48 protein-coding genes and 1 pseudogene (1 of these 49 only partly in view) are annotated in these 48,695 nt (G+C 62.6%); 16 read left to right on the top strand and 33 right to left on the bottom strand.

Features of this window, described 5'->3' with window-relative positions; genetic code table 11:
• Window positions 1–859: 859 nt before the first annotated feature.
• Window positions 860–982: pseudogene (locus IVB22_RS41615) on the bottom strand (Hsp33 family molecular chaperone HslO); the annotation flags it as partial.
• A gap of 100 nt (window positions 983–1,082) precedes the next feature.
• Here IVB22_RS41615 and IVB22_RS16250 point away from each other — a divergent pair.
• Entirely contained in the window at window positions 1,083–1,400 is a 318-nt protein-coding gene (locus IVB22_RS16250) for a hypothetical protein (protein WP_247518340.1), read from the top strand.
• 369 nt (window positions 1,401–1,769) lie between these two features.
• On the opposite strand, the gene IVB22_RS16245 is transcribed toward IVB22_RS16250, so the two are convergent.
• Window positions 1,770–2,030: a DUF1488 domain-containing protein gene (locus tag IVB22_RS16245; protein ID WP_247518317.1), complete on the bottom strand. Its 261-nt coding sequence runs from the start codon at window positions 2,028–2,030 to the stop codon at window positions 1,770–1,772.
• A gap of 843 nt (window positions 2,031–2,873) precedes the next feature.
• Here IVB22_RS16245 and IVB22_RS16240 point away from each other — a divergent pair.
• The 3 genes from IVB22_RS16240 to IVB22_RS16230 all read left to right on the top strand — a co-directional run bounded on the left by IVB22_RS16240 (window position 2,874) and on the right by IVB22_RS16230 (window position 4,477).
• Window positions 2,874–3,257 (top strand): response regulator, encoded by a 384-nt coding sequence (locus IVB22_RS16240; protein WP_247518339.1) that lies wholly within the window; start codon window positions 2,874–2,876, stop codon window positions 3,255–3,257.
• Window positions 3,258–3,363: 106 nt separating this feature from the next.
• Window positions 3,364–4,143, top strand: coding sequence for a sensor histidine kinase (locus tag IVB22_RS16235; protein WP_247518316.1), 780 nt, complete (start codon window positions 3,364–3,366; stop codon window positions 4,141–4,143).
• A gap of 103 nt (window positions 4,144–4,246) precedes the next feature.
• Window positions 4,247–4,477 carry a hypothetical protein gene (locus tag IVB22_RS16230; protein WP_308200408.1) on the top strand — a complete coding sequence of 77 codons (231 nt, stop codon included), beginning with the start codon at window positions 4,247–4,249 and terminating at the stop codon, window positions 4,475–4,477.
• A 123-nt stretch (window positions 4,478–4,600) separates the two neighbouring features.
• Here IVB22_RS16230 and IVB22_RS16225 read toward each other — a convergent pair whose 3' ends face one another.
• The 3 genes from IVB22_RS16225 to IVB22_RS16215 form a co-directional block, all read right to left on the bottom strand.
• On the bottom strand, window positions 4,601–5,602 hold the full coding sequence (locus tag IVB22_RS16225) for an Hsp33 family molecular chaperone (RefSeq protein WP_247518315.1): 1,002 nt from the start codon (window positions 5,600–5,602) through the stop codon (window positions 4,601–4,603).
• Between the two features lie 196 nt (window positions 5,603–5,798).
• A complete protein-coding gene (argF, locus tag IVB22_RS16220) occupies window positions 5,799–6,725 on the bottom strand; it encodes an ornithine carbamoyltransferase (protein WP_247518314.1) in 927 nt (308 codons plus the stop codon).
• Window positions 6,725–7,933, bottom strand: coding sequence for an aspartate aminotransferase family protein (locus IVB22_RS16215; RefSeq protein ID WP_247518313.1), 1,209 nt, complete (start codon window positions 7,931–7,933; stop codon window positions 6,725–6,727). Before IVB22_RS16215 ends, argF begins: the two co-directional genes overlap by 1 nt.
• Window positions 7,934–8,422: 489 nt before the next feature.
• On the opposite strand from IVB22_RS16215, the gene IVB22_RS16210 reads away from it, so the two are divergent.
• Window positions 8,423–8,932: a GcrA family cell cycle regulator gene (locus IVB22_RS16210; protein ID WP_214490251.1), complete on the top strand. Its 510-nt coding sequence runs from the start codon at window positions 8,423–8,425 to the stop codon at window positions 8,930–8,932.
• A 280-nt stretch (window positions 8,933–9,212) separates the two neighbouring features.
• On the opposite strand, the gene phoB is transcribed toward IVB22_RS16210, so the two are convergent.
• The 10 genes from phoB to IVB22_RS16160 form a co-directional block, all read right to left on the bottom strand.
• Window positions 9,213–9,920: a phosphate regulon transcriptional regulator PhoB gene (gene phoB, locus IVB22_RS16205; RefSeq protein ID WP_247518312.1), complete on the bottom strand. Its 708-nt coding sequence runs from the start codon at window positions 9,918–9,920 to the stop codon at window positions 9,213–9,215.
• Between the two features lie 10 nt (window positions 9,921–9,930).
• Complete coding sequence (gene phoU / locus IVB22_RS16200) at window positions 9,931–10,647, bottom strand: phosphate signaling complex protein PhoU (RefSeq protein ID WP_247518311.1); 717 nt, start codon at window positions 10,645–10,647, stop codon at window positions 9,931–9,933.
• 11 nt (window positions 10,648–10,658) lie between these two features.
• Entirely contained in the window at window positions 10,659–11,480 is an 822-nt protein-coding gene (gene pstB / locus IVB22_RS16195) for a phosphate ABC transporter ATP-binding protein PstB (RefSeq protein ID WP_247518310.1), read from the bottom strand.
• Window positions 11,477–12,322, bottom strand: a complete 846-nt coding sequence (pstA, locus tag IVB22_RS16190) for a phosphate ABC transporter permease PstA (RefSeq protein WP_247518309.1) — start codon at window positions 12,320–12,322, stop codon at window positions 11,477–11,479. The genes pstB and pstA overlap by 4 nt, the downstream gene beginning before the upstream one ends.
• 4 nt (window positions 12,323–12,326) lie before the next feature.
• Window positions 12,327–13,325 (bottom strand): phosphate ABC transporter permease subunit PstC, encoded by a 999-nt coding sequence (pstC, locus tag IVB22_RS16185; protein ID WP_247518308.1) that lies wholly within the window; start codon window positions 13,323–13,325, stop codon window positions 12,327–12,329.
• 176 nt (window positions 13,326–13,501) lie between these two features.
• Window positions 13,502–14,512, bottom strand: coding sequence for a phosphate ABC transporter substrate-binding protein PstS (gene pstS, locus IVB22_RS16180; RefSeq protein ID WP_247518307.1), 1,011 nt, complete (start codon window positions 14,510–14,512; stop codon window positions 13,502–13,504).
• A 141-nt stretch (window positions 14,513–14,653) separates the two neighbouring features.
• Window positions 14,654–15,955 carry an ATP-binding protein gene (locus IVB22_RS16175; RefSeq protein ID WP_247518306.1) on the bottom strand — a complete coding sequence of 434 codons (1,302 nt, stop codon included), beginning with the start codon at window positions 15,953–15,955 and terminating at the stop codon, window positions 14,654–14,656.
• Window positions 15,956–15,999: 44 nt separating this feature from the next.
• Window positions 16,000–17,058, bottom strand: coding sequence for a lysylphosphatidylglycerol synthase domain-containing protein (locus tag IVB22_RS16170; protein WP_247518305.1), 1,059 nt, complete (start codon window positions 17,056–17,058; stop codon window positions 16,000–16,002).
• Between the two features lie 278 nt (window positions 17,059–17,336).
• A complete protein-coding gene (locus IVB22_RS16165; RefSeq protein ID WP_247518304.1) occupies window positions 17,337–17,633 on the bottom strand; it encodes a hypothetical protein in 297 nt (98 codons plus the stop codon).
• A 2-nt stretch (window positions 17,634–17,635) separates the two neighbouring features.
• Window positions 17,636–19,030 (bottom strand): OmpA family protein, encoded by a 1,395-nt coding sequence (locus IVB22_RS16160; RefSeq protein ID WP_247518303.1) that lies wholly within the window; start codon window positions 19,028–19,030, stop codon window positions 17,636–17,638.
• 169 nt (window positions 19,031–19,199) lie between these two features.
• Here IVB22_RS16160 and IVB22_RS16155 point away from each other — a divergent pair, with 169 nt between their 5' ends.
• Both IVB22_RS16155 and IVB22_RS16150 read left to right on the top strand, forming a co-directional pair.
• Complete coding sequence (locus tag IVB22_RS16155; RefSeq protein WP_247518302.1) at window positions 19,200–20,258, top strand: polysaccharide deacetylase family protein; 1,059 nt, start codon at window positions 19,200–19,202, stop codon at window positions 20,256–20,258.
• A gap of 268 nt (window positions 20,259–20,526) precedes the next feature.
• Window positions 20,527–21,327: an SDR family oxidoreductase gene (locus IVB22_RS16150; protein ID WP_247518301.1), complete on the top strand. Its 801-nt coding sequence runs from the start codon at window positions 20,527–20,529 to the stop codon at window positions 21,325–21,327.
• A 187-nt stretch (window positions 21,328–21,514) separates the two neighbouring features.
• Here IVB22_RS16150 and IVB22_RS16145 read toward each other — a convergent pair whose 3' ends face one another.
• From IVB22_RS16145 to IVB22_RS16120, 6 genes are all read right to left on the bottom strand, one after another.
• Complete coding sequence (locus IVB22_RS16145; protein WP_247518300.1) at window positions 21,515–21,787, bottom strand: hypothetical protein; 273 nt, start codon at window positions 21,785–21,787, stop codon at window positions 21,515–21,517.
• Between the two features lie 27 nt (window positions 21,788–21,814).
• A complete protein-coding gene (gene boxB, locus IVB22_RS16140; protein ID WP_247518337.1) occupies window positions 21,815–23,251 on the bottom strand; it encodes a benzoyl-CoA 2,3-epoxidase subunit BoxB in 1,437 nt (478 codons plus the stop codon).
• Window positions 23,252–23,390: 139 nt separating this feature from the next.
• The gene (boxC, locus tag IVB22_RS16135; RefSeq protein ID WP_247518299.1) at window positions 23,391–25,079 is read right to left on the bottom strand and encodes a 2,3-epoxybenzoyl-CoA dihydrolase; all 1,689 of its coding nucleotides are present in this window, start codon (window positions 25,077–25,079) and stop codon (window positions 23,391–23,393) included.
• A gap of 106 nt (window positions 25,080–25,185) precedes the next feature.
• Window positions 25,186–25,704, bottom strand: a complete 519-nt coding sequence (locus IVB22_RS16130) for a DUF309 domain-containing protein (RefSeq protein WP_247518298.1) — start codon at window positions 25,702–25,704, stop codon at window positions 25,186–25,188.
• 30 nt (window positions 25,705–25,734) lie between these two features.
• Complete coding sequence (locus IVB22_RS16125; RefSeq protein ID WP_247518297.1) at window positions 25,735–26,553, bottom strand: alpha/beta fold hydrolase; 819 nt, start codon at window positions 26,551–26,553, stop codon at window positions 25,735–25,737.
• A 196-nt stretch (window positions 26,554–26,749) separates the two neighbouring features.
• Window positions 26,750–28,297 carry a benzoate-CoA ligase family protein gene (locus tag IVB22_RS16120; RefSeq protein ID WP_247518296.1) on the bottom strand — a complete coding sequence of 516 codons (1,548 nt, stop codon included), beginning with the start codon at window positions 28,295–28,297 and terminating at the stop codon, window positions 26,750–26,752.
• 25 nt (window positions 28,298–28,322) lie between these two features.
• Here IVB22_RS16120 and IVB22_RS16115 point away from each other — a divergent pair, with 25 nt between their 5' ends.
• From IVB22_RS16115 to IVB22_RS16100, 4 genes are all read left to right on the top strand, one after another.
• Window positions 28,323–29,330: a helix-turn-helix transcriptional regulator gene (locus IVB22_RS16115; protein ID WP_308200410.1), complete on the top strand. Its 1,008-nt coding sequence runs from the start codon at window positions 28,323–28,325 to the stop codon at window positions 29,328–29,330.
• Between the two features lie 173 nt (window positions 29,331–29,503).
• On the top strand, window positions 29,504–29,863 hold the full coding sequence (locus IVB22_RS16110; RefSeq protein ID WP_247518294.1) for a PilZ domain-containing protein: 360 nt from the start codon (window positions 29,504–29,506) through the stop codon (window positions 29,861–29,863).
• Window positions 29,864–29,868: 5 nt separating this feature from the next.
• Window positions 29,869–30,099: a hypothetical protein gene (locus IVB22_RS16105; protein WP_247518293.1), complete on the top strand. Its 231-nt coding sequence runs from the start codon at window positions 29,869–29,871 to the stop codon at window positions 30,097–30,099.
• Window positions 30,100–30,274: 175 nt separating this feature from the next.
• The gene (locus IVB22_RS16100) at window positions 30,275–30,832 is read left to right on the top strand and encodes an AAA family ATPase (protein ID WP_247518292.1); all 558 of its coding nucleotides are present in this window, start codon (window positions 30,275–30,277) and stop codon (window positions 30,830–30,832) included.
• On the opposite strand, the gene IVB22_RS16095 is transcribed toward IVB22_RS16100, so the two are convergent.
• Both IVB22_RS16095 and IVB22_RS16090 read right to left on the bottom strand, forming a co-directional pair.
• Window positions 30,829–31,317, bottom strand: a complete 489-nt coding sequence (locus tag IVB22_RS16095; protein ID WP_247518291.1) for a GNAT family N-acetyltransferase — start codon at window positions 31,315–31,317, stop codon at window positions 30,829–30,831. The two genes, IVB22_RS16100 and IVB22_RS16095, sit on opposite strands and share 4 nt — an antisense overlap.
• 3 nt (window positions 31,318–31,320) lie before the next feature.
• Window positions 31,321–32,112, bottom strand: coding sequence for an IclR family transcriptional regulator C-terminal domain-containing protein (locus IVB22_RS16090; RefSeq protein ID WP_247518290.1), 792 nt, complete (start codon window positions 32,110–32,112; stop codon window positions 31,321–31,323).
• Window positions 32,113–32,209: 97 nt separating this feature from the next.
• Here IVB22_RS16090 and IVB22_RS16085 point away from each other — a divergent pair, with 97 nt between their 5' ends.
• Together IVB22_RS16085 and IVB22_RS16080 are read left to right on the top strand one after the other, a co-directional pair.
• Window positions 32,210–33,568: an aromatic ring-hydroxylating dioxygenase subunit alpha gene (locus tag IVB22_RS16085; protein ID WP_247518289.1), complete on the top strand. Its 1,359-nt coding sequence runs from the start codon at window positions 32,210–32,212 to the stop codon at window positions 33,566–33,568.
• A 142-nt stretch (window positions 33,569–33,710) separates the two neighbouring features.
• Window positions 33,711–35,147: a glutamine synthetase family protein gene (locus IVB22_RS16080; protein WP_247518288.1), complete on the top strand. Its 1,437-nt coding sequence runs from the start codon at window positions 33,711–33,713 to the stop codon at window positions 35,145–35,147.
• A 193-nt stretch (window positions 35,148–35,340) separates the two neighbouring features.
• Here IVB22_RS16080 and IVB22_RS16075 read toward each other — a convergent pair whose 3' ends face one another.
• Entirely contained in the window at window positions 35,341–36,438 is a 1,098-nt protein-coding gene (locus tag IVB22_RS16075; protein WP_247518287.1) for an enolase C-terminal domain-like protein, read from the bottom strand.
• Window positions 36,439–36,589: 151 nt separating this feature from the next.
• On the opposite strand from IVB22_RS16075, the gene IVB22_RS16070 reads away from it, so the two are divergent.
• On the top strand, window positions 36,590–37,165 hold the full coding sequence (locus IVB22_RS16070; RefSeq protein WP_256467422.1) for a TetR/AcrR family transcriptional regulator: 576 nt from the start codon (window positions 36,590–36,592) through the stop codon (window positions 37,163–37,165).
• A 327-nt stretch (window positions 37,166–37,492) separates the two neighbouring features.
• On the opposite strand, the gene IVB22_RS16065 is transcribed toward IVB22_RS16070, so the two are convergent.
• The 7 genes from IVB22_RS16065 to IVB22_RS16035 all read right to left on the bottom strand — a co-directional run bounded on the left by IVB22_RS16065 (window position 37,493) and on the right by IVB22_RS16035 (window position 43,612).
• A complete protein-coding gene (locus IVB22_RS16065; protein ID WP_247518285.1) occupies window positions 37,493–38,206 on the bottom strand; it encodes an ABC transporter ATP-binding protein in 714 nt (237 codons plus the stop codon).
• A complete protein-coding gene (locus IVB22_RS16060; protein ID WP_247518284.1) occupies window positions 38,199–38,966 on the bottom strand; it encodes an ABC transporter ATP-binding protein in 768 nt (255 codons plus the stop codon). Before IVB22_RS16060 ends, IVB22_RS16065 begins: the two co-directional genes overlap by 8 nt.
• Window positions 38,959–39,906 carry a branched-chain amino acid ABC transporter permease gene (locus IVB22_RS16055; RefSeq protein ID WP_247518283.1) on the bottom strand — a complete coding sequence of 316 codons (948 nt, stop codon included), beginning with the start codon at window positions 39,904–39,906 and terminating at the stop codon, window positions 38,959–38,961. Before IVB22_RS16055 ends, IVB22_RS16060 begins: the two co-directional genes overlap by 8 nt.
• Entirely contained in the window at window positions 39,903–40,820 is a 918-nt protein-coding gene (locus IVB22_RS16050) for a branched-chain amino acid ABC transporter permease (RefSeq protein ID WP_247518282.1), read from the bottom strand. The genes IVB22_RS16055 and IVB22_RS16050 overlap by 4 nt, the downstream gene beginning before the upstream one ends.
• A gap of 147 nt (window positions 40,821–40,967) precedes the next feature.
• On the bottom strand, window positions 40,968–42,143 hold the full coding sequence (locus IVB22_RS16045) for an ABC transporter substrate-binding protein (protein WP_247518281.1): 1,176 nt from the start codon (window positions 42,141–42,143) through the stop codon (window positions 40,968–40,970).
• Window positions 42,144–42,395: 252 nt separating this feature from the next.
• Window positions 42,396–43,283 carry a sigma-70 family RNA polymerase sigma factor gene (locus tag IVB22_RS16040; protein WP_247518280.1) on the bottom strand — a complete coding sequence of 296 codons (888 nt, stop codon included), beginning with the start codon at window positions 43,281–43,283 and terminating at the stop codon, window positions 42,396–42,398.
• Window positions 43,284–43,303: 20 nt separating this feature from the next.
• Window positions 43,304–43,612, bottom strand: coding sequence for a hypothetical protein (locus IVB22_RS16035; protein WP_247518279.1), 309 nt, complete (start codon window positions 43,610–43,612; stop codon window positions 43,304–43,306).
• 348 nt (window positions 43,613–43,960) lie between these two features.
• Between IVB22_RS16035 and IVB22_RS16030 the strand changes: the two genes are divergently transcribed.
• Both IVB22_RS16030 and IVB22_RS16025 read left to right on the top strand, forming a co-directional pair.
• Complete coding sequence (locus tag IVB22_RS16030) at window positions 43,961–45,235, top strand: NAD(P)/FAD-dependent oxidoreductase (protein ID WP_247518278.1); 1,275 nt, start codon at window positions 43,961–43,963, stop codon at window positions 45,233–45,235.
• 229 nt (window positions 45,236–45,464) lie between these two features.
• Entirely contained in the window at window positions 45,465–47,045 is a 1,581-nt protein-coding gene (locus tag IVB22_RS16025) for a tannase/feruloyl esterase family alpha/beta hydrolase (protein ID WP_247518277.1), read from the top strand.
• Between the two features lie 96 nt (window positions 47,046–47,141).
• On the opposite strand, the gene IVB22_RS16020 is transcribed toward IVB22_RS16025, so the two are convergent.
• Window positions 47,142–47,639, bottom strand: coding sequence for a lipocalin-like domain-containing protein (locus tag IVB22_RS16020; protein WP_247518276.1), 498 nt, complete (start codon window positions 47,637–47,639; stop codon window positions 47,142–47,144).
• Between the two features lie 334 nt (window positions 47,640–47,973).
• On the bottom strand, window positions 47,974–48,695 hold the 3' portion of the coding sequence (locus IVB22_RS16015; RefSeq protein ID WP_247518275.1) for a cytochrome P450. 445 nt of this gene lie beyond the right edge of the window; the window shows 722 of its 1,167 coding nt (coding positions 446–1,167); its start codon lies beyond the right edge, outside the window; it ends in the stop codon at window positions 47,974–47,976.

The raw sequence follows: 48,695 nt of genomic DNA, 5'->3' as shown, positions 1-48,695 counted from the left end.
GTGCCAGACACAGAATCACAGCAATTCGTCACCATGGAAGACCAAATCAACATAGCGAGTCATTCCGTCGCAGCCACGATGTGTGCATCTGCTAGTGCGAACGCAGGGACCCATAGCCACCGCCGCCCATCGTTGAACGAAAGCCGGCCACCATCTTTGGCAAGACAACATCCGCCGCGGCGTATGGGTCCCTGCGTTCGCAGGGACGACGGCGTGGAAGCAGTCGCGATACAAGGTATGACTTCGCGTTCTCGCGGCGCATTGCGCCCGAGGTTTGCTGGAGAACTTGCCGCCCTCTTTGTCAGAGGGCGCAGGGAAGACCGGGTGCTTGCTGCACCCGCGGTCTCGCGTGCGATTTGCGCTAAAGAAAATGCACACGAGCATACAGGGCAGCGGGAGCATTCCGGCCTTCCCTGCGCAATGGCTTTACGGCTTACTTCGAGCTCTCCCCGGTGAACGGCTTTCTTGCCACCGTCGCTCCACGAGGTAACCCCGTGAAACTTAGCGCCAGCACCGCGGCGTCAGGACCACACGACTTCGCCGTACGTGTCAGGCGCGTACGTCTAGCGCGCCTTCCGCGTCCATCACATCTCACCGCGCGTTCGTGACGATCGCGAGCGCCCCTCATCCGCCGTGAGACGGGCGGAGTTATGCCGATGATTTGGCCTGCGGCGGAAGCGGAATATTTTTACAAGGAGGGCTGGACAGGTTTTGGGTGATTTGCCCGACAAGTGAAATGGCGGTGAATTGTAGGGTGGGCAAAGCGCAGCGTGCCCACCATTCAGCAGCAATGTCGTGGATAGGTGGTGGGCACGCTCCGCTTTGCCCGCCCTACGAAACGGTCGCCTACTCCTCCAGGGCCCGCTTCGTGCGGGGTGAACTGGTAGACCAAGGAGCAGAACTCGCAGGGCACCCCGACCTTGTCGTGCTTGACCATGTCGGCACAGTCCTTGGGCGCAAAGCTTTTCAGCATCGGCGACACTCATCTCGTGCGATTGGTGACAATTAAGGGCCGGCTGCGGGAACCATTGCCCTGCGAGCCTATTGGCTTCCTGACACAATTACTTTTGGAAAGAGACATTATGAAAAATCTCGCGATCTATCTGGCGGCCGGCGCAAGTGCCCTTCTCGTGACGGCCGCTTCCGCAGCACCGCTTTCGCCGAATGTATCAGTCGCTCCGGAGAGCAACATTCAAAACGTCCGCATGGTCTGCAATGAGGAAGGCCAATGCTGGCGCCAACGCGGTGAACGCCGTGTCATTGTCCGTGAGCACCATGATTCATATGGATATGCTCCCCGTCGCGAGCGTTATATCGAGCGCCGTGGCTATGGGGACGGTGGCGGCATCGGCATTCGCGCCCCCGGCGTCAGCGTCGGCATCGGCACCGATCGCTACTGAGGAAGCCGACAACAGTCTGAGTACGAGCAAAGCCGCGGATTTCTCCGCGGCTTTTTTTTCGAATGCAAACTCAAATCGCTCGACGCGGATGGTCGGCCGCATCAAGCCGGCACTCCGATATCCGGCGCGCAACTTGGCCGGCTTTCACACGTGAGGGGCGTTTGCACCTCGCAGCCGTTCCGCGAACCAAAAGGCCCCGATCGTAACGAACGAGAGAGCGAAAAATGCTCCGCAGGCCAGGAAAGTTGCTGAGCTCGTATCCATGACATCCTCCAGGGGTTGATCGCTCGCAGTTTCTGTTCGCGACGAACGAGTACCTGCGCCCGGTCTGCCACGTCGCCTCGGCTGATCACATCAAAAGTGTTCGTTTCAAAAATTTGCGGCAATCAGATCGTAAGATCCTCGGCCTCCACGGACGTAAACCTTCGCGGCCGCCGCGCATATCACATCGCGGTTGCAATCGAACGCGTTCAGAAAACCGGACTCGTCGGGGCGGGCATCTGGTTGAATTCGCCTCAATGCGCCTTCGTCTATGAAAAATGTCGCTTCCAGCGCGCTGTCGTGCCCCCAGAACCGCACGGCTCGCCGGGTTTGGTCGTATGAACGACTGTGGTTTGGAAACTCAATCATGGATTGCCACCGATCAGATTATCTGCCGACGAACCACGCATCTCAGCAGCTTTCGCACGACCTGTCTCGAGGCCTGGTTCAATGGCTCGGGACGCGCGCATCGAAGCGATGTGCGGTTGGTCAATGTCGTTGACAGGATTTAGCGTGGCTAAGCTTCGCGCTGCCGTAACGGCGATGCTGAAGCAATACGATGGCGCTGGCATTCACATGGCTACTCAATGTCGCATTACAAGCCTGCCGGGCGGCCCCAGAAAACAAATTGCGATTCTCCTCGCTATTCGGCAGATAGTCGCTATATCTGAGATATCATCGCGCGCCCCGGGCTGTTATCGGTGACTGAGAGCGTTGCGCTCCCGCCTCAACCAAAAGGGCGGTCATATGCCAAAATTCCCCGCATTCAATCTTCGTGAGTGGCTGGTACCTCCGGTACTGATGCCGATCTTTCTTGTGCTGCTGGTCGCCGCTGCGATGGTTATTCAATGGTGATCGAGCGTAGCGCGGGTTCACCGCTGGACGGCCGGTCTCCGATTAAATCCCAATCCTCGCTAGCGCACGATCTGGACGCCAGGGCGGTAATCGCTCTGGACGAGGCTCGCGAGATGCCGCCAGGGGAAGAGCGCACCGAGGCTACTCACAAAGCAATCGCCCTTCGGAACGCCGCCGAGCTTCACGAGCTGCTCTGCGGCAAGCGCGGCACGCCGGCCGCATGACGGTGGCTTGGTCCGTTGGCGGCGAGCTTTTGGTGTCATTGTTAAACCAGCGGGGATCATTTGGGCAGCGAGATACTTGTCCCATATGAACACCTATCCAAGTCGAGCGCCATTCCCCGCGAGCGTCCTTATGATGGCACTTGATCATTCATGCATTCCCGCCGTCGTTCTCATTGTCGAGGACGAGATGATGCTCCGCATGCGCGCGGTCGACATGGTGGAAGACGCCGGATACACGCCACTCGAGGCGCTGGATGCCGCCGAAGCCGTCGCCATCCTGGAATCCCGATCCGACGTCGCGCTGATGTGCACCGATATCCAGATGCCCGGCCAAATGGACGGCGTCGGACTTGCGCATGCCGTGCATGAACGTTGGCCGAGGATCAGGATCATCGTGGTATCGGGGCAATTGGACCTGCCGCACCTCGATCTTCCTCCCCGCAGCAGGTTTATCGGCAAGCCGCTCAATGCCGGGGAAATGATAGCCGAAATGCGCGACATGATCGGCCACGCCTGAGACGCCTGCCCTTTCGCGGCTAATACGGCCCAACTCGCGTGATTGCGGCAGAAACCCAGCCGCCGAAGATTAGTGCGGTACCCAGCCTATGATGATACAATCGGTGATGTCTGAAGCCGATCTCCGGACGGAACCGCGCCCCGCAAGCAGCACATCCCCATACCAAGACGAACTGGCGGCAGAAAATGTCAGCCTGCGGCTACTGCTCGCGCAGGCCGAGATCAATGCGCAGAGTCTGCTGGCCACCGCCGGCATCGACGCCAGGGAGCGCGAGGCGGCCGACAAGCTGCAGAAGCTGATCCTCGAGGAGCTGCACCACCGCATCAAGAATACGCTCGCAACCGTCGGCGCCATCGTCTCGCAGAGTCTGCGCGACCTGCCCGAAGCCAGGCACGCGCAGCACGCCATCGAAGGCCGGCTGCTTGCGCTCGGGCGAGCGCACGATCTGCTTTTGCAGGCAAGATGGAGCAGCGCGAACCTTGGCACGATCGTCCGCAGCGCCACCGAAGCCTTCGAGAATCCCGACCAGCCGAAATTCTCGATTTCGGGACCCGATATCCGGATGGCATCCGGTGCCGTCATTGCCATCGCGATGACGCTCAACGAGCTTTGCACCAACACCACGAAGTTTGGCGCCCTGTCGGTCCCGCAAGGGCGGGTCGACATAAAATGGACATTGGATCAACAGGCGCAGCGCCTGCATTTCACATGGACCGAGACGAACGGTGCGGCAGTCCGCCCGCCCCAGAAGCGCAGCTTCGGGACACGGCTCATCGAAACGCTCGGCAGGCAGCTCCGGGGCGACGTGCGGCTAACCTATGAGCCGACCGGGTTCGCCTACACACTCGACGTGCCGATGGCTTCCCTGACTTCGGCGGTGTCATAAGCCCGTCTTCAAGGATTGCGAAAGCCAGTCGTTGCTTGCATCCGTCCGGGCTGGCCGGCCCCACGCTCCAGATCAAAACGACGTAACGAACCCGAAAGAACCCATGATGAAAAAACCCGTCCTCACAATTGACGAACCCCAGCCGAAAAAAGCGATGCGAGCCGACCGGCCTCCGACCGATGGCTTCGTGACGGTTGTCGACGGCCATTTCAAATCGGAGTTTGACACCGCCGAGGCAGCCGAAACGGCGGTGCGGAAATTGAAGTCGGCTTATCCGATGCTCCAGATCGAAATCTATGATGCGGCCAACAAGGCCCGCACGTTGTTGAGCTAGACCGTCATATCCCGGCGAAATAGTAGGGTGGGCAAAGGCGCGTTGCGCCGTGCCCACCATCTTTCAACAAACTCGTCCTGAACGGTGGGCACGCTTCGCTTTGCCCACCCTACAAAACGGTCGCTATTCTTCCACGTCCGCTTCCTGCGGCGTGAACTGGTAGACCGAGGAGCAGAACTCGCAGGTCACCACCACCTTGTCGTCCTTGACCATTTCCGCGCGGTCTTTCGGCGCAAAACTCTTCAGCATGGCCGACACCGCATCGCGCGAGCACGAGCACTGCGCGCGCAGGGGCAGCGGCGTGAACACGCGCACGCCGCGCTCGTGAAACAGCCGGTACAGCAGGCGCTCGCCCGAGAGATCGGGATCGATCAGTTCGACGTCCTCGACGGTGCCGATCAGCGACTGGCCTTCCACCCAGGCGTCATCTTCGGCAACGGAATGCGTCACCGCGCCATCAGGCGCATCGCCGGGATGCAGGTCGGCCTGCCGCGCCCGCTCCGGCGCCTTGGGCAGGAACTGCAGCAGCATGCCGCCGGCGCGCCAGCGGTGTTTTCCGCCGTCACCGCCGCGCCATTCCTCGCCGACCGCGAGCCGCACGCGGGTCGGGATCTGCTCGGAGCGCAGGAAATATTCATGCGCGGCATCTTCGAGGCTGCCGCCGTCGAGCGCCACCAGCCCCTGGTAGCGGCTCATGTCCTGCCCCTGATCGATGGTCATGGCAAGATGACCCTTGCCTAGCAGTGCGCCTGTATCCTGGCCGTCCTTCAGCCGCTTCGCGTCATAGCGCGCATAGGCGCGCAGGCGATCCGGCGACTGGAAATCCACGATCAGGAACGACACCGGGCCGTCGGTCTGGGTCTGCAGGATGAAGCGGCCGTCGAATTTCAACGCCGAGCCGAGCAGCGTCGCCAGCACGATCGCTTCGCCGAGCAGCTTGCCAACCGGCGTCGGATAATCGTGCTTGGTCAGGATGTCGTCGAGCGCGGGGCCAAGCCGGGTCAGCCGTCCCCGCAGATCGAGTTCTGCGACCTCGAACGGCAGCACCGCGTCATCGACGGGAACGGACGACGGCGCGCGAACGGGCGCCTCGGTTGTGATTTTGATGTCTGATTGTGAATCCATGGCGCTTTATCTGGGGTCGGAAGGTGCAAAACGGAAGGGGGTTGGAAGGAAGCGAAATCCTTTCCACGAGTCGTCCCTGCGAACGCAGGGACCCATAACCACCGGCCATCGTCGTGAAGTACGGCGTCTACCACATTGCAACAATCGAGAGATCACGCGGTATGGGTCCCTGCGTTCGCAGGGACGACGAAAAAAGCTACGCCACTTCGTTAAAACACCAGGCCAATATGCCTTTTTGCGCGTGCAGGCGATTTTCCGCCTCGTCGAACACGACCGATTGCGGGCCGTCGATCACCTCGTCGGTGACCTCCTCGCCGCGATGCGCGGGCAGGCAGTGCATGAAGATCGCATCACTCTTGGCCAGCGACATCAGCTTCGCATTGACCTGATAGGGCTTGAGCACGTTGTGGCGGTGTTCGCCGTCCTTGTCGCCCATCGAGACCCACGTATCCGTGACGACGCAATCGGCGCCGCGGACCGCGGCTTCGGGATCATTGCCGAGCACGATCGGGGCCTGCGTCGCCTTGATCCAGTCCTTCATCGCCTTGTTCGGCGCGAGCTGCGGCGGGGTTGCGACATTGAGCTGAAACTTGAAACGCTCTGCAGCATGCGCCCACGACGCCAGCACATTGTTGTCGTCGCCGGTCCAGGCCACGGTCTTGCCCTCGATCGGCCCGCGATGCTCCTCGAAGGTCATCAGGTCGGCCATCACCTGGCAGGGATGCGAACGCCGCGTCAGCCCATTGATCACGGGCACGGTGGCGTGCGCGGCCAATTCCAGCAGCGCATCGTGATTGAGGATGCGGATCATGATCGCATCGACATAGCGCGACAGCACGCGCGCGGTGTCGGCGATGGTCTCACCGCGGCCGAGCTGCATCTCCGCGCCGGTCAGCATGATGGCCTCGCCGCCGAGCTGGCGCATGCCGACATCGAACGATACCCGCGTGCGGGTCGAGGGACGTTCGAAGATCATCGCCAGCGTCTTGCCTTCGAGCGGCTTACCGGCTTTTTCATGCGTCTTGAGCTTCGCCTTCATGTCGGCGCTCAGCGCCAGCATGTTGCGTAGCTCTTTCGGCGGCAATTCGTTGATATCGAGGAAGTGACGGACAGATTTACTCATCACCCCGCCGCCTTCTTCAACTGCGGCCCCGACAGCGCAATGCAGGCGCGCTCGAGCATCTGAACGGACTCGTCGATCTCGGCCTCGGTCACGATCAACGGCGCGAGGAACCGCACCACATTGTCGCCGGCGCCGACGGTGAGCAATTTCTCATTACGCAGCGCGTTGACGAGATCGCCCGACGGCACCACGGCCTTGACGCCGACCAGCAGCCCCTCGCCGCGCACTTCCGAAAGCACGGCGGGATAGCGATCGACCACGGAGGCCAGTTTCTGTTTCAGCAGCAGCGACATCTTCTGCACGTGGTCGAAGAAGCCGGGCTTCAGCATCACGTCGAGCACGGCGTTGGCGGCAGCGATCGCCAGCGGATTGCCGCCGAAGGTCGAGCCGTGCGAGCCCGGTGTCATGCCGCTTGCGGCTTCCGCGGTCGCCAGCACCGCGCCGATCGGAAAACCGCCGCCGAGTGCCTTGGCCAGCGACATCACATCCGGCGTCACGCCGACGCGCTTGTAGGCGAAGAGATCGCCGGTGCGGCCCATGCCGGTCTGCACCTCGTCGAACGCCAGCAGCAGGCCGTGCTCGTCGCAGAGCTGGCGCAGCGCCTTGAAGAAGGATTGCGGCGCGGAGCGCACGCCACCCTCGCCCTGCACCGGCTCGATCAGGATGCCGGCGGTGTGCGGCCCGATCGCTTTCTTCACCGCCTCGAGATCGCCATGCGGGACTTGGTCGAAGCCCTCCATCGGCGGCCCAAAACCTTCGAGATATTTGGCGGAGCCGGTCGCGGCGAGCGTGCCCAAAGTGCGGCCGTGGAACGCGCCCTCGAAGGTGACGAGCCGATAGCGTTCGGGATGCCCCTTGGAGAATTGATAGCGGCGCACGACCTTGATCACGCCTTCCATCGCCTCGGCGCCGGAATTGCAAAAGAACACCAGGTCGGCAAAGCTCTGCTCGCACAGCCGCGCGGCAAGCTTCTCGCCATCCGGGCTCTTGAACAGGTTCGACATGTGCCAGAGTTTTGTCGACTGTTCCTGCAGCGCCGCAATCAGATGCGGATGGCAGTGACCCAGCGCATTCACCGCGACGCCCGAGGTGAAGTCGAGATAGCGCACGCCATTGGTGGCGGTCAGCCAGCAGCCCTCGCCGCTTTCGAAGCCGAGATCGACCCTGGCAAAGACGGGGAGCAGATGCGACGTGGCGCTATTGGTCATGGCAAATCACTGAAGTTTTGACCGGCCGGGGACACGCGTACATCGGCGCGAACGCGGCAGCAGCCGGTCTGGCGAAAACGAAACGTGCCGCCTCTTAAGGGCGGCACGTGAGAGGTATTCTATGTGGGCGGAGGGCGCTGTCAACACGCCACGAAGCCGCCGTTCCTGCACTGCAAGATAGGGCAAAATCCGTAGGATTGCGGTGTGGTGGAAAACACGCAGTGCAATGCATAGATGTCGGAACATGTGGACGCACGGGCTCGGACTCTTGCGCCCGAGTCACGCCATATTGTAGCGTTTGGGCTGTCGGGTACGACATCTCGTGCGGCAGTTCTGATCCCTAGAGTCCATTTGTGCAAGCGTAAACGTTCGGGCGCGGTTTTCGCGCCCGGCGAGGGCTAAGGGATTCTGACCGCAGGGATTTTTGAGACGAATGACGTCGCCAGCGCTGCCCCTGACTGGCCGGCGCGATGCGAAGGGAAGAATGCGATGACGGTATTGACCTGGTCCGATGATCGCGTCGAGCAACTGAAAAAGCTCTGGGAAGCCGGATTATCGGCCAGCCAGATCGCCGCGGAACTCGGAAATGTGACGCGAAACGCTGTGATCGGCAAAGTGCACCGGCTGGGCCTGTCCGGCCGCGCCAAGAGCCCCTCCTCGGCCGCCCCGCGGCAGCGCAAGGCACGCCCGGCCCAGCAGATGATGCGGGTGTCGCGCCCGGTCTCGCGCGGCAACACCGCGCTTGCGCACGCCTTCGAGGTCGAGATGGAGCCGGATCCGATCGCCTTCGACAACGTGGTGCCGATGAGCCAGCGGCTGTCGCTGCTCGAACTGAACGAGGCGACCTGCCACTGGCCGGTCGGCGATCCCTCGAGCCCGGAATTCTTCTTCTGCGGCGGCAAGGCGCTCTCGGGCCTGCCCTACTGCGCGCACCACTCGCGCGTGGCGTATCAGCCGGCTGCGGATCGCCGGAGGCAGCAGCCGAAGCCGACAAGGTAAGCGACATCTCATCGTAGCCCGGATGGAGCGAAGCGAAATCCGGGACGGTCTCGCGATTGGCTGACATTCCCCGGGCTGCGCTCCGCTCCACCTGGGCTACGAACTAAATCGTTCGTCGTCCCTGCGAACGCAGGGACCCATAACCACAAATGCTTATGGTTATGCTCCGCTGGGGCTCCAGCGTTTTTCAACAATCAAGATTTGTGGTTATGGGTCCCCGTGCCCCGTGCGCAATTGCGCACTAGGCGGGGACGACTAGGCAGTGCGGACGACGATGGAGCTACTGCTGCTCCACCTTCGCGAACCGATCATCCAGCGCATAACCCGCGCCGCGCACGGTGCGGATCGGGTCCTGCTCGCGGCCGGGATTGAGCAGTTTGCGCAGGCGGCCGATATGCACGTCGACGGTGCGCTCGTCGATATAGATGTCGCGGCCCCAGACGCTGTCGAGCAATTGCTCGCGACTGAAGACACGGCCGGGATGCTCCAGGAAAAATTCCAGCAAGCGATACTCGGTCGGGCCGAGGTCGATCTGGCGGCCCGAACGCGCGACGCGGCGTTTCTCGCGATCGAGTTCGATGTCGCCATAGGTCAAGACGGTGGCGAGCCGCTCGGGGCTTGCGCGCCGCAACAGGCCCTTCACCCGCGCCAGCAGTTCCGGCACCGAGAACGGCTTGACGATGTAATCGTCGGCGCCGGTCGCCAGCCCCCGCACCCGCTCGCTCTCCTCGCCGCGCGCGGTCAGCATGATGATCGGCAATTGCTTGGTCTCCGGCCGCGCCCGTAGGCGGCGGCAGAGCTCGATACCTGACAATCCCGGCAGCATCCAGTCCAGCACGATGAGATCGGGCACGCGCTCCTTCAGCCGTGTATCGGCGTCGTCGCCGCGGGCGACGGTTTCGACATCATAACCTTCGGCATCGAGGTTGTAGCGCAACAGCGTGGTCAGCGCTTCCTCGTCTTCGACCACCATAATGCGCGCGCTCATTCTACTTTCCTCAAGTGTTGGGTACGGTCGTAGCAAACGTCGTCATGTCGCCCTTCGGACGCTTGTCGAGCATCTGCTGTCCCTCGATCATGTAGAACACGGTTTCGGCGATATTGGTGGCGTGGTCGCCGATCCGCTCGATGTTCTTGGCGCAGAACATCAAATGGATGCAGAACGAGATGTTGCGCGGATCTTCCATCATATAGGTCAGGAGTTCGCGGAACAGCGAGGTGCAGATGGCGTCGACTTCCTCGTCGCCCTTCCAGACCGCCATCGCCGCCGGCAGATCGTGCGCCGCATAGGCGTCCAGCACCGACTTGACCTGCGACTGCACCAGGTCGGTCATGTGTTCGAGGCCGCGCATCAGCTTCAGCGGCTGGAAATCGTTCTCCAGCGCCGCGACGCGCTTGCCCATGTTCTTGGCGAGATCGCCGATCCGCTCCAGATCGGTGGCGACGCGCATAGCGCCGACGATTTCGCGCAGATCGATCGCCATCGGCTGGCGACGCGCAATCGTCAGCACCGCGCGCTCCTCGATCAGGTGCTGCAGGCGGTCGATTTCGACGTCTGAGGCGACGACGCGCTTGCCGAGGGCTACGTCGCGGCGGACCAGCGCGTCGACGGATTCGGTGATCATGCGCTCGGCCAGGCCGCCCATCTCGGCGACGAGACGGGTCAATTCCTGGAGATCGGTGTCAAATGCCTTGGCGGTGTGCTCGGATGCCATCTCTTATCTCCTCAACCGAACCGGCCGGTGATGTAGTCCTGGGTACGTCGATCGCTCGGCGAGGTGAAAATCTTGTTGGTGTCGTCGAACTCGATCAGCTCGCCGAGATACATGAAGGCGGTCTTGTCGGAGACGCGCGCCGCCTGCTGCATGTTATGGGTGACGATGGCGATGGTGTAATCCTCTGCCAGCTCCTGGATCAATTCCTCGATCTTGGCGGTCGAGATCGGGTCGAGGGCCGAACAGGGCTCGTCGAACAGGATCACCTCGGGCCGCACCGCAACGGTGCGGGCGATGCAGAGCCGCTGCTGCTGGCCGCCGGACAGCGACAGGCCGCTCGCGTTCAGCTTGTCCTTGACCTCGTTCCAGAGCGCGCCGCCACGCAGCGCCTTTTCGACCCGGCCGTCCATCTCGGACTTCGAGATCTTCTCATAGAGGCGGATGCCGAAGGCGATGTTTTCGTAGATCGTCATCGGGAACGGCGTCGGCTTCTGGAACACCATGCCGACGCGGGCCCGCAGCAGATTGAGGTCGAGCTTGGGGTCGAGGATGTTGGTCTGGTCGAGCATCAATTGCCCGGTCGCCTTCTGGCCGGGATAGAGGTCGTACATCCGGTTGAAGATCCGCAGCAGCGTGGACTTGCCGCAGCCGGACGGGCCGATGAAAGCCGTGACGCGGTGGGTGCCGAGCGTCAGGTTGATGTTCTTCAGCGCGTGATTCTCGCCATAGTAAAAGTTCAGGCCGCGGGCGGTCACCTTGGGCGCGGCTTCGGGCAGCGCCACCTGAGGAACAGGCCCGCTCGCGGAACTCACGGATACGGAGAGATCGGTCATTTGGATGTCCTCTCGGCGCCAAGAATGCGCGCGCCAATATTCAGGGCAAGTACGGTGAGGGTGATCAGCAGGGCTCCGCTCCAGGCGAGCTGCTTCCAGTAGGCATAGGGGCTCTGCACGAAGTTGTTGATGGTGACCGGCAGGTTCGCCATCGTCCTGGTCATGTCGAGGCTGAAGAACTGGTTCGACAGCGCGGTGAACAGCAGCGGAGCGGTTTCGCCGGCGACGCGGGCTGTCCCCAGCAGCACGCCGGTGATCAGGCCGGCGCGCGCGGCGCGATAGGCGATCCGCTTGATAACCAGCGAGCGCGGCAGGCCGAGCGCGGACGCCGCCTCGCGGAGTGGATTGGGCACCAGTCCCAGCATGTCCTCGGTGGTGCGCACCACCACGGGGATCACGATCACGGCGAGGGCGAGACAGCCGGCGAAGGCCGAAAATCCACCCATCGGCACCACGATAGCACCGTAGATGAACAGGCCGATGATGATCGACGGCGCGCTCAGCAGAATGTCGTTGATGAAGCGGATCACCGAGGTCAGCTTGTCGTGCTTGCCGTATTCCGCCAGATAGGTGCCGGCGAACAGGCCTAGCGGTGCGCCGATCCCGACGCCGATCATGGTCATCATGATCGAGCCGATGATGGCGTTGCGAAGACCGCCGTCGGTCGATCCTGGCGGCGGCGTATCCTGGGTAAAAACCGCGAGATTGATGCCGGCGAGGCCGTTGTAGAACAGCGTGAACAGGATCAAGGCGAGCCAGGTCACGCCGAACAGCGCAGCTCCCAGGCACAGGAACTTGACGATGATATTGTTGCGGCGGCGGGATATGTAAATCGGGTTCATGATCCTAGTTCCCAGCCTTCTTTTCCAGACGCATCAGCATCAGCCGCGCGGCAGCAAGAACGAAGAACGTCAGAATGAACAGCAACAGGCCAAGCAGGATCAGGCCGGACTGGTGCAGCCCGTCGCTCTCCGCGAATTCGGATGCGATCGCCGCCGAGATCGTGGTGCCCGGTGCGAAGAGCGAGGACTGGATCTTGAACGAATTGCCGATGATGAAGGTCACCGCCATGGTCTCGCCGAGCGCGCGGCCGAGCGCCAGCATGATGCCGCCGATCACGCCGACCCGGGTGTAGGGGATGACGACGTTGCGGACGACTTCCCAGGTGGTGCAGCCGACGCCGTAGGCTGCTTCCTTGAGCACCGGCGGCACCGTCTTGAACACGTCGACCGAGATCGCGGTGATGAAGGGCAGCACCATGATCGCGAGAATCAGCGATGCGTTGAACAGGCTGAGATAGGACGGGGGACCAGCGAAAATCGTGCCCAGCACCGGGACGCCGTCGAACACGCTGATCATGAACGGCTGGAACGTGTTGGCCAGAAACGGACCCAGCACGAAGAAGCCCCACATGCCGTAGATGATCGACGGGATGCCGGCCAGCAGCTCGATGGCCAGCCCGATCGGACGGCGCAGCCAGATCGGGCAAATCTCCGTCAGGAAAATCGCAATGCCGAGGCCGACCGGAACGGCGATCATCATCGCGATCGCGGAGGTGACCAGCGTGCCGTAGATCGGGCCGAGCGCGCCGAGCACCGGCGGATCGGCCGACGGCGCCCAGCGCTGCGTCCACAGGAAGGCGGCGCCATATTCCCTGATCGCGGGCCAGGCGCCGACGATCAGCGAAAGGATGATGCCGCCGAGAATGAGGAGAACCGAGATCGCGCAGACGCGCGTGATCCAATAGAAGGTGACATCGCCGAGCTTGAACGCGCTGAGAGCCTTCGCGCGATCGTAAGGTCCGGCAGCCTCCATCACGTCGCTTTGAACCGCCATGTCTGCCACGCCCAATCCCCTGTACTTTTACTTGATCTTGCCTGATCCGTCTCGTGCCCCGGACGCAGCGCAGCGCGCTTGCGGTGCGCTCCTGGGCCGGGGCCCATCTTGCTTGGCGACGCTTGGGTCCCGGCTCTGCGGTGCACCGCTGAAGAAGCGCTGCACCGCGTCCGGGACAGGAGACCTCAGCTCTTGATGTCGGACGACCAGGTCTTTTCGATCAGCTTGACGACCGATTCCGGCATCGGAATGTAGTCGAGCTCTTCGGCCATCTTGTCACCCTTCTCGAACGCCCATTTGAAGAACTTGATGGCTTCCTTGGACGCGGCCTTATCCGTCGCATCCTTGTGCATCAGGATGAAGGTAGCTGCCGTGATCGGCCATGACGCGTCGCCGGGCTGTTCGGTCAGGATCACGTAGTAGCCGGGGGCCTTGGCCCAGTCGGCGTTCGACGCCGCCGACTGGAAGGATGCCAAGGTCGGCTGCACGGTTTTGCCGGCCTTGTTGATCACCGCGGCGTGGGTCAGCTTGTTCTGCTTGGCGTAGGCATATTCGACATAACCGATCGAATTCTTGGTCTGGCCGACATTGCCGGCGACGCCTTCATTGCCCTTGGCGCCAACGCCGGTTGGCCACTCGACCGCGGTGCCGGTGCCGACCTTGGTTTTCCATTCGGCGTTCGCCTTCGAGAGATAGTCGGAGAAGACAAAGGTGGTGCCCGAACCGTCGGAGCGGCGGACCACGGTGATGGCGTCCGCCGGCAGCTTCAGCTTCGGATTGAGCTTGGCGATCGCGGCGTCGTCCCACTTCTTGATCTTGCCGAGATAGATGTCGCCGAGCACTTCGCCCGACAGCACCAGTTCACCCGGCTTGATGCCTTCGAGGTTCACGACCGGCACGATCGCGCCCATTACCATCGGCCACTGCACCAGGCCGTCCTTCTCGAGCTGCTCGGCCTTCAGCGGCGCGTCGGTGGCGCCGAAGGTGACGGTCTTGGCCTGGATCTGCTTGATGCCGGCGCCGGAGCCGATCGACTGGTAGTTCAGACCGTTGCCGGTCTCCTTCTTGTAGGCGTCGGCCCACTTCGAATAGATCGGGAAGGGGAAGGTGGCGCCCGCGCCGGTGATATCGGCAGCGAAGGCCGACGTCGAAGCGGCGACCATGCCGGCAACGACGATTGTTCGGAGGAAATTCATGGTGGTCTCCATCTGGTGAGCGAAGCGCCTGTTGCGCCCGATCGCGCTCACTCGCCGCTCATTTAGGAGCGGTCGATAGAGCTTTTACGAAGGTTCGATGACAGTTGGATGACACGATCAAGCAATTGAAATCGCTTGGATTTACTGCACTGATGGGGTCTTGGTCTGGGGAAAACAGGCGGTAAAGACAGCGCCGTTTTTCGGCACGCTTTCGATCAAAAGCCGGCCGCGATGGCGGTTAAGAATATGTTTCACCAAGGATAAACCGAGCCCGGTTCCACCCTGCGCCCGGCTGTCGCCGACATCCACCCGGTAGAAGCGTTCGGTCAGCCGCGGCAGGTGTTCCGGCGCGATGCCGGGGCCGAAATCGCGGACCATGATACGGACTTCCGGCGCCCCCTCGCCGGAGGTGGCCTGGGTCAGGGAGACGATCACCCGCCCACCGGATGCGCCGTATTTGAGCGCGTTCTCGATCAGGTTCTCGAACAGCCGCAGCAGTTCCTCGCGATCGCCCGCGATCGTCACCGGCGCTTCCGGCAGGTCGATCTCGATCGCAACCTGGCGCTCCCCGGCCAGCGGCTCCAGCCCGTCAGCGACCTGGCGAATGATCGGCACGATATCGACGCAAGCGTCTGGCCGGACATGGGCCGACAATTCGACCCGCGACAATGACAGCAAATCGTCGATCAGCCGCGCCATTCGCGTCGCCTGCGTATGCATGATCGACAGGAAGCGCTCGCGCGCCTTGGCGTCGTCCTTGGCAGGCCCCTGCAGCGTATCGATGAAGCCGGACAACGCCGCAAGCGGCGTCCGCAGTTCGTGGCTGGCATTGGCGACGAAATCGGCGCGCATTTCCTCAACCCGCCGCAGCGGCGTCTGGTCGTGGAAAGTCATCAGCATGCATTTCTCGGTGCCGCCGAATAGCGTTGGCACCGGCACCGGCGTGATGATCAGTTCCATCCAGCGGTCGACCGGCACCTGGTCCAGATAGGTCGCCCGGCGTGGCTCGGTGGTCGCGATCGCCTCGCGCAACGCCGTGATGATCTCCGGCGAGCGCAGCGCAAACTGCGCGAGTTCGTTCTTGCGCAGTGCGGGCGCGAGCTGGGCCGCCGCCGCGTTGAGATGCAGCACGCGGCCGGCGCGGTCGAGCAGCACGGCCGGATCCGGCATGCCGGCAACGACGGCGCTGACGGCTGCAGACTCGACCGGACTGACGGCGCGGACGTCGTCACGGGAAGCCGCCACATGGTGCAGCCGCCACGGCACCAGCGCTGCGGCCGCAATACAAATGAAAACAGCCACCGCGCGCGCCAGCGAGAGATCGGCCAACAGCACGAGCGCGCAAAGCGCGAGGCCGGCGGCGAGCAGGATGATGGCCGAATGCCGCAACCGGTCTGGCCACGGTGCAAAGAAGGAGGCAGTGCTGGAATCGTCTATCGCCATGGCGCAGGCTTTCTTCCTCTATTCGCGAGGCGCCCTCCGCGTCATCAGGTGCCCGTGTCGCCACGCTCGCGCACATAGACGGCGGCCTCATGCCTCGGCGGCTCGGCGGCGGCGGGCGTCAATTGACGCAGGCGCTTCGATCGCGCGCCGATGATAATCTCCCGAAGCGTCAGCAAGATTACAGATATGACAAAGGGCCCGATATAATAGAGGACGCGGAACAGCAGCATGCCGGCGAGCAGTTCCTCCCGGTCCATCTGCCAGAGGCCGACCAGCATGGCGGCATCGAAAACGCCGAGCCCGCCCGGCGAATGGCTGGCGAATCCCAACAGCGTGGCCGAGACGAAGATGACCGCGACGACGACAAAGCCGAGCTGGGGCTCGTCCGGCACAAGCATGTACATCGCCAGCGCGCAGAAGCCGAGGTCGACGATGCCGATGGCGATCTGCAGCAGCGTCAGCGGCCCGCCCGGCAGCGTGACCGTCCAAGGCCCGCGGCCGACGCCGCGCGGCTGAACCCAGACCCAGGCCACATAGGCGACCAGTCCGAGAAGGATGCCGAACGCCGCCACGCGATTGAACCAGACCGGGAGCTGATCGATCGAGGCGGCGGCTTCCGGGTGATAGGCGATGCCGAGCCCCAGCACTGCGGCATTGCCGAGCCAGAAGGTCAGCCCGGCGAGGAAACAGATCTTGGCGACGTCGATCGCGTTCAGGCCCCAGGCCGAATAGATCCGGTAGCGCACCGCGCCGCCGGTGAAGACGCTGGCGCCGACATTGTGTCCGATCGAATAGGAGGTAAAGGCGGCAAGCGCGTTGACGCGGTAGGGAACGTGGTTCTGGCCGATCGCGCGCACCGCGAACCAGTCATAGAAGGTCAGCGTGAAATAGCCCGCCGCCACAAACAGGGCCGCCAGCGCGATCTGGCGCGGCTCAGTGCCCTTGATGGCGTCGATCACCTCATCGGTGTCGATGCCGCGAAGCATGTGATAGAGTACGTAGCACGCAACGGCGATGACCGTGATGCTGATCAAGACCCCGAGCTTGTGCAGGACCTGCTTCTGGCGCAGAAACGACATCGCCCTGCGTATTGCTTCCAGCATCTACACCTCGAATTGCGCTTCTGCGACGACGGATGTGGCATGAACCCCGCCGACGCTACGCTGCTCCCTTGCCCCTCTGGTAGCGCGTTTTGAGCCGGAGTGGAATTCGCCTGACGACAATAAAACACGCTTCTTCAACATATTAGGCGCCAGTTGACGGCGGTAGAAGTACGGTTTTGCAGCAATCCCGCCGCCCGATGGCGATTCGCGACCATAGCCGGGGCCGGTCAAGAACACGTGACATTAACGACGGTGGGACTGGCGGGCTCATGGCGCGGTCAGGCCGACGGCGCACTGCGCGAGACCACCCAGTCGCGCAACCATGATCCGACCGCACAGAAGCAGAGATAGAGCGCGAACATGATCAGCCCGAGATCGAGCCAGTAGCCGAAACGGCCGGGCACGACGCGCGCGAGCGCGGCTGCGATCAGGGCCGCGACCAAGGCCGAAAGCGCCCATCGCAGCTTCCGCGAGACGCCCTCGCCGTGTTGAACCACGGATATCCAGCCCATGCCGAAGCCGAGCAGCGCCGATCCCAGCAGCCAGCCCCAGTAGAATGTGGTCAGATAGGCCATGCTCACTTCACCACGAAATCGATGCGGCGGTTCTGCGCCTTGCCCTGGTCGGTATCGTTAGCCGCAATCGGCTGCGTCGAACCATAACCGACCGCGCTGAACCGGTTGGCCGGTAACCCCGCCTTGACCAAATAGTCGGAAACCGCCTGGGCACGCTTCTCGGACAGCGCCTGGTTGGCCGCCTCGTCGCCGTCGGTATCGGTATGTCCTGATATCTCGATATTGGCGGTCGGACAGCGCAACGCGGTTTCGATCAGGCGGTCGAGCAGACCGGCGGAATCCGCGACAATATCAGCCTTGCCGGGCTCGAAGCGGATCCGGGCCTTGCCGAGCAGTTCGGAGAATAGTTGCTGGCAGACCGTCGCATCCACCGGCGCCGCTGCCGGCTTGACCGAGATTTCCGGCTTGAACTGCCAGCCCTGCGGAAAGTCCTTGCCGAGGCCGGCGCGGATCTGAACGGCGGCGGCTTCATAAAGCGCATCGCCCGACAGCTTGACCTCCCGGTCGGAGATGACGAGCGTGCCGGTCGACAGCCGCGACAGCGCGCCGAGCGCGGGTACCACCGCGTTGGCGAACCCGGAGGGCGCGCCGATGCTCTCCTTGAGGTTGTCGACGACCTTTTCGCTGAAGAACCTGCGTCCCGCCGCCGCCACCAACGCGGCGTGGACGTTGTTGTCGGGCGCGTTGCCGGTCAGCGTCAGCGTCACCGCGACCGGATCCTTGTAGGCCTGGAAGATGTAAGGCGGCGCCTTGACCTCGTTGGCCGCGACCGAAAAACCCTCGGGCAGATTTTTCAGCGCCGCGGCGATGGCTTCCCGGCCGCCGAGTTCGCGCGCCATGCCGGACAGGCTGACCTTGGTGTCCGAGAGCGTGATCTTGCCGTCCTTCAGCTTGCCGACCTGGTCGAGCAGTAGCAGCGCGGCATTGTCGAAACGCGGCGGCGCCCCGCGCGACAGATTCATCCGGTCGACCACTTCGACGCCGCCGAGGTTGGCGCGGGCAGCCTCCATCAAGCGGCCCTTGCTCGCCGGCAGCGGCGAACTGCCCGACAGCGTCACCCGAAGGACGTCGCGTTCGGCCGACCAGACAAACGGCTTGGCTTCGGGAACGAGCCGGGTTTCATCGTTAACCAATCGAACGCCCGGCACCGCTTCCACCGACGCCACCGAACTCTGCCGGCCGTCTTCCGAGAAAGCATCCGCCGCGAGGCTCACATCGCGCCCTGCGACCGAGATTCGCCTCTTGTCGAGGATGGTATCCTTGAGGGCCGCGGTCGAACGCTGCGCCAGGTCGGCTTCAAGCGGTTCGGTGCTCGTCCAGGCCGCGATAGCCCAAAAGATGACCAAAGGAATGACGCCCGGCCACCATTTGCCACTCCACCTGAAAAGTCCGTGCATTCGAGTTCCCGCCGGGGTCCGGAACGCAGAGAAAACAAACCCATGCGAGGCTGTCAAACCCGAAATGTCGCAGGGGCCGAAAGGCTCTGAAATGGGCTCGGCTAACTGTTTGTTCAGCGGTCTTTCGCTAATTTCGGCTCCGTAAATAACCGGGCAGCCCTGCATCTCGATGAAACTGCTTCGCAACACCGTTATCCGCGCCGGACTGGAAGCGCTGTATTTCTCCGGCGCGCATTACCTGCTGCGACCAATCTTCGCAGGTGTCGGCGTCATTTTCATGCTGCATCACGTCCGCCCGAGGCGCGACGGCGAGTTTCAGCCCAATCATCATCTTGAGGTCGAGCCGGAGTTCTTGCGGGCGATGCTGGCGCATCTTCGTAACCTCGACGTCGACATCGTCACCATGGACGAGGTGCATCAGCGACTCCAGGAGCGCAAATTCGCACGGCGCTTCGCCTGCTTCACCCTCGACGACGGCTATCGCGATAACCGCGATTTCGCGCTGCCGGTGATGCGTGAATTTGACGCGCCCCTCACCGTCTACGTGACGAGCGATTTCGCCGAAGGCACCGGCCGGTTGTGGTGGGTCACGCTCGAGAAGGCGATCGCAAAGGCATCCTCGATCGACGTCCCGATCGGCGGCGTCACGACCCGCCTCGACGCCTCGACGCCGGTGGCGAAGCAAGCGGCTTTCGACCGCATGCACGACTGGCTGCGCACGCTACCAACCGAACACGACATGCAGCGCGAAATCTCCGCGCTCTGCACGCGATACGACGTGGATGAGACTCCGATCGCCCGGGAGTTCTGCATGTCCTGGGAGGAATTGAAGGCATTCGCTGACGATCCGCTGGTGACGATCGGCGCGCATACGATCACGCATTGCAATTTGGCGCGGCAAAGCGAGGAGACCGCGTCATTCGAACTGACCACCAGCCGCGCGCGGATCGAAGCGGCATTGCAGCGGCCGGTGCTTCATCTCGCCTATCCCTATGGCGACCGGATTGCGGCGGGCCGGCGCGAATTCAAACTGGCGAAAATGGCCGGCTACAAAACCGCGGTCACGACGCGGCCGGGCATGATCTTCCCGGAAAGCGCCGAGCACCTGACCGCGCTGCAGCGGGTTTCGCTCAACGGCAATTATCAGGACGCGCGCATCCTCCCGGTCCTGACCTCCGGCGCCGCCACCGCCATGTGGAACGGCTTTCGCCGCATAGACGCGGCGTAGGGGACGATCGCAGCCCGGATCTCTCAACGCGTCGTCCCTGCGAATGCAGGGACCCATACCGCGTGATCTATCGGTGAAGCGCGATGCTTGACGCTTTGCGTCGCTGAACTGCGACCGTGAATTTGTTCAGAGAAGCCGTCTCCCCGCGTGCCCGTCACGCCGGCCGCGGCGTATGGGTCCCTGCGTTCGCAGGGACGACCAAGGTGAGCTTCCTTGACTCGCCGCCCTCCTCCGCCCAAAACCGGCGGCAAAGCAAATGGAGGAACGCATGTTCAAGGATCTGTTTTCGCTTAATGGCCGCGTCGCGCTGGTGACGGGCGGGTCGCGCGGTATCGGCAAAATGATCGCGGCCGGATTTCTCGCGCAGGGCGCTGCAAAGGTCTACATCACGGCGCGCAAGGCCGGGCCTTGCGAAGCGACCGCGAAGGAACTGTCCGCCGCCTATGACGGCGAATGCATCGCGCTGCCGATCGACATTTCGACGGTCGAAGGCTGTGACAAGCTGGCTGGCGAAATCATCAAGCTGGAGCCGAAGCTCGACATCCTCGTCAACAATGCAGGCGCTGCATGGGGCGCGGATTTCGACGAATTTCCCGAAAGCGGCTGGGACAAGGTGATGGACCTCAATGTCAAGTCGCTGTTCTTCCTGACCAAGGCGCTCGCGAAGCCGCTGCGCGCGGCGGCGAGCGCTGAGCGGCCAGCCAAGGTGATCAACATCGCCTCCGTCGACGGCATTTTCGTCAACCCCAGCGAAACCTATTCCTACGCCGCGAGCAAAGCCGCCGTGATTCATCTGACGCGGCGCATGGCGACGAAACTGGTCAAGGACAATATCAATGTCACCGCGATCGCGCCGGGCGCGTTCAAGTCGGACATGAACCGGGCCGCGCGCGACCACTCGGACGAAGTCGCAAAGCGCATTCCGGCGAAGCGTATCGGTACCGACGAGGATATGGCGGGGGTGGCGATCTACCTCGCCTCGCGCGCGGGCGATTACGTGGTCGGCAACACCATCGCAGTCGATGGCGGCGTGGTCTACGCAAATGCGGGGCTTGAGATCGCGGGGTAGCTGACAGCGTCATGCCCCGCGAAACCAACGTCGTCCCTGCCTGGTGCGCAATTGCGCACGGGCGCAGGGACCCATACCGCGTAATGCATCAATAGTGCACGATGGCAGACGCCGTGCCAAAATAACGGCGTCCGGTGGCTATGGGCGCCGGCTCAAGGCCGGGGCGACGGAGAGATTACGTCTCGATTCACTTGTATTCGAAGTCGGCCCTCGGCGCGTCAGGCAACTCGCGATCCAGCGCTTCCCGATATCGCAGGCAGCCGCGCAAAAATTTCGGCCAGGGTGGGACCGCTACTTCTGGCGTGATCCGCTCGGGCAGCAGGCCCCAGAGATCGGGATGGTGCCAGCACAGGTCGTGACCGGTGCTGTCGCGATGCGCGCGGATGCCCGCCCTTAGACGCTTCACCTCCGCGACCAGTTGGTCGCGGTTCAGTGCTTCGAGGTCGCGGTCGGGGTCCATGTTACGGCTCCCCGATTGCGGGGCGGTTCAGGTTTCGATTTTCACGTACTCGAAATCGCCTGGCTTGTTGTCGATGCCGACCTTCGGCGGCGAGATCCAGTTGGCGTAGACGCCGGCTTCGGTCACCGGCTTCATCAGCGAGGCGATGAAGTCGCCGTCCTGCGTCGAAGGCAACCATTCGCCCTTGCGTTGGTTCCAGGTGGCGTCGTCGATCAGGATGCCTTCCGGCGTTGCATTGATATCCTTGAACTCGCCGATGTGGCGATGGAACGCGACGTTCGGCAGCGTCAGCTTGTACTGGTAGCCGGCGAGCGAGATGATCTTGTTCCAGCGCAGCATGCCCTTGACGCAATCCTGCGTGTAGTCGTCGCGCAGCCGCATGTTGAGCGCGGTCAACGCCGGCTCGTCGACGCGCGTGATCACGCCGTCGACCAGCTTGAGCACCGGATAGGTGGCGTTCTTGAGCTGATGGTCGTCGTCGATCTGGGTTTCCTTGTAGCGGCCCTTGATGCCGGCATTGAAGGCATTCGCCGCGTTGGTCGAGACTTCGGAGCCAAACAGATCAAGCGACAGCGAATAGTGCAGGTGCAGCTTCTTCTGGATGGTCGGCAGATCGATCACGCCGAGCGCACGCACCTTGGCGATGTCGGTGGGATCGGTGATGCCGGCTTCCTTCATCGCCTCGCAGGTGCGCTGCACGACGCGGCTGATGCCGGTCTCGCCGACGAACATGTGATGCGCCTCTTCGGTCAGCATGAAGCGGCAGGTGCGCGACAGCGGATCGAAGCCGGACTGCGCCAGCGAGTGCAACTGCATCTTGCCGTCGCGGTCGGTGAAGTAGGTGAACATGAAGAACGACAGCCAGTCCGGCGTCGCCTCGTTGAAGGCGCCGAGCATGCGCGGAGAGTCCGCATCGCCCGAGCGGCGGCGCAACAAATCGTCCGCCTCCTCGCGGCCGTCGCGGCCGAAATATTTCTGCAGGAGATAGACCATCGCCCAGAGATGGCGGCCTTCCTCGACATTGACCTGGAACAGGTTGCGCAGGTCATAGAGCGAGGGCGCGGTCTTGCCGAGATGGCGTTGCTGCTCGACCGAGGCAGGTTCAGTGTCGCCCTGGATCACGATCAGGCGGCGCAGCGTGGCGCGGTGTTCGCCGGGGACTTCCTGCCAGGCAGGCTTGCCGTAATTCTCGCCGAAGGGAATCACGCGGTTCTCTTCCTGGGGCGCCAGAAGAATGCCCCAGCGATATTCCGGCATCTTGACGTAGTCGAACTTGGCCCAGCCGCGCGGATCGACCGAATAGGCTGTGCGCAGATACACCAGCGACTGCTGGAAACCTTCCGGCCCCATGTCGCCCCACCAATCCATGTAACCGGGATGCCAGCCCTCCAGGGCTTTCAGCACCTGGCGATCCTCGCTGAGATTCACGTTGTTGGGAATCTTGGTCGAATAGTCGACGTTCATGTAATTCATCGCCGTACTCCTTTTTCAGTCTCGTGCCCCAGGGCGCGGTGCGACGCGAAGCAGCGCGCCGCAGAGCCGGGACCTGTTAGGTTCTGCTGGTCGCGTCACCGACGCGCCGCACAGCGCCCGGGACACGAAATCAAACCCGCGTCATGTCGAATTGCGCCTTCTGGCCGGTGCCGTAGCGGCGCAGCGCGCCGTCTTCGCCGACCGCGTTGGGGCGCTGGAAGATCCAGTTCTGCCACGCCGTGAGGCGCGAGAAGATTTTCGACTCCATGGTCTCAGGGCCTACGAAGCGCAAATTCGCTTCCATGCCGGTGAGGCCGTCGGGCGAGAAGGACGTGCGCTCCTCCAGGAACACGCGCACCTCGTCGTCCCAGTCGATGTCGTCGAGCGCGAAGGTGACGAGGCCGAGTTCTTCGGCTCCCTCCGCATCGAGTGTCGTGCCGATGGTGGCTTCCGCGCGCTCCAGATCGGACGGATCGGCCTGGAAGCGCGATTGCAGCCGGGTCAGGCCGTGGCACATCGGATAGGGGCCGAAATTCATCGAGGTCAGCTGGATCGCCGGGGGCTGGCGGTTGTCGCCCTGCCGCGATCCGATCAGCATGTAGGAGCGGTCGGCGGCGAACACGAGTTCGGCAAGCGTGCCGGCGAAGCAGGAGCCGGGCTCGACCAGCGTCACCAGCGTGCGCGAGGTGACGTCGATGCGCTTCAACACCCGCTTCCAGTAGTGCCTGATCTCGTTGACCAGCCAGTGCGCCTTGTTGGCGTCGAGGAAGGCGTCGCAGGCCACCACATTGGCAGCATCGCCGTGCGACTTGAACACCAACATCGCGATTTCGAGTTCGTTGATGCGCAAGTGAAGAATCGCATCATCAAGCTCGCGCGCGACCTGCAGCGGCCAGAACGACGCGCCTTGCGCGATCAGGCCGTCGACATCGGCCGGCGGAGGAGCCTCCGGCGCCTTGATCGAAATGGTCGCGATGCGCGCGGCACGGTCGATGTCGACGCTGACAAAGCCGTAGCGGATGCCGCTTTCGTCGATGCTGCGATTGAGCGGCGAAAGCGTGATGCCCTTGCCGTTGCCGTTGCGCTTCGAGGCGGCGGCAAATTCTTTTGCGCGATCGGCGACTTTGCCTTCGAGCTTGCTGTTCGGCACGATCTCATCGACCAGCCGCCATGCGACGGCCCGCTTGCCCTTGATGCCTTCCTCGATGGTGCAGAAGAAGTCGGCATGGTCACGGCGCACCTTGCGCTTGTCGACCACGCGGGTCAGACCGCCGGTGCCAGGCAGCACCGCGAGCAGCGGCACTTCCGGCAACGACACGGCGGCGGCGCCGTCATCCGCCAGCATGATGTGATCGGTCGCCAGCGCCAGTTCGTAGCCGCCGCCGGCCGCGGTGCCGTTGACGACGGTGATGAAGCGCTGTCCGGAATTTTCAGATGAATCTTCCAGGCCGTTACGGGTCTCGTTGGTGAATTTGCAGAAGTTGACCTTGTGGGCGTGGGTGGCGCCCGCCAGCATGCGGATATTGGCGCCGGCGCAGAACACGCGGTTCTTGCCGGAACGCATCAGCACGGCCTTCACTTCGGGATGCTCGAAGCGCAGCCGCTGCACGGCATCCGCAAGCTCGATGTCGACGCCGAGATCGTAGGAGTTCAGCTTGAGCTGATAGCCTTCGAACAGCCCGGCATTCTCGTCCACGTCCATGGTGAGCGTCGCGACATTTCCTTCCACGCCCAGCTTCCAGTGCCGGTAGCGCGACGGATCGGTTTGAAAATCGATGTATTTCGCGCCGCCTGCGAGGACGCGATCTTCACCGGCCATGAGCCACCCTCTATCGTTTTCTCAGGATTTGCTTGGTTCGTTAGATGCACAATAGTGCATGTTTTTTAGAAAGTCTAGCCTAAAACGCCAAAACATGCATTTTGTTTCATGTTCGGCTGGCGACGGCAAAGGCCACCCCATCGGCCTTTCCGAGCTGCGGCTGAGCCAATTTGGCCTTGATAACCGCCGCCAGCGCCGCGACCGGAAAACCGTCGGCAAACCCGTCGCCGCCGGCGCTGCGCACGCCCAGCGCCTCGAGTTCACCGAGCGCTTCGCCGAACAGGCGTGAGGCGACATGCGGCTTCTGCATGCGCAGCCGCAAATTTGCGGTCGCGATCAGGATGCAGGCGCGCAACAGAATCCGCTCGCGGCCGCCCTGCGGCGCCGCCGCCCACACCGCTTCGAGGATCTCCTGCGCCTCCCAGAAGTAACCGCGGTCGTTGAGCGTGAGGCCGTAGCGCAGCGCCGGGTGGCGCGCCGGCACGTAGCCGCCAAATCGCGGCGGCACCAGAGCTGAGATCTGCGCCAGCGTTTCGTAATCGGCGCTGGATTTTTGGGACTCGCCGGGCACATAGGCCCATCGCGGCAGCGGCAGATTGCCCGTGGCTGGCGGCGGCATGGTCATCGGGGCGCGGCCCCGGAAAAAAGAAAAGCGTTACGCGGCCCGCCCCTGCGAGCCGTCATCGACGTGCAACACCGCGTTTGCGAATTCCGAAATCGCATCCAGCGTCGCCCCCGGGGCTTCACGATGCGGCTGATGTCCCGCACCCGGGATCACAGTCACATCGACTGGACAGTAGCACTCTTCCTGCGCGATCTCGACCTGCCGCATGGTCCCATACTGGTCGTCCACACCTTGCAGGATCGCCACCGGTACGCGGATATAGGCGAGGTATTCGGAAATATCCCAGTTGCGGAATTTTGGATCGAGCCAGGCGCCGTTCCAGCCATAGAAGGCGTTGTCGACGTCCCTGTGCCAGCGCGAAAGCTTCCCCTTCAGGTTCGTGGTCTCGTAGGCGTTTCTGATCTGCGCGATCGAGGCCACCGAAATATCCTCGACGATGAAATGCGGGGCGATCAGCGCGAGGCCCTGCACGCGGTGATCCTGGTGCGAGCCTGTGTAGATCGTCGCGATCGAAGCGCCATCCGAATGTCCGAGCAGGAGGCCGCGGCGAAAGCCGATCTTGTCGAGCAGCTTTGGCAATACGTCGAGCGCCTCGACATGCATGTAGTCGAGCGGCCGCGGCAACGTTACGGGCGTCGATGCACCGTAGCCGGCGCGTGAATACACGAACACGCCCGCGCCGGTCGCGGCCTGAAGCTGATCCGGAAAGTCGCCCCATAGCCCGGTCGATCCGAGCCCCTCATGCAGCATCACGATGGTCGGCCCGGCCTCGGGCGACGGGCCGATCATGCGGTATTCCAGATGCGAGGCGCCGACGGTGAGGAAGCCCGAGGGGGTAAGGGTTGTCATGTCGTAAGCTTTCCGAAAGTGATCCAGACGTCGCATTCTCACTCTCGTCGTCCCTGCCTAGTGCGCAATTGCGCACGGGCGCACGGACGCATAGCCACCGGCCTTCGTTGTGACAGAAGGCCTTGCACACCGCGCGAGAATGATAAGCCGCGGCGTATGGGTCCCCTGCGTTCGCAGGGACGACGAGAGTGAGAGATTACGATGCGCCATCGCGCAATTTGAACCGCTGAATCTTTCCCGTCGCCGTCATCGGCAATGAATCCACCACGTCGATCCAGCGCGGATATTTCCAGGGGCCGATCTTCTGCTTGACGTGCTCCTTCAGCGATTCATACAGGCCGTCGGTGTTGCAATCCGGGCGCAACACCACGAAAGCTTTCGGTTTCAACAGGCCTTCAGAATCGGCTTCCGGCACGACGGCGGCTTGCAGCACTGCGGGATGGGTGATCAGCGCGCTCTCAACCTCGAACGGCGAGACCCAGATGCCGGAGACCTTGAACATGTCGTCGGCACGGCCACAGAAAGTGTAGCGGCCGTCGGCATCGCGGGTGTATTTGTCGCCGGTGTAGGTCCAGTGGCCCTGGAATGTCTGCCGGGTTTTGCTGCGCTGATTCCAGTAGCCTTCGGCCGCCGAGGGCGCTTCGACCAGGAGTTCGCCCACCTCGCCATCAGGCACTTCTTCGCCCGCTTCGTTCACCAGCCGCACCTTGTAGCCTGGCACCGGGCGGCCGGAGCAGCCGTATTTGATGTCTCCCGGCGCGTTCGACAGGAAGATGTGCAACAGCTCCGTCGAGCCGACGCCGTCGAGAATGTCGACGCCGAAGCGCGCCTTCCAGGCGTTGCCGACTGATTCCGGCAGCGCTTCACCGGCGGAGGTACAAACGCGCAGCCCGGTGCCGGCACGCTCGTTCTTCGTCGCCGCGTCATTCAACATGGAGGCAAACAGCGTCGGCGCACCGTAGAAAATGGTCGGGTTGTACCGGTTCAACAGCTCGTACATCCGCGCCGGCGTCGGCCGCTCCGCATTCAGCACCGTGCTGGCGCCGACCGACATCGGGAAGGTCAAGGCGTTGCCGAGCCCGTAGGCGAAAAACAGTTTTGCCGCGGAGAGGCAGACATCGCTCTCCTTGATGCCGAGCACTTGCTCGCCATAGGTCTCGGCAGTCGCCTGCAGATTGGAATGCAGGTGCCGCACGCCCTTGGGCATGCCGGTGGACCCGGACGAATAGAGCCAGAATGCCGGCTCCTCGGCATGGGTTGGCACGGTCGCAAAGGACTCGTTCTCCCCTGCGAGTTCGTCGGAAAGCTTCTTGTGGCCGAACGCATCGTTGCCGGACACCACGACATGTTCGAGATCGGGCATGCGCCCGACAATGTCCTTCACGACGGGATACAACGCCTCGGACACGAACAGCACGCGCGCGCGGCTGTCGGCCAGCACATAGGCATATTGATCCGTCGTCAGCAGCGTGTTGAGCGGCACCGGCACGATGCCGGCGCGGATCGCGCCGAGAAAGACGGAAGGAAAGTCTGTCGTGTCGAGCATGATCATCGCCACGCGCTCTTCGCGGCGGACGCCGAGACGGCGCAGCATGTTGGCGACGCACCGGGTCTGCCGCTGCAGATCGCCATAGGTGAGTTCGGAGACGGTATCGGTGAAGGCGAGCTTGGCCCCGCGGCCCTCGTCCACATTGCGGTCGAGCAGCCAGGTCACTGCATTATAGGAACCGGACGTGCCGCTCACGACGCTTCTCCCCTGAGTTTTAAGAATTATAATTCATACAAAGACACCAGCGGCGCTTGCTGTCAATCCTCATCGGCATTATGTTTCCGAAAGGCATCCAACTACAGGCAAAGCCGAACGAGGCAACTTGACCGAGGCCAGCGACCCCGAAACCGGCTTTCTCGAGCAGCTTGGCCAGCGTGTGCGCACCATGCGCGCCCTTCGCGGCATGTCGCGAAAAGTGCTCGCCAAGGTGTCGGGAATTTCCGAGCGCTATATCGCGCAGCTCGAAAGCGGCAAGGGCAACGTCTCGATCGTGCTGCTGCGGCGCGTGTCGACCGCGATGGGCGCGCATCTGGAAGACCTGATTCCTTCCGCCGAGCCGGCGCCGGATTGGGCGGTCATTCGCGACCTCCTGCGCAAGGCAACACCCGCCCAGATCGCGCAGGCCAAGGATGCGCTCGCCGGAGGCGGCATGTCGGCGCAACGACGGATTTCGTTCGCCGGCATCGCCTTGATCGGCCTGCGCGGCGCCGGCAAATCCACCCTTGGCAAGATGCTGGCGAAGAAGATCGGCTGGAAGTTCGTCGAACTGAACAAGGAGGTCGAGGCGCAGAACGGATTATCCGTCGCCGAGATCATCGCCCTCTACGGCCAGGAAGGCTTTCGCCGCATGGAGCAGGCGGCGCTGAGCCAGTTGCTGGCGCGGAAAGAGCTGATGGTGCTGGCGACCGGCGGCGGCATTGTCTCCGAGCCGTTGACGTTCGACCTGATCCTGTCGTCGTTCTACACCATCTGGCTCAAGGCCGAGCCGGAAGAGCACATGGCCCGCGTCCGCGGCCAGGGTGATTTGCGCCCGATGGCGGACGATCGTTCGGCGATGGCGGAGCTGCGCAACATCCTGGTCAGCCGCGAACCGCTCTACGCCCGCGCCTCTGCCGTGGTCGATACCGCAGGGCTCTCCGTCGATGCCGCTGCAGCGCGGCTCAGCGATGCGGTGGCTCCGGTGCTGCATGACAAGCACGCGTTCGGACTGCACAGCGCGGTCTCCTGAATATTTCGGCGGAACGACAACCTGCAACGCCTGAGCTTGGGCGATGCTGAGCTGTACGATTGTGGTCGGGAACGAGCGCTACCGTTAACCACCGCACAAGTTCCATGCGCATTCCTGCAGCAACACACCCTCAAAGTGTGTTACCAAATCGTTAATTGCATGGAGGACAAATCATGTTGGAGCGCCGTCAATTTCCCAGAAACCGCGTCTATTACGGCGGAATGGTCGCGTTCAACGCCCGCAACTCGACGCTTGACTGCGTCGTGCGCAATTTCAGCCAACGCGGCGCGAAAATAGAATTCGAGAATTCGGCCATCGTGCCCGACCGGGTCGATTTCGAAGTCGCGCGCAGGGGACTTTCCTGTCCGGCCCGCCTTGTCTGGCGCGATCAGAACGCAGCGGGCCTGATGTTTTCCGAAGAGCGCGAAATGGGCGACGTGGTTTCTCTGGACTGGGCGCGCAAGCTCCGGACCAGCGAGCGTGCCAACCGGCCGCTGAAGTCGCGCCTCGATCAGATCCTGTCCGAGCACTAGGCCGCATGAGTACGGTTGAAGGCGAAGACGCCCTCCTCCTCGCCGCCGCCAAGCCGCCGAAAGTCCGGCGGCGCCGGCTGCGTTGGGTTTTGCTGGTGTTGATGGCGCAGTACACGATCGTCGCAATGCTCGTCGGCCTGTCGGTCGCCGGCATCCTTCGCTATGTCGTGACCCCGCAGATCGTCGCCAAGTTCGAAGCGGTCGAAGCCGCGCTCAAGCGCTTGCCCTCTCCATAGCGCGCCTGATCAGATATCGGCATCCGGCAGACTTCCTCGTGGAACACGAGATAGCGTTTTGGCGCGATCAGATGCACGCCGCGGCCGACCGCGTTCATGGGCCGCCTGAAAAATTATTTCACGGCGTCATCATAACCGGTTCCCGCGGACCGGACTTTCGCGATACTGATCGCCCATGAAGCTGCTTTTTCTCCATGGTTCGCCCGCGGTCGGCAAGCTGACGGTAGCAAAAGCGCTGCTCCGGATCGTGCCGGGGCGGCTGATGGACAATCACGCCGCCATCGATCTGGCGCTCACGATCTTCGATTTCGGTGCGCCCGGATTCTGGGAGCTTGTCCATGACGTCCGATGTTCGGCCCTCAATACTGCCGCCGAACATCGCGTGCCGCTGCTGGTCACAACCTTCTGTTACGTCGAACCTGACGACCGTGAGCAGTTCGATAGGTTTGAGGAGATCATGAACCGACACGGTGGTGAACTACTGCCGGTCTTCCTGCATTGCGCGCGGGAAGAAGCGATGCGGCGGGTCGGCAATTCCGACCGGGTCGAGCGCCGGAAGATAGCGTCAGCAGAGGGCTTGGCGAACTATCTCGACAGCTACGACTTCACGGCGGTACCGCGACGCGATTCGCTTGCGCTCGATACGGAGGCGAATTCTGCGGAGGCGGCGGCGCAGGCCATCATTCAACACTTTGGGCTCAACACCCAGGCACATCCGCCAAACCTCTCCTAGCCGAGCTTTGCGAAGGCCGGAGCATGCTGAACGATTCCCGTATCTGTCGGAAGTTCGCTCCGCCCAACAGGCAGCGCCATCAGATGCGGTCCGGCATAGGGTGAGATAAAGCCGCTCGCCTTGCCGGCATCGAATCCGAAACGCCGATAGAAGGCGGGATCGCCGAGGACGAAGATTCCCTGCCACCCGGCGGCTTCGCTGCGGGCGATGCCCTGGCGGATCAACCGGCTGCCAAAACCTGTCCGCCGGTGCTCATGGAGTACCGCGACCGGGCCGAGCGCCAGCGCAGGAAATGGTGCCTCCATCCGTGAAAACAGGGCATGGCCAACGACCGTCCCGTCATCAACGGCAACCAGCGAGAAAACTGAATCGCCCGCAGCGCGCAGATCGTCGACCAACTGGGCTTCGGCCGACTGGCCAAACGCGATTTCTTCAACGATGCGGATCGCCGCAACGTCGCCGGGCGTTTCAAGTCGGACAATCATTCGTCACACCAGCATCGACTTCACCGAGGCGGCCGCCTCACGCAAACGCGGCAGGAAGCGTTCGACCATCTCGGCTGATGATACCCGGTCGACATGCGCGCCCATGTTGATGGCGGCGACAATTCCACCGTCATAGCGGCGGACCGGCACCGAGATCGAACGAAATCCCGGCTCGGCTTCGCGATCGACCAGCGAATAACCCTGGGCGCGATCGGCGATAACAGTCTTTTGCAGCAGCTTCCTGTCGGTGACGGTGAACGGCGTGAGCGGTGCGAGGTCCATTTTGTCGAGCGCCGCGGCCAGTTCGTCGTCGGGCAATCGCGACAGCAGGAGCCGGCCGACCGAGGTGCAGAAGGCCGGCAACCGGTAGCCGATATCGATGCCCGCGGAAAATATCCGCGTCGGGCTGGCGCGGGCGATGAAGACGACGTCGTTGCCGTCGAGGATCGCCATCGACGAAATTTCCTGCGCCTCGCCCGACAGCCGGTCGAGCGCAGGCTGCAGCACCGAGACCACATGGTTGGAAGCGAGATAGCTTGAGGCGAGTACCAGCACGCGCGGCATCAGGCGGAACAGCTTGCCGTCGGTCGTGACGAAGCCGGCGCGCTCCAGCGTGAAGAGAATCCGCCGCGCGGTGGCGCGCGGCAGGTCGGCGGCCTTGGCGAGATCGCTCAACGTCATGGGCTGCCGGCTGCCACCGAACACCTCCAGCACGCGCAAGCCGCGATCGAGGCTTTCGATGAAATCGGTCGCGCCGCGGTTGTCTGCGTCCCCCACGCGCTTAAGCTTCGGCATCGCTGCCTCCATAATCCGCTTGCCTAACGCTAAGCCTACGTTAAAATCGCACAGAAGTTCAATAGGCGAACAAATCTGATATGCGGAGATCCTCGCCATGATGAGCCAGGAAGCGAACGACCTGATTACCCGCACCGGGCGCAAGGACCCCTGCGGCAAGCTGATGCGGATGTATTGGCAACCGACGGCGCTGGTGGATGAGCTGCAGGGACCACGGCCGGTCAAGGCCGTCAAACTGCTCGGCGAGGACCTGGTGCTGTTTCGCGACGAGGAAGGCCGCTACGGCCTGATCGACCGCCACTGCGCGCATCGCGGCGCCGACCTCGCCTTCGGCCGGCTGGAGAATGGCGGGCTACGTTGCGCCTTCCATGGCTGGCTGTTCGATGTATCAGGCCAATGTCTGGAAACGCCCGCCGAGCCAAAGGACTCAAAGCTGTGCCAGGGCATCCGGCAGCGCTCCTATCCCGTGGTCGAGAAGAGCGGCATCCTCTGGGCTTATCTGGGCGAAGGCGAACCGCCGGCGTTTCCGGAGATCGACTGCTTTGTCGCGCCCGACAGCCACACGTTTGCGTTCAAGGGCCACATCAATTGCAACTGGCTGCAGGCGCTCGAAGTCGGCATCGATCCGGCGCACGCTTCCTTCCTGCATCGCTTCTTCGAGGACGAGGACACGTCCACTGCCTATGGCAAGCAGTTCCGCGGCGCTTCCGCCGGAAGCGACATGCCGATGACGAAGATTTTGCGCGAATACGACAACCCGATCATCAATGTCGAGCACACCGAATACGGCCTTCGCCTGATCGCGCTGCGTCAGATCGACGAGGAACGGACGCATGTGCGCGTCACCAACCAGCTCTTCCCGCACGGCTTCGTCATCCCGATGAGTCAGGAGATGACGATCACGCAGTGGCATGTGCCCGTTGATGACGAGAACTGCTACTGGTATGCGATCTTCACCAGCTACACGGCGCCGGTCGACAAGAAGAAGATGCGCGACCAGCGCCTCGAATTGTACGAGCTGCCGGATTACACGTCGCGCAAGAACAAGAGCAACGATTACGGCTTCGATCCGCACGAACAGGCGACCGAAACCTATACCGGCATGGGGACCGACATCAACGTCCACGACCAGTGGGCCGTGGAATCGATGGGCGCGATCCAGGATCGCACCAACGAGCATTTGGGCACCTCGGACAAGGCGATCGTGCAATATCGCCGCCTGCTGCGGCAGGAGATCGAAAAGGTGGTAGGCGGCGAGAAGCCGTTCATGTTCCTCGACGCCGCGCATGCGCGCAGCATCCAGGGCCCGGCGACGATGGACGGCATCGGGCCGACGCGCGGCTGGGAAATCTACTGGATGGAAGTCGACGTCAAGCGCCGCCGCGGCGCGCCATGGGCTGCGCCGGTGCCGACGGAGATCGCCGGCAAGATCCGGCATTTGTCGGCGGCCGAATGACGGCTCCCTCCCCGTCATTGCGAGCGAAGCGAAGCAATCCATGCGAACGCTTGCGGCACTATGGATTGCTTCGCTGCGCTCGCAATGACGGCCGATATAGCGCTATTCCAATGCTTCAATTCAGACTCGCAGGAGCCGCGCGTTGAGTTTCGTTGAACGTCACGGTCTCTGGTCGAAAGAACAGCAGGAGGCAGCCAGCCGCCTGCGCAAGATCGTCGAAGAAAAAAATCTCGAAGTCATCAGGCTCTCATTCCCCGATCAGCACGGCATTCTGCGCGGCAAGACGCTGGTGGCTGGCGAAGCGTTGGCGTCGCTGGAGAGCGGCTGCTCCATCACCACCACGATGCTCGCCAAGGACACCTCGCACAAGACGGTGTTTCCGGTGTTCACGGCCGGCGGCGGTTTTGGCATGAAGGAGATGGAGGGCGCCGCCGACGTCCTGATGGTCGCGGACCCAACCACCTTTCGCGTGCTGCCCTGGGCGCCGACGACAGGCTGGCTGCTGTGCGACCTCCATTTCAGCGATGGCCGTCCGGTGCCGTTCGCCACGCGGCATCTCTATCGCAAGGTGCTCGAACAACTGGGAGGCCGCGGCTACGATTTCGTCGCGGGGCTCGAGGTCGAATTCCACCTCTTCAAGCTGGAAGATCCCCACATGGCGCCGGAGGATGCCGGCCAGCCCGGCAGTCCGCCGTCCGTCAGCCTGCTGTCGCACGGCTACCAATACCTGACCGAGCAGCGTTACGACCAGATGGAGCCGGCGCTGGAAATCATCCGCCGCGACGTGCTGGCGCTCGGCCTGCCGTTGCGGTCGGTCGAAGTCGAGTTCGGCCCGAGCCAGTGCGAATTCACTTTTGCGCCGACCAAGGGACTTACGCCTGCCGACAACATGGTGCTGTTCCGCTCGGCCGTGAAGCAGATCGCCCGCCGCCACGGCTATCACGCCACCTTCATGTGCCGGCCGAAACTGCCGAATGTTTTTGCGTCCGGCTGGCACCTGCATCAATCGCTGGTGTCGCGCGCGAGCGGCGAGAACGCGTTCATGGCCAAGGACGGCGGCGAGGCGCTGAACCCGTTCGCCAAGCATTATCTCGCCGGATTACTGGAGCACGCCCGCGCTTCGACCGTATTCACGACACCGACCATCAACGGCTACAAGCGCTACCGTTCCTACTCGCTTGCGCCCGATCGCGCGATCTGGGGCCGCGACAACCGCGGCGTCATGATCCGCGTGCTCGGCGGCGCAGGTGACGCCGCGACGCGGCTGGAAAACCGCATCGGCGAGCCCGCGGCCAATCCCTATCTCTACATGGCTTCGCAAATCCTCTCCGGCCTCGACGGCGTCGATCGCAAGCTCGATCCGGGGCCGTCGGCGGATACGCCCTACGAGACGAAGGCCGCGCTGTTGCCGAAGAGCCTGCGCGAGGCGGTGTTCGCGCTGCAGGACGATCCGTTCTTCCGCGGGGCGTTCGGGCCCGAGTTCGTGGATTATTACGTCCACATCAAGAACGCCGAGATCGAGCGGTTTCAAGCCGAGGTCTCGGACTGGGAGCACCGCGAATATTTCGAGATGTTTTGAGGAGTGGCGCTCTCTCGTCGTCCCTGCGAACGCAGGGACCCATAACCACCGACGCCAGTAATTAGAGGAAGACCATCGACCACCGCCTTAAATAACAACGGCCGCGGCGTATGGGTCCCTGCGTTCGCAGGGACGACGGCAGAGATAGCTCAATCCTCGGGAATCGTAGGGGTTGGGGTAAGGCGTATTGCCGCTAAAGGCTTGCCAGATTGCGCGCCACGGCTTTCTCGTCCCATTCCAGGCCGACGCCAGGCAGATCGGGAATCTGCAACATGCCATCCTTGATCTCATATGGATTCAGGAGGATCGGATCAGCCCAATCCTGCCACTCCAGCCAATGCGCGGTCTCTGTCGCCCGCATGACGTGAGCGGCGACTTCAGGGTAAAGATGCGTGGATATCGGCACGCCCGCGACACCGGCGATCGCTGCCGCACGCATCCAGCCGGTCACACCGCCAATGCGCATGAAATCCGGCATCACCAGGTCACAAGCCTTCTTCTGGATCGCCTTGTGCATCTCTCGTGGACCATAGAAGTTCTCACCGATCTGGATCGGCGTCTTCAGCTCTGCCGCCAATTGGGCATGTCCGTCGAGATTGTCGTAGACGATAGGTTCTTCGATCCAGTCGAGGCCATGGTCGTCGATCATGTGGCACCGCTCGATGGCTTCAGCGAGATTTAGTCCCTGGTTGTAGTCAACCATCAAATGCATGCCACCACCGACCGCTTTGCGAACAGCGTCGAGCGTAGCCAGATCATCGCGCGGGTTGCTTCTGCCGAGCCGCAATTTTAGGGCGGAGAACCCTCCCTCGTCCCGCAACTCCAAAGCTTCAGCGGCGACCTCGGCCGGCTCTTTAAGCCAAAGGCCGTTGCTGTTGTATGATCTCACGGCGCCGACCGTCCCGCCCAACAGCACGCAGAGCGGCTTATTTGCAGCTTTCGCCAGCGCATCCCACGCGGCCATGTCGAGGCCAGACGCCGCAATCATGGACAACCCTTCATAGCCGACGAAGTGTAGGGATTTGCGCGCCGCCTCGAAGAGCTCGAGAGGCGCCACGCTTCGGCCTTTGAGCATCTCGCTGAAATCATGAAGTGCCGGGACCAGATATCGCATCGATTTCACGATGTACGGCTCGAGATAGCTCCGTCCTACAATGCCCTGCTCCGTCATGAGATCGATGAGAATGATCGGCCACTCCGATATCGTGACGATGCGCGCGACCACAGGCCGCTTGAGCTTGAGCACCACCGGACGAGCCTTGATTTCTCTGAACGTCAACGATTCGGGCATGACGATTGCTTTCGGAGCTCGCCAAAACTGACGGCGAAATTGATCCAGGGAAGCTCGCGCAGCGGCGCTGAAAAGGTCCCGGATGCCATTCCAACTGCTCTTGCAATCGATGTAAATTCACTAACCGGTATACTTAAGCAGAGGTCACTGCATGGCGCGATCTGCAGAATCGACACGACAGCGCATCCTTGCCGCCGCCTACGTGCTGTTTCGCCAGCGCGGATACAGCCGCGTGAGCATGGACGAAATTGCATCGGCCACGACGGTCACGAAGCGAACGCTGTACAATCATTTTCAAAGCAAGGATCAACTGCTCGCGGCCGTGCTCGAAACCCAGAATGAATTAGCCTTGGCCGCGTTCAAGACATTTGGCGATCAGCTAACCGGGTCGCCGTCCGCGATTGTCGATGGCCTGTTTCGTGATCTCGCGGTATGGGCGGACAAGCCGCGATGGGCCGGCTCGGGATTTACCAGACTGGTCATCGAATTGGCTGATCTACCCGGCCACCCCGCACGCGCGATCGCACGTCGGCACAAGGCGCAGCTTGAAACTCATTTCGGTGACTTGCTGAAGCGAGCCGGGGTCCGGGACGCCCACCGCCGTGCGCGCGAGATCTGGTTGCTCTCCGAGGGCGCGATCTCCTTGATGCTGGTGCACGGTGATCGAACCTATGCGGCGGCCGCGGCCGAAGCGGCGAAGCGACTGCTGCGCGGCTCTTCGCGGTGAGTGACGGCCTGCTTCGCCATATCCGTAGGGTGGGCAAAGCGACTTGTCCGCCGTAGCTCGAAGAGCGAAGGCGGAAGCGTGCCCACCATCAAGCGTGCAACTGGATAGATGGTGGGCACGGCGCAAAGTGCGCCTTTGCCCACCCTACGATTCTGGGAGCACCGCGAATATTTCGAGATGTTTTGAGGGCTTTCTCGTCGTCCCTGCGAACGCAGGGACCCATAGCCACAAATGTTGTGGTTACGACAGGTCGTCGAACAGTGTCCTTAAATCGATAGATCACGCGGTATGGGTCCCTGCGTTCGCAGGGACGACGATAGAGATGGCTCAAATCCCCAGATACCGGTGCTGCAAATCCGGCTCTGATATCAACTGCTCGCTCGTCCCGCTCCATACCGTCCGCCCGCGCTCGATGATGTAGTGGCGGTCGGCGATGCGGGAGAGGTTGGCGACGTTCTTGTCGATGACGAGCACGGATTGGCCGCGGCCCTTCAGCATCGACAGGCAGTTCCAGATTTCCTCGCGGATCAGCGGCGCGAGGCCTTCGGTGGCCTCGTCGAGAATCAAAAGTTTGGGATTGGTCATCAGCGCGCGGCCGATCGCCAGCATCTGCTGCTCGCCGCCCGACAGGGTCATGCCCATGTTGCTGCTGCGCTCGGCGAGCCGCGGAAACAGCGCGTGGATTTTATCGATGGTCCAGGGATCGGGATTGCCCTGACGGTTGCCCGAGGCCGCGACCAAATTTTCGTACACCGTGAGGTTCGGAAAGATCTGACGGCCTTCCGGCACCAGGCCGATTCCGAGCTTTGCAATTTTATACGACGGCAGGCTGCGCACTTCCTCGCCCGCAAAGCGAACCTTGCCCGATCGGGCCGGCGTCATGCCCATGATGGAACGAATGGTCGTGGTCTTGCCCATGCCGTTGCGGCCCATCAGGGCGACCATCTCACCCGACTGGACCTTCAACGAAAGTCCGAACAGCACTTGGCTGAGGCCGTAGCAGGTCTCGATCCCGTCGATTTCCAGCAAGGTCTCAGCCATGACGGGTCACCGCATGCTGGTCGCCGAGATAGGCTCGCTTCACTTCCTCGTTGCTCCTGATGGCGTCGGGATCGCCGGACGCGATCACACGGCCATAGACCAGCACGGTGATGCGGTCGGCAAGCGCGAACACCGCTTCCATGTCGTGTTCGACCAGCACGATGGTCACTTCCTTCCGCAGCTCCTTCAATAGCGCCACCATGCGCGCGGATTCAGTGACGCCGAGGCCGGCCATCGGCTCGTCCAGCAGCAGCAGTTGCGGCTTGGTCGCAAGCGCCACCGCCAGCTCCAGCTCGCGCTGTTCACCGTGGCTCAATTCGGACACCGGCACATCGCCCCGCTGGGCGAGCCCCACCCTGCTCAATGCCGCCTGCGCTGCGTCGCGCAGATGCTTCTCCTTGCGGGCAGCACCCCAAAAGCGGAACGAGTGTCCGTTATGCGCCTGGGCCGCGAGCGCGACATTGTCGGCGGCCGTGAAATCCGGCAGCAGCGAGGTGATCTGAAACGAACGTGCCAGCCCGAGCCGGCTGCGCTGGTAGGACGGCAACCGGGTGACGTCGCGGCCGGCGAAATGAACCGTGCCGGAATTCGGCATCAACTGCCCGGTCAACTGGCTGATCAGCGTGGTCTTGCCGGCGCCGTTCGGGCCGATGATGGCGTGCAGTTCGCCCGGCAGAACGTCGAGCGACAGATTGTCGGTGGCCTTGATACCACCAAAGCTGCGGACCAGGTTTTCGACGCGGAGCAAGGGTTCAGCCACGGCTCAACCTCCCCAGCAAACCCATGATGCCGCCGCGCGCGAACAGCACGATCAGCAGCAACAGCGGGCCCATGATCAACGCCCAGTATTCGGTGAATTGCGACAGGACTTCTTCCAGCAGGAGGAACACGATGGTGCCCAGGACGGGACCGAACAGCGAGCCCATGCCACCGAAGACCACCATCACCATGAGTTCGCCGGAGCGGGTCCAATACATCCCGGCCGGGCTGATGAAGTCGGTATTGTTCGCCAGCAGCGCGCCAGCAAGGCCGCACATCGTGCCTGAGATGACGAAGCAGACCAGTCGATAGCGGTTGGCATGAAAGCCGATTGCCTGCATGCGCTGCTCGTTGGAACGAACGCCCTGCACCACCATGCCGAACCGCGAATTGATGATGCGCCAGATCAGATAGACGCCGCCGAACAGGCAGCCGAGGCAGAGATAGTAGAACTGCACGCGGTTCGACAGGTCGATCAGGCCGCCGAAAGTGCTGCGCTTGTAGATGGTGAGGCCGTCGTCGCCGCCGTAGCGCGAAAGACCCGAGGCGATGTAATAGGCCATCTGCGCAAAGGCGAGCGTGATCATGATGAAATAGACGCCGCGGGTGCGCAACGACAGCGCGCCGATCACGAGCGCATACAGCGCCGACGCCGCCAGCGCCACCGGCCACTGGATGAAGCCGGAGCCGATGCCTTCATGGGCGAGGATGCCCACCGCGTAGCCGCCGATGCCGAGATAGGCGGCGTGGCCAAAGCTCATCATGCCGCCATAACCCATGATGAGGTTGAGGCTGGCGGCAGCGAGTGCGAAGATGACGATGCGGGTAAACAGCGTCAGGATGAAGATGTTGCCGGTCAGCGCCGAGTAAAGCGGGAGCAGCAGCAAGCCAAGCGCGACGAGCGCCACGACGACATTGCGGACGTTGATTTGAGATTTCATCGCTTGGCAGCCGGAAACAGCCCCTCAGGTCGCACCACGAGGACGATGGCCATCAGGAGATAGATCAGCATCGACGACAGAGCGGGCGCGGCGGTCGAGGCGGCGGCGGAACTCAGCACCATGCGCAGGAGATCGGGCAGGAAGGCGCGGCCGAGCGTATCGATCATGCCGACGAAGATCGCCGCCATGAACGCGCCGCGGATCGAGCCGATGCCACCGATGACAATAATAACGAAGGCGAGAATCAGGATGTTTTCGCCCATGCCGATCTGCACGGTGAGGATCGGCGCCTGCATCAGCCCGGCAAGGCCGGCGAGCGCCGCGCCAAGCCCGAATACCAGCGTGAACAGCAGCTTGATGTTGATGCCGAGCGCGCCGATCATTTCGCGGTTGGAGGCGCCGGCGCGGATCAGCATGCCGATACGGGTCCGCATGACGACGACATAAAGTAGCGCTGCGACCGCCAGCGCGACCACGATGATCGACAACCGATAGGCCGGATAGAACACGCCGGGGACGATCTGCACCGGCACGGTGAGCCAGGCCGGCAGCGGCAGCGACAGGCCGGCCGGTCCCCAGATCAGCCGCACCGCGTCATTGAAGAAAAGAATCAGCCCGAAGGTCGCCAACACCTGGTCGAGATGGTCGCGGCCGTAGAGATGTCGGAGCGCGATGAATTCGAGCGCGATACCCAGCAGCAACGTGGCGCCGAGTGCCAGCAGGATGCCCAGTATAAAACTGTTCGTCCACGCCACGAAGGTGGCGGCGAAATAGGCGCCCATCATGTAGAGCGAGCCGTGCGCCAGATTGACGAAGTCCATGATGCCGAACACCAGCGTCAAGCCGGCTGCCAGCAAAAACAGCAGCAGGCCGAACTGCAGGCCGTTCAGCGATTGTTCTACGAGGACGAGCATGAATCCCTATACTCAAGACCTAACAAAACAGCGGCAGCACATCTGCGCCGCCGCCATTTTCTTGTTGGGCGGATGATCTGTCGCAAACCACCCCCGGGTCAAGCCCGAGGGCGCGTTCGCGACATCATGCACCGGTCATGCCAAACATCACTTCTTCATCGGACATTTGTCGGCGAAGCGGTCCTGGTCGTCCTTGACGATGGTCGCCACCGTCTTGAGCGAGAGCTGACCGTCGGCGTCCTTGACCACATCCTGCAGGTAGAAGTTCTGGATCGGGATGTGGTTGTTGCCGTACTTGAACGGACCGCGCACGGACTTGAAGTTGGCCTTCTCCATCTCGGCCTTCATCTCGTCCTTTTTCGAGGTGTCGCCCTTCACGGCGACAACCGCGCTGTTGATCAGGTTAGCGGCGTCATAGGACTGCGCGCCGTAGAATGTCGGACGCAGGCCGGTAAACTTCTTGCGGTAGTCTTCGACGAACTTCTTGTTCTCCGCGTTGGGCAAATCGTTGACCCACTGCTGCGCGCCGGGCACACCGATTGCGTTTTCCTTCTGCAAGGGCAACGACAATTCGTCGATGGTGAACGCCGTATAGAGCGGGATCTGCCCCTTGAGGCCGGCTTGGGCGTATTGATTGAGGAACTGCACGCCGGCAGCGCCCGGATAGAACACGAAGACCGACTCGGCCTTGGAGTTCTTGGCCTTGGTGAGTTCGGCGGAGAAGTCGAGCTGGCTCGGCCATACCGTATATTCCTCGCCCACGACCTGGCCCTTGAACGTGCTCTTGACGCCGGCCAGCATGTCCTTGCCGGCGGCATAGTTCGGGCCGATCAGGAACACCGACTTGACGCCCTTCTGGTTCATGTAGGTGCCGACCGCCTGCGGGGTCTGGTCGTTCTGCCAGGAGGTCGAGAACACGTAGGGCGAGCAGAGTTCGCCGGCGAGCTGCGAGGGTCCGGCATTGGCCGAGATCAGGAAGGTTTTTGAATCGACCGCGGTCTTCAGCGAGGCCAGCAGCACGTTCGACCAGATATAGCCGGCGATGAAATCGACCTTGTCGGACTGGATCAGCTTTTCGGTCTTCTGCTTGCCGACATCGGGCTTCTGGCCGTCGTCCTCATAGATCACCTCGACCGGCTTGCCGCCCATCTTGCGGCCCAAATGGTCGAGCGCCAGCTCGAACGAGTTGCGCATGTCGTTGCCGATCACAGCGGTTGGGCCGCTGAAGGTCGAGACAAAGCCGATTTTGATGGTGTCGCCAGCGGTTGCGGGCTGCGCCAGCGCTAGAATCGCCGCGCCCGCCAGCCAGAATGCCTTTTTCATAATCACTCCCCTCCTCGTTATCGTACCAGACCCGGTCGACCGGGCGACCGCGCTTGTCCCGCACGCCTCATTATCAGGTGAGGTATTTTGTGCGCGAAATCGCCAGTCTGCGGCAAGCATGAACCGCTGGCCCCGCTTTGGACCTTCGGCTCATGCCCTCGATGGCCTGCACCATAATTCGTGGATGGCGGGGATGGCAAGAACTATAGTGCCGGTTGCCGGAGCAACAATTGTCGCACCGGGGGGCCCGGTTCAGACCGAATATTCCGCACCGTCGATCGCGTACGACGCGTGGCGAAAATCCCGGATGGTTGCGACCTTGCCGGCCGACCAGCCCAGCAGCATGAAGTATTTCGGCCCCTTGTCAGGCTCGTCCGGGTCGAACACCAGGATGGCGGGAAGTCCCTCCACCAGGCCCGGGACCAGACGCCAGTCGCTGACCTTCGAATAGTTGCCGAAATAGCTGAAAACTTCGGCCTTGCCGCGCATGTGGGTCTTGCTGACGAGGTCGAGCCGCACGTCGTCCGAAATCATGGCACGGATCGCGTCAAAATCCCGCGCGTTGAAATGGGCGACATAGGCGCCGAGCCGTTCACGATCGGCATCCGACAGTTTCTGCTGCGGCGTATCGTCCGGCTCATCGGCGATTTCCCGCAACTGCGCGCGCCCGCGATGCAGCGCGGCCTTCGCCGCCGGCAGGCTGCAGTCCATCACCTCGCAGATTTCCTTGAGCGAACTGCCGAGCACGTCCTTCAGGATCACGCTCGAGCGCTGCGCCACCGGCAGGCGCATGAAGGTGCGCAAGGAAGTGGCGGCGATCCAGCGGCTCTCCACGGCATCGAACTGGTCAACGATCATGTCCACCTCCTTCACCGATCGCAGCGCCTCCTGCCGGTTGCGCCGGCGCAGGAAATCCAGCGCCGTGTTGTGCGCGATCCGGAACAGCCAGCCTTCGGGATTGCCGATGGCGCCGGCGGTAGCCTGCGCCTCCATCGCCTTGATCAACGCGTCCTGCAGCACGTCCTCGCCGTCGATCACCGAGCCCACCATGCGCGCGCAATAGCGATGCAGCCTTGGCCGCATCGCGACCAGCAGGCGTTCGATGTCGAAGGCTGTCGGCGGCTCGGGCACTACGCTCATTCTGCCTCCGGCAAGCGGGTTCAGTTCTCTTCCAGCATGCGATAGTTGCCGACGACGGTGGCGCCCTTCGGCACCGGCGGTTCAGCGCAAAGGTCCCGAATGCCGCTCTGGAACGCAGTGAACGCCGGCAGCTTCGGCAATGGGCTCGAGCCGTCATCGGCAGCGGTCTCAACGACATGGATGAAGGTGTCGTCCTCCAGCCGTAGCGACATATAGCGGAGACCTTCCGGCTGCGCCGCCTTCAGTTCCGCAAACACCGCCGCGACCAGTTCGGCATTCCTGTCGGCCATATCAGGCTTTGTCCTGTACCTTATCACGGTCCGTCGCATTGGATTCTCCTCGTCGGCGTCTGCAAAGGCAGCGCTTCGATCCCAAGGACGTTTGGAACCAGCCAAAGGATGCGGTGCGCTCTAGAAATATTCTTCCCGTCGTCCCTGCCTAGTGCGCAATTGCGCACGGGAGCAGGGACCCATAACCACAGGGCTTTGTTGTTGCGCCGTGCTGTGGCTCCGGCTTTTACAACAATACGGCCTGTGGTTATGGGTCCCGGCGCAAGGCCGGGACGACACCGTCATACGCTTTCGCTATCGACCGATCAGCAAACGCGCCTTGGACCGCGGGCACAAATGGCTACATAATCCAATGTGTTGAATGATCTGAAACCGGGGTCGCAAGCCATGACGACAGCGCCGAAACAGCCCCACCACGTCGTGATCGTCGGCGCTGGTTTCGGCGGGCTGGAGACCGCCTTTGGCCTCGCCGGTGCGCCGGTGAAGATCACGCTGATCGACCGCCGCAACCATCATTTGTTCCAGCCGCTGCTCTACCAGGTCGCAACCGCTTCGCTGGCGACGTCGGAAATTGCCTGGCCAATCCGCTACCTGCTGCGCGGACGCAAGGAGGTGACGACGCTGTTTGCCAATGTGGGCGGTATCGATGCTGCGGAGAAGCGCGTGCTGCTCGAAGACGGCGAGGCCCTGCCCTACGACACCCTGGTGCTCGCCACCGGCGCCCGCCACGCCTATTTTGGCCACGACGAATGGGAGCCGTTCGCACCGGGCCTGAAGACGCTGGAGGATGCCACCACGCTGCGGCGGCGCATCCTCGTCGCGTTCGAACGCGCCGAGCGCGAGACCGATCCGGCGCGGCGCGCGGCGCTATTGACCTTCGTCATCATCGGCGCCGGCCCGACGGGTGTCGAAATGGCGGGAACCATCGCCGACCTCGCCAAGGACACGCTGCCGCCGGACTTTCGCAACATCGACACGCACAAGACCCGCGTTGTCCTGGTCGAGGCCGGCCCACGCGTTCTCCCCAGCTTTCCCGAAGACCTCTCCACCTATGCGCAGCGCTCGCTGGAGGCGATCGGCGTCGAGGTGGTGCTGGGACAGCCCGTCACCGAATGTGCCATCGACGGCGTCGTCTATGGCGGCAACAAATTGGAGGCCAGAACCATCGTCTGGGCCGCCGGCGTGCGCGCCTCGCGCGCGGCGGAATGGCTGAACGCGCCCGCCGACCGCGCCTACCGCTTGAAGGTCGAGCCAGACCTTACCGTGCCCGGCCATCCCGACATCTTTGCCGTTGGCGACACCGTGACCATCGCCGGCCCGGACGGCAATCCCGTGCCCGGCATCGCGCCGGCCGCCAAGCAGCAGGGGCGCTACGTGGCAGCGCTCATCAAGGCGCGCCTGAACGGCAGCACGCTACCGCCGTTCCGCTACAAGCACGCCGGAAGTCTCGCGCAGATCGGCAAGAAAAAGGCGGTGATCGATTTCGGCTGGATGAAGCTGCGCGGCAACCTCGCCTGGTGGATCTGGGGCATCGCCCACATCTATTTCCTGATCGGCCTGCGCAACCGGCTCAGCGTGGCGCTGAGCTGGCTATGGATCCACGCCCGCGACCAGCGCGCCGCGCGGCTGATCACGCAGGGGTCGAGCAAGGTTACGGGATGAATTTTTTTTATCGACCTGCAGGGCGGTGAGGCTGTCGCCGCGCCGCTTATTTGAGTTGACGTCCGTGCCGCACCCGCCATTCTAGCGTGACCGCGAGATAATACGTGGGACGCCGGATATGGAGCAGGGAAACATGCAAGGGCTCAAGATCATTGCGCACGAGTGGGCATATGCGGCTTCGCTGGCCGCTTTGACTTCATTCTGGTCTGCCCAAGCGATGGCCGCAAAAATGACCGGCGAACCGGCCGCGACCTGCAGCGATCTTATCAAGCCGACCGACAATGTCGTCCGGGTCGACTCCGCCTCCATGATTGCGCCGACACCGCTCGCGGTCGCCGAAAGAGGACCGACGCCGGCGGCACGCGTCACGCCGGCCAATCCGGAATTCTGCAAGGTGCTCGGCCAGATCGCGCCATCCGATCCCAATGCGCCGCCGATCAAATTTCAGGTGAACCTCCCGGTCGAGTGGAACGGCCGCTCGCTGCAATATGGCGGCGGCGGCTTCAACGGCGTGCTGATCACCGGTCTTACCCTGCCGCCCGCGCATCCCTTCGGCGCGCCTTCGCCGCTGGCGCAGGGCTTCGTCACCTACGGCACGGATTCCGGCCATGAGACCAAGCCGGGCGAGCCGCCGCAGGTGTTTGCGCTCGACGACGAGGCTTTCGAGAATTTTGCGCATCGATCCTACAAGCGCGTGCGGGATGCTGCCGTCGCCTTGATGGTGCGCGCCTACGGCAACCCGCCGAAGAAGCTTTACTTCATGGGATCGTCGGAAGGCGGCCGCGAGGGGCTGACGATGGCGCAGCGTTACCCGGAAGATTTTGACGGCATTTTCGCGCGCGTGCCTGTCATCAACTGGGTTGGCTTGCAGCATGCCGGAACGCGAGCGGGCCTGGCGACGATGGGCGAAGGCTGGATCCGCCCCGCACAGGTTGAACTGGTCGCGAATGCCGTCCTGCAGGCTTGCGACAAGGCCGACGGCTCAGACGATCAGCTGGTTCAGGACCCGGTCGGCTGCAAGGCGAAATTCCAGCCGGAATCGCTGCGTTGCGCAGCAGGACAAAGCGGCGACCAGTGTCTGACCGACGCCCAGATCACGGCGATCAAGACGCTTCATTCGACCTACAAATTCCCCTTTGCCCTGGAGAACGGGCTCGATGACTATCCGGGCTGGGGCGTGTCGGGCGAAAACACCCCTGCCTTCGGTCCGACCGGCGGCTGGATCTCGTGGTGGCTCGGCAAGGCGGCGCCGGCGCAGCCGCCGGTGCCGGCCAACGGCATCGCGTGGATTTACGGCGCAGGCGGCATTCAATACGTCTTCGCGCGCAACCCGAAGCTCGACGTCACGACGTACAAGCCTGAAGACCACAAGGAGCGCCTGCTTCAGGTATCCAAGCTGATGGATTCGACCAATCCCGACCTCAGCCGCTTCAGCGCGCGCGGCGGCAAGCTGGTGATCCTCGAGTACATGGCCGATTACGCCCAGAGCCCTTACGCGGGAATCCGTTACTTCGAAAACGTGCAGCGCACGCTGGGCAAAGAGAAAACGGCGGAGTTCGCCCGTCTCTATACGGCGCCCGGCGTCGATCATGTCGGCTCCGGCGCGCCCGCCAATGTCGACATGCTGGCCGTGCTCGTCGACTGGGTCGAGAACGGCAAGGCGCCCGGCGATCTCCAGGTGACGGAGCAGAAGGTCGAAGCGCCGGCGTTCGAAACGACACGTTCGCTGCCACTGTGCCAGTGGCCGGCATGGCCGCACTACAAATCCGGACAGGTCAATCTCGCGGCGAGCTTTTACTGCGCGCCGTGATGCCGCCAGAAGACAGCCAATCTCTCGGCGAGACCGGCAGCTCCTGCCGTGTTTCGTCATGTCCAGGGGAGATCGGCAACCCGTTCGATGCGCGCCCTACTCGGCTCTTTCGTAAGTCACAACAAAGACGATGTCTTGGCCTGACAGGTTTTTGGTCGGCGCGGATGTCGCTGTCAGCTTGTTTCCTACAATCTCGAACTGGCGCTTTTGAGTGATGCCGGTCCACGTCTGGTTCCATGACGCCGCGTAGGTCACGATTATGGTGTTGCCTTCGACCTTATATGTCCCGCTGGCGGCGGCCACCGTGTTGAACAAGGTGATACGTTCGGCATCCGTGGCAGTCGCCCTCGCGGGAGCGTTGCGGTTGTCGCCGACAAGGACAAACGCAACGTGTCCGCCCTTCGTGTATACGATATGGCCAGTCGGCTTCTCCCCGTAGGGGTAGTTGATCTTGCCTGTCGCTAGTTCTTTGGTGCTTTGGCTGGTGAACTTCCACACCCCAACGACCTGTGAGGCTAAATCCTGCGTTGGCGCTGGCTGAGCCCACGTCAGAACGAAAGCGAGGCCGATAGCTGAGATCAAAATGCGCTTCATGGTGTCCTCCCGAGAAAGATTAGTTGAAAGCGCACCACACGCGACCTAGTGCGCGCCAATGGCTTGCATTTTCGGAGAACATGAGACCGACAAAAAAAGTGCGGTCTTCTTCAAGGACGATGCCTGCCGACGGCACTCGCTTTGTCTACCGCACGCTGATTTCGACATATCGCGGCACGATGCCCGACCCTATCGTTTTGGGCATGCTAAAGCAATATTTGGTTGTAGTTCTGTGGGATTTACCGCGTTAGTTGGCATCTTCCGCCGTCGGATCATTCTCGCAGCAGCACACCTGTGCCACCTAGTGCTGCTAGGCGCCCCTCGCGACGAAACACTATCCCAGCACAACAGGCAGGTTGAGCAGCCCCCGAAACGCCCATCCGACGACGCGCACCGGCTCGCTCGTGCCCAAACGCAGATTCGGAAACCGCCTGAAGATGGCAGGCAGCGCGACCTCGGCCACCATCGCCCGCGACGCCCAGGCGCCGGCGCAAAAATGTGGCCCTGCGCCGAAGGCGATGCTCTTGCTGGCATCGCGTCGAACATCGAAGCATTCAGGGTTTTCAAAATACTTCTCGTCACGATTGGCTGACCCGAACATCAGGAACACGCGCTCGTTGGTCTCGAAGTCGATATCGCGAATACTCCATGGCTTCGCGACGCGGCGCGGCGACATGCCGATCGGCGAAATCCAGCGGGCATATTCCTCGAACGCCTGCAGCCAGGGAATTTCGCCGGCGCTTACGATTTCAAGCTGATCGGGATGGGTGAGTAACGCCCATGCGGTCCCCGCAATGGCGTCGCGCGGCTCGTTCTGGCCGCCGCTGATTGCGAGCTTGATATTGGCGCGCACGCTATCCATTGGCATGCCGGAGGCGAGCATCACGCCGAGCAGGCTTGAATCGGGCTTCTTGCTCAGCACCGGGACCATGTCGTCGATCGCGGCATCGATGCCGGCGGTCGCGGCATGACAGCGTGCCTCTATCGCGGGATCACCGGCATAGTTGGCGATGCCGTCGATCATCCCTTGCGACCATGCGTTCATGTCGGGGAATC

It is taken from the genome of Bradyrhizobium sp. 190 (assembly GCF_023073415.1).
In the GTDB taxonomy this organism is placed as follows: domain Bacteria; phylum Pseudomonadota; class Alphaproteobacteria; order Rhizobiales; family Xanthobacteraceae; genus Bradyrhizobium.
The sequence above is the reverse complement of the archived record's forward strand: the minus strand, read 5'-3'. Positions and strand labels throughout refer to the sequence as shown.

Coding starts and splice junctions, on each gene's coding strand:
- IVB22_RS16235 (WP_247518316.1), top strand. CDS start 3,364: ATGTCTGAAGCCGATCTCCGGACGGAACCGCGCCCCGCAAGCAGCACA.
- IVB22_RS16090 (WP_247518290.1), bottom strand. CDS start 32,112: ATGCCGAAGCTTAAGCGCGTGGGGGACGCAGACAACCGCGGCGCGACC.
- IVB22_RS16170 (WP_247518305.1), bottom strand. CDS start 17,058: ATGCTGGAAGCAATACGCAGGGCGATGTCGTTTCTGCGCCAGAAGCAG.
- IVB22_RS16100 (WP_247518292.1), top strand. CDS start 30,275: ATGAAGCTGCTTTTTCTCCATGGTTCGCCCGCGGTCGGCAAGCTGACG.
- IVB22_RS16045 (WP_247518281.1), bottom strand. CDS start 42,143: ATGAAAAAGGCATTCTGGCTGGCGGGCGCGGCGATTCTAGCGCTGGCG.
- argF (WP_247518314.1), bottom strand. CDS start 6,725: ATGAGTAAATCTGTCCGTCACTTCCTCGATATCAACGAATTGCCGCCG.
- IVB22_RS16250 (WP_247518340.1), top strand. CDS start 1,083: ATGAAAAATCTCGCGATCTATCTGGCGGCCGGCGCAAGTGCCCTTCTC.
- IVB22_RS16145 (WP_247518300.1), bottom strand. CDS start 21,787: ATGGACCCCGACCGCGACCTCGAAGCACTGAACCGCGACCAACTGGTC.
- IVB22_RS16105 (WP_247518293.1), top strand. CDS start 29,869: ATGAGTACGGTTGAAGGCGAAGACGCCCTCCTCCTCGCCGCCGCCAAG.
- IVB22_RS16025 (WP_247518277.1), top strand. CDS start 45,465: ATGACCGGCGAACCGGCCGCGACCTGCAGCGATCTTATCAAGCCGACC.
- phoU (WP_247518311.1), bottom strand. CDS start 10,647: ATGGCATCCGAGCACACCGCCAAGGCATTTGACACCGATCTCCAGGAA.
- IVB22_RS16215 (WP_247518313.1), bottom strand. CDS start 7,933: ATGACCAATAGCGCCACGTCGCATCTGCTCCCCGTCTTTGCCAGGGTC.
- IVB22_RS16125 (WP_247518297.1), bottom strand. CDS start 26,553: ATGACAACCCTTACCCCCTCGGGCTTCCTCACCGTCGGCGCCTCGCAT.
- IVB22_RS16035 (WP_247518279.1), bottom strand. CDS start 43,612: ATGCGACGGACCGTGATAAGGTACAGGACAAAGCCTGATATGGCCGAC.
- IVB22_RS16050 (WP_247518282.1), bottom strand. CDS start 40,820: ATGCTCGTCCTCGTAGAACAATCGCTGAACGGCCTGCAGTTCGGCCTG.
- IVB22_RS16210 (WP_214490251.1), top strand. CDS start 8,423: ATGACGGTATTGACCTGGTCCGATGATCGCGTCGAGCAACTGAAAAAG.
- IVB22_RS16175 (WP_247518306.1), bottom strand. CDS start 15,955: ATGGCGATAGACGATTCCAGCACTGCCTCCTTCTTTGCACCGTGGCCA.
- IVB22_RS16040 (WP_247518280.1), bottom strand. CDS start 43,283: ATGAGCGTAGTGCCCGAGCCGCCGACAGCCTTCGACATCGAACGCCTG.
- IVB22_RS16160 (WP_247518303.1), bottom strand. CDS start 19,030: ATGCACGGACTTTTCAGGTGGAGTGGCAAATGGTGGCCGGGCGTCATT.
- IVB22_RS16070 (WP_256467422.1), top strand. CDS start 36,590: ATGGCGCGATCTGCAGAATCGACACGACAGCGCATCCTTGCCGCCGCC.
- IVB22_RS16095 (WP_247518291.1), bottom strand. CDS start 31,317: ATGATTGTCCGACTTGAAACGCCCGGCGACGTTGCGGCGATCCGCATC.
- IVB22_RS16065 (WP_247518285.1), bottom strand. CDS start 38,206: ATGGCTGAGACCTTGCTGGAAATCGACGGGATCGAGACCTGCTACGGC.
- IVB22_RS16030 (WP_247518278.1), top strand. CDS start 43,961: ATGACGACAGCGCCGAAACAGCCCCACCACGTCGTGATCGTCGGCGCT.
- IVB22_RS16055 (WP_247518283.1), bottom strand. CDS start 39,906: ATGAAATCTCAAATCAACGTCCGCAATGTCGTCGTGGCGCTCGTCGCG.
- IVB22_RS16085 (WP_247518289.1), top strand. CDS start 32,210: ATGATGAGCCAGGAAGCGAACGACCTGATTACCCGCACCGGGCGCAAG.
- IVB22_RS16150 (WP_247518301.1), top strand. CDS start 20,527: ATGTTCAAGGATCTGTTTTCGCTTAATGGCCGCGTCGCGCTGGTGACG.
- pstA (WP_247518309.1), bottom strand. CDS start 12,322: ATGAACCCGATTTACATATCCCGCCGCCGCAACAATATCATCGTCAAG.
- IVB22_RS16245 (WP_247518317.1), bottom strand. CDS start 2,030: ATGATTGAGTTTCCAAACCACAGTCGTTCATACGACCAAACCCGGCGA.
- phoB (WP_247518312.1), bottom strand. CDS start 9,920: ATGAGCGCGCGCATTATGGTGGTCGAAGACGAGGAAGCGCTGACCACG.
- boxB (WP_247518337.1), bottom strand. CDS start 23,251: ATGAACGTCGACTATTCGACCAAGATTCCCAACAACGTGAATCTCAGC.
- pstB (WP_247518310.1), bottom strand. CDS start 11,480: ATGACCGATCTCTCCGTATCCGTGAGTTCCGCGAGCGGGCCTGTTCCT.
- IVB22_RS16165 (WP_247518304.1), bottom strand. CDS start 17,633: ATGGCCTATCTGACCACATTCTACTGGGGCTGGCTGCTGGGATCGGCG.
- IVB22_RS16110 (WP_247518294.1), top strand. CDS start 29,504: ATGTTGGAGCGCCGTCAATTTCCCAGAAACCGCGTCTATTACGGCGGA.
- IVB22_RS16155 (WP_247518302.1), top strand. CDS start 19,200: ATGAAACTGCTTCGCAACACCGTTATCCGCGCCGGACTGGAAGCGCTG.
- IVB22_RS16130 (WP_247518298.1), bottom strand. CDS start 25,704: ATGACCATGCCGCCGCCAGCCACGGGCAATCTGCCGCTGCCGCGATGG.
- IVB22_RS16075 (WP_247518287.1), bottom strand. CDS start 36,438: ATGCCCGAATCGTTGACGTTCAGAGAAATCAAGGCTCGTCCGGTGGTG.
- IVB22_RS16225 (WP_247518315.1), bottom strand. CDS start 5,602: ATGGATTCACAATCAGACATCAAAATCACAACCGAGGCGCCCGTTCGC.
- IVB22_RS16020 (WP_247518276.1), bottom strand. CDS start 47,639: ATGAAGCGCATTTTGATCTCAGCTATCGGCCTCGCTTTCGTTCTGACG.
- pstS (WP_247518307.1), bottom strand. CDS start 14,512: ATGAATTTCCTCCGAACAATCGTCGTTGCCGGCATGGTCGCCGCTTCG.
- IVB22_RS16240 (WP_247518339.1), top strand. CDS start 2,874: ATGGCACTTGATCATTCATGCATTCCCGCCGTCGTTCTCATTGTCGAG.
- boxC (WP_247518299.1), bottom strand. CDS start 25,079: ATGGCCGGTGAAGATCGCGTCCTCGCAGGCGGCGCGAAATACATCGAT.
- IVB22_RS16230 (WP_308200408.1), top strand. CDS start 4,247: ATGATGAAAAAACCCGTCCTCACAATTGACGAACCCCAGCCGAAAAAA.